At 59.7% G+C, this 57,671-nt stretch carries 40 protein-coding genes (1 of these 40 running past the window's edge); 12 read left to right on the forward strand and 28 right to left on the reverse strand.

Translation table 11 applies throughout. The features are described 5' to 3' along the window. Positions 1-254: 254 nt before the first annotated feature. The 5 genes from HDF15_RS18425 to uxaC form a co-directional block, all read right to left on the reverse strand. Complete coding sequence (locus tag HDF15_RS18425; protein WP_184258171.1) at positions 255-2,438, reverse strand: beta-glucosidase; 2,184 nt, start codon at positions 2,436-2,438, stop codon at positions 255-257. 167 nt (positions 2,439-2,605) lie between these two features. Beyond that, positions 2,606-3,382: an SDR family NAD(P)-dependent oxidoreductase gene (locus HDF15_RS18430; RefSeq protein WP_184258173.1), complete on the reverse strand. Its 777-nt coding sequence runs from the start codon at positions 3,380-3,382 to the stop codon at positions 2,606-2,608. A 46-nt stretch (positions 3,383-3,428) separates the two neighbouring features. Then, positions 3,429-3,926, reverse strand: coding sequence for a gluconokinase (locus tag HDF15_RS18435; RefSeq protein WP_184258175.1), 498 nt, complete (start codon positions 3,924-3,926; stop codon positions 3,429-3,431). A 95-nt stretch (positions 3,927-4,021) separates the two neighbouring features. After that, a complete protein-coding gene (locus HDF15_RS18440) occupies positions 4,022-5,326 on the reverse strand; it encodes a tagaturonate epimerase family protein (protein WP_311733143.1) in 1,305 nt (434 codons plus the stop codon). Positions 5,327-5,780: 454 nt separating this feature from the next. Continuing rightward, the gene (gene uxaC / locus HDF15_RS18445) at positions 5,781-7,178 is read right to left on the reverse strand and encodes a glucuronate isomerase (protein WP_184258177.1); all 1,398 of its coding nucleotides are present in this window, start codon (positions 7,176-7,178) and stop codon (positions 5,781-5,783) included. A gap of 168 nt (positions 7,179-7,346) precedes the next feature. Between uxaC and HDF15_RS18450 the strand changes: the two genes are divergently transcribed. Together HDF15_RS18450 and HDF15_RS18455 are read left to right on the forward strand one after the other, a co-directional pair. Continuing rightward, positions 7,347-8,087 (forward strand): HAD family phosphatase, encoded by a 741-nt coding sequence (locus HDF15_RS18450; protein ID WP_260331174.1) that lies wholly within the window; start codon positions 7,347-7,349, stop codon positions 8,085-8,087. 135 nt (positions 8,088-8,222) lie between these two features. Next, positions 8,223-8,684, forward strand: coding sequence for a (deoxy)nucleoside triphosphate pyrophosphohydrolase (locus HDF15_RS18455; protein WP_014264872.1), 462 nt, complete (start codon positions 8,223-8,225; stop codon positions 8,682-8,684). A gap of 335 nt (positions 8,685-9,019) precedes the next feature. On the opposite strand, the gene HDF15_RS18460 is transcribed toward HDF15_RS18455, so the two are convergent. From HDF15_RS18460 to HDF15_RS18495, 8 genes are all read right to left on the reverse strand, one after another. Continuing rightward, on the reverse strand, positions 9,020-10,273 hold the full coding sequence (locus tag HDF15_RS18460) for an Nramp family divalent metal transporter (RefSeq protein WP_184258181.1): 1,254 nt from the start codon (positions 10,271-10,273) through the stop codon (positions 9,020-9,022). Next, positions 10,270-11,277 (reverse strand): aldo/keto reductase, encoded by a 1,008-nt coding sequence (locus tag HDF15_RS18465; RefSeq protein ID WP_184258183.1) that lies wholly within the window; start codon positions 11,275-11,277, stop codon positions 10,270-10,272. Before HDF15_RS18465 ends, HDF15_RS18460 begins: the two co-directional genes overlap by 4 nt. A gap of 419 nt (positions 11,278-11,696) precedes the next feature. After that, positions 11,697-13,247 (reverse strand): GMC oxidoreductase, encoded by a 1,551-nt coding sequence (locus HDF15_RS18470; protein WP_184258185.1) that lies wholly within the window; start codon positions 13,245-13,247, stop codon positions 11,697-11,699. Next, the gene (locus HDF15_RS18475; protein WP_184258187.1) at positions 13,244-14,311 is read right to left on the reverse strand and encodes a glycosyltransferase; all 1,068 of its coding nucleotides are present in this window, start codon (positions 14,309-14,311) and stop codon (positions 13,244-13,246) included. The genes HDF15_RS18470 and HDF15_RS18475 overlap by 4 nt, the downstream gene beginning before the upstream one ends. Positions 14,312-14,335: 24 nt before the next feature. Beyond that, a complete protein-coding gene (locus HDF15_RS18480) occupies positions 14,336-15,607 on the reverse strand; it encodes a magnesium transporter MgtE N-terminal domain-containing protein (RefSeq protein ID WP_184258189.1) in 1,272 nt (423 codons plus the stop codon). A 130-nt stretch (positions 15,608-15,737) separates the two neighbouring features. Continuing rightward, on the reverse strand, positions 15,738-16,322 hold the full coding sequence (locus tag HDF15_RS18485) for a LemA family protein (RefSeq protein WP_184258191.1): 585 nt from the start codon (positions 16,320-16,322) through the stop codon (positions 15,738-15,740). Between the two features lie 68 nt (positions 16,323-16,390). After that, entirely contained in the window at positions 16,391-17,170 is a 780-nt protein-coding gene (locus HDF15_RS18490; RefSeq protein WP_184258193.1) for a TPM domain-containing protein, read from the reverse strand. Positions 17,171-17,425: 255 nt separating this feature from the next. After that, positions 17,426-17,944, reverse strand: coding sequence for a DUF4142 domain-containing protein (locus HDF15_RS18495; RefSeq protein WP_184258195.1), 519 nt, complete (start codon positions 17,942-17,944; stop codon positions 17,426-17,428). 121 nt (positions 17,945-18,065) lie between these two features. Between HDF15_RS18495 and HDF15_RS18500 the strand changes: the two genes are divergently transcribed. Continuing rightward, positions 18,066-20,135 carry a S9 family peptidase gene (locus HDF15_RS18500; protein ID WP_184258197.1) on the forward strand — a complete coding sequence of 690 codons (2,070 nt, stop codon included), beginning with the start codon at positions 18,066-18,068 and terminating at the stop codon, positions 20,133-20,135. Positions 20,136-20,543: 408 nt separating this feature from the next. On the opposite strand, the gene HDF15_RS18505 is transcribed toward HDF15_RS18500, so the two are convergent. The 3 genes from HDF15_RS18505 to HDF15_RS18515 form a co-directional block, all read right to left on the reverse strand. Next, positions 20,544-22,454 carry an ABC transporter ATP-binding protein gene (locus tag HDF15_RS18505; protein ID WP_184258199.1) on the reverse strand — a complete coding sequence of 637 codons (1,911 nt, stop codon included), beginning with the start codon at positions 22,452-22,454 and terminating at the stop codon, positions 20,544-20,546. An 82-nt stretch (positions 22,455-22,536) separates the two neighbouring features. Then, on the reverse strand, positions 22,537-22,920 hold the full coding sequence (locus HDF15_RS18510; RefSeq protein ID WP_184258201.1) for a hypothetical protein: 384 nt from the start codon (positions 22,918-22,920) through the stop codon (positions 22,537-22,539). A gap of 34 nt (positions 22,921-22,954) precedes the next feature. Beyond that, entirely contained in the window at positions 22,955-23,863 is a 909-nt protein-coding gene (locus HDF15_RS18515; protein WP_184258203.1) for an SCO family protein, read from the reverse strand. Between the two features lie 391 nt (positions 23,864-24,254). Between HDF15_RS18515 and HDF15_RS18520 the strand changes: the two genes are divergently transcribed. The 5 genes from HDF15_RS18520 (at position 24,255) to HDF15_RS18540 (ending at position 34,631) form a co-directional block, all read left to right on the forward strand. Further along, entirely contained in the window at positions 24,255-25,430 is a 1,176-nt protein-coding gene (locus HDF15_RS18520; protein ID WP_184258205.1) for a sugar MFS transporter, read from the forward strand. 518 nt (positions 25,431-25,948) lie between these two features. Beyond that, positions 25,949-28,657 carry a PD-(D/E)XK nuclease family protein gene (locus HDF15_RS18525; RefSeq protein WP_184258207.1) on the forward strand — a complete coding sequence of 903 codons (2,709 nt, stop codon included), beginning with the start codon at positions 25,949-25,951 and terminating at the stop codon, positions 28,655-28,657. After that, positions 28,650-32,273 (forward strand): exodeoxyribonuclease V subunit beta, encoded by a 3,624-nt coding sequence (locus HDF15_RS18530; protein WP_184258209.1) that lies wholly within the window; start codon positions 28,650-28,652, stop codon positions 32,271-32,273. The genes HDF15_RS18525 and HDF15_RS18530 overlap by 8 nt, the downstream gene beginning before the upstream one ends. A gap of 73 nt (positions 32,274-32,346) precedes the next feature. Next, a complete protein-coding gene (locus HDF15_RS18535; protein ID WP_014264853.1) occupies positions 32,347-32,709 on the forward strand; it encodes a response regulator in 363 nt (120 codons plus the stop codon). 143 nt (positions 32,710-32,852) lie between these two features. After that, positions 32,853-34,631: an ATP-binding protein gene (locus HDF15_RS18540; RefSeq protein ID WP_184258211.1), complete on the forward strand. Its 1,779-nt coding sequence runs from the start codon at positions 32,853-32,855 to the stop codon at positions 34,629-34,631. Between the two features lie 94 nt (positions 34,632-34,725). Here HDF15_RS18540 and HDF15_RS18545 read toward each other — a convergent pair whose 3' ends face one another. The 3 genes from HDF15_RS18545 to hemW all read right to left on the reverse strand — a co-directional run bounded on the left by HDF15_RS18545 (position 34,726) and on the right by hemW (position 38,534). After that, complete coding sequence (locus HDF15_RS18545; protein WP_184258213.1) at positions 34,726-35,889, reverse strand: hypothetical protein; 1,164 nt, start codon at positions 35,887-35,889, stop codon at positions 34,726-34,728. 260 nt (positions 35,890-36,149) lie between these two features. Next, positions 36,150-37,184 (reverse strand): low specificity L-threonine aldolase, encoded by a 1,035-nt coding sequence (locus HDF15_RS18550; protein WP_184258215.1) that lies wholly within the window; start codon positions 37,182-37,184, stop codon positions 36,150-36,152. A gap of 156 nt (positions 37,185-37,340) precedes the next feature. Continuing rightward, positions 37,341-38,534, reverse strand: a complete 1,194-nt coding sequence (hemW, locus tag HDF15_RS18555) for a radical SAM family heme chaperone HemW (protein WP_184258217.1) — start codon at positions 38,532-38,534, stop codon at positions 37,341-37,343. Positions 38,535-38,600: 66 nt separating this feature from the next. Here hemW and HDF15_RS18560 point away from each other — a divergent pair, with 66 nt between their 5' ends. Continuing rightward, positions 38,601-40,622 carry an ABC transporter ATP-binding protein gene (locus HDF15_RS18560; RefSeq protein WP_184258219.1) on the forward strand — a complete coding sequence of 674 codons (2,022 nt, stop codon included), beginning with the start codon at positions 38,601-38,603 and terminating at the stop codon, positions 40,620-40,622. 660 nt (positions 40,623-41,282) lie between these two features. On the opposite strand, the gene HDF15_RS18565 is transcribed toward HDF15_RS18560, so the two are convergent. The 6 genes from HDF15_RS18565 to HDF15_RS18590 form a co-directional block, all read right to left on the reverse strand. Beyond that, positions 41,283-41,837 (reverse strand): cysteine hydrolase family protein, encoded by a 555-nt coding sequence (locus HDF15_RS18565; protein ID WP_184258221.1) that lies wholly within the window; start codon positions 41,835-41,837, stop codon positions 41,283-41,285. 54 nt (positions 41,838-41,891) lie between these two features. Beyond that, a complete protein-coding gene (locus HDF15_RS25975; RefSeq protein ID WP_260331175.1) occupies positions 41,892-42,071 on the reverse strand; it encodes a hypothetical protein in 180 nt (59 codons plus the stop codon). A gap of 161 nt (positions 42,072-42,232) precedes the next feature. Continuing rightward, the gene (locus HDF15_RS18575; protein ID WP_184258225.1) at positions 42,233-43,579 is read right to left on the reverse strand and encodes an MFS transporter; all 1,347 of its coding nucleotides are present in this window, start codon (positions 43,577-43,579) and stop codon (positions 42,233-42,235) included. Positions 43,580-43,595: 16 nt separating this feature from the next. After that, positions 43,596-44,033, reverse strand: coding sequence for a MarR family winged helix-turn-helix transcriptional regulator (locus HDF15_RS18580; RefSeq protein ID WP_184258228.1), 438 nt, complete (start codon positions 44,031-44,033; stop codon positions 43,596-43,598). Positions 44,034-44,195: 162 nt separating this feature from the next. Further along, positions 44,196-44,861, reverse strand: a complete 666-nt coding sequence (locus tag HDF15_RS18585) for a YdeI/OmpD-associated family protein (protein ID WP_184258230.1) — start codon at positions 44,859-44,861, stop codon at positions 44,196-44,198. After that, positions 44,848-45,603, reverse strand: a complete 756-nt coding sequence (locus HDF15_RS18590; RefSeq protein WP_221314505.1) for an alpha/beta hydrolase — start codon at positions 45,601-45,603, stop codon at positions 44,848-44,850. The genes HDF15_RS18585 and HDF15_RS18590 overlap by 14 nt, the downstream gene beginning before the upstream one ends. Positions 45,604-45,782: 179 nt before the next feature. Between HDF15_RS18590 and HDF15_RS26280 the strand changes: the two genes are divergently transcribed. Then, on the forward strand, positions 45,783-47,081 hold the full coding sequence (locus HDF15_RS26280) for a lipid-A-disaccharide synthase (RefSeq protein WP_311733150.1): 1,299 nt from the start codon (positions 45,783-45,785) through the stop codon (positions 47,079-47,081). A gap of 117 nt (positions 47,082-47,198) precedes the next feature. After that, positions 47,199-49,157 carry a M1 family aminopeptidase gene (locus HDF15_RS18600; RefSeq protein ID WP_184258234.1) on the forward strand — a complete coding sequence of 653 codons (1,959 nt, stop codon included), beginning with the start codon at positions 47,199-47,201 and terminating at the stop codon, positions 49,155-49,157. A 68-nt stretch (positions 49,158-49,225) separates the two neighbouring features. Here the strand turns inward: HDF15_RS18600 and HDF15_RS18605 are convergent, their stop codons facing one another. From HDF15_RS18605 to HDF15_RS18615, 3 genes are all read right to left on the reverse strand, one after another. Next, entirely contained in the window at positions 49,226-49,894 is a 669-nt protein-coding gene (locus HDF15_RS18605) for a DUF4142 domain-containing protein (protein WP_184258236.1), read from the reverse strand. Positions 49,895-50,143: 249 nt separating this feature from the next. Next, the gene (locus HDF15_RS18610; protein WP_184258238.1) at positions 50,144-52,972 is read right to left on the reverse strand and encodes a phosphoesterase; all 2,829 of its coding nucleotides are present in this window, start codon (positions 52,970-52,972) and stop codon (positions 50,144-50,146) included. 46 nt (positions 52,973-53,018) lie between these two features. Next, on the reverse strand, positions 53,019-54,398 hold the full coding sequence (locus HDF15_RS18615; RefSeq protein WP_184258240.1) for a hypothetical protein: 1,380 nt from the start codon (positions 54,396-54,398) through the stop codon (positions 53,019-53,021). Between the two features lie 208 nt (positions 54,399-54,606). Between HDF15_RS18615 and HDF15_RS18620 the strand changes: the two genes are divergently transcribed. Continuing rightward, positions 54,607-57,671 carry the 5' portion of a carboxypeptidase-like regulatory domain-containing protein gene (locus HDF15_RS18620; protein WP_184258243.1) on the forward strand. Its footprint extends 694 nt past the window's final position, so only the first 3,065 of its 3,759 coding nucleotides appear in the window; the start codon lies at positions 54,607-54,609; its stop codon lies beyond the right edge, outside the window.

Genomic DNA, 57,671 nt, shown 5'->3' on the forward strand with positions numbered 1-57,671 from the left:
CCCTTGTGTGCCATGAGCACGAATAGAAGTCTGTACGCAATCTGTTCGCAAAATACCCCTGGACAACTACGCCTCTCTTCATAGAAGGATGACGATTCTGTGGGGAAACGCAAAACAAAAACAAAAGCTATGCGTGCAACGAGTTTGGTTTCGCTCTATCTCCGATTCATTAGACACGACCTAAAGCTTTGCGAATAGCTTAGGAGAACAAGGATACGGAGCCGAACTCCAAAGGAGCTCGGCTTCGTAATCACTTACTGCAGGCTGATCTCCTTCGTCAGCGGCAGCTCCGCCGACGAGCCGCCAACCATCACCCGATAGCTTCCTGAAGGCCGCACAAACTTCTTGGCAGCCTCATCCCAGATCGAGAGATAAGTGGGGTTAATCGCCAGACGAATGAACTTGCTCTCCCCCGCAGCCAGTTCGACCTTCTGCCAGCCGATCAACCGCTTCGGCGGCTCCCCTGCCGACTCGGGCAGCGACGCGTAGACCTCTGCGATCTCAGCCCCGGCCCTGTGCCCGGTGTTGGCTACCGTGAAACTGACGCTGGAACCGTCCGGCGAAACGGTCAATCCTGAATAGCTGTAGCTCGTGTAGGACAATCCAAAGCCAAACGGAAATAGTACCGGCTTGTGCTCGGCGTCGTACCACTTGTAGCCGACCTTAACTCCCTCGCTGTAGTCCACCTTGAAGGAGAGCGTTCCATTCCTGGATCCGGCAGGCGGCTTGGCGACCGTCGGACGCGGCAGGTCGGCCTCGCTCCGAGGGAAGGTCATCGGCAGCTTGCCGCTGGGGTTTACGTCGCCAAAGAGCAGGTTCGCGACGGCATCCGCGCCCTTCGATCCGGCAAACCACGCCTCCAGGACAGCACCCGTCTTCTCCAGCCAGGGCATCGTCACGGCGGTGCCGGTTTCCAGCACAACAATCGTATGCGGGTTAGCAGCGGTGACTGCTTCGATCAACTTGTCCTGCTCATTGGGCAGCGACAGGTTCGGCAGGTCGAAGTCCTCGGCCTCCCACTGCCAGGCAAAAATCACGGCTACGTCTGCGGCCTTGGCCTGCGCCACGGCCTGAGCGATGTTCTCTCCGGAGGCAAAGCTGAACTTCGCTCCAGGAGCTTTGGCCCGCAACGCCTCCAGGGGAGAGGTTGGGAACCAGACCTTGCGCTTCCACTCCCCGCCGGCCTGATCGCCCGGAGCGTCGACCTGCGCCGAACCTCCGCCCGAGATCATGCCGGTGTCCGCATGAAAGCCGATGACTGCAACCGACTGGAGCTTGGCCGAGTCCAGCGGAAGCAGATTCCGTTCGTTGCGCAGCAGTACCGATCCCTGCTCGGCGATGTGCCGCGAGGTGTCGAAGCCTGCCTGCACATCGACGACGCCCTTCCGCGGTGGATCATCGACGATCCCGCTCGCGAACTCCGCCCATAGGATGCGGCGGACGTGATCGTCAATCTCAGTCATAGGCACACGCCCGGCCTGCACGGCAGTCTTCAGCGAGTCGCCATAAAAGCTCGCCCACTCCTCTTCATTGTCCAGACCGGCGGCGGAGGCCTTCTCCGTGCTGTGTGTTCCACCCCAGTCGGAGACGACGAAGCCCGGGAAGTTCCACTCCTTCTTCAGGACGTCGGTCAGCAGGTAGCGGTTCTCGCAGGCGTAGTCGCCGTTGACGCCGTTGTAGCTGCACATCACGGCATCCGGATGGCCGGTCTTGACGCCGATCTGGAAAGCCAGCAGATCGCTCTCGCGCAGGGCTCGTTCGCCGATCCGGGCGTCGACCACCTGCCGGCCGCTCTCCTGATCGTTCATGGCGTAGTGCTTGATGTCGGAGATGACATGCTGCGCGCCCTCGCAGCGAATGCGATTGCCGACCAGTGTTCCAGCCAGCACGGGATCTTCGCCCATGTACTCGAAGGTGCGTCCGTTGCGCGGCTCGCGGGTCAGGTTCACGCCACCGCCCAGCGTCATGTTGTAGCCCTGTGCGCGAAGCTCGCGGCCAATCAGGGTGCCATAGCTGCAGGCAGCTTCAGGGTCCCAGCTTGCAGCCGAGGCCAGGTTCGAGGGCAGCGCCGTCGAGTAGCGGCCATTCATCGCGCTGTCGCGCACGCCATAGGCTGCGTCGCTCATCTGGATCATCGGGATGCCAAGCCGCGTAGGCGTGATGACGAGTCCGGCACCGCCGTTGAACAGTCCGTGCACCTCTTTGAACTCCGGATGCAGATTCTTCGAGCCCGCCATACCCTCGCCATGCAGCATGGAGATCTTCTCGTCGAACGTCATCTGCTGCAGTACAAGTTCGGCTCGTTTTTCAGGAGACAGTTGAGGATTCATCCACGGCTGCGATTTGTCTACGGACTTCTGCTGTGCTCCCAGCAGACCCGTTGTGGTGCAGAGCATTGCTGCGGTGAATACAGCTGTTGCGGTAAATCGAATCCTCATCCTTTTTCTCCTGACACCTGATCCTGCAAAATTTGTTTCAACAAAGGATAACCGTTTGACTCAAGGGTAATCACCTCTACCGCAAACAAAAATGCATCGGCGCGACCCAAACCAGTCCTGGGAGGCCCCAGACCGGTCCGGATCGCGCCGATGACGTTGGATTCGTACTACTGGTTTACGCCGCTGGCCAGGAAACCGCCATCGATCACGAGGATCTCACCGGTCACAAATGTTGCAGAATCCGAAGCCAGATAGATCGCTCCTCCGACCAACTCCTCGGTCGCACCGAAGCGCCCCATCGGAGTGCGCATGCGCAGTTCCTTGCCACGCTCGCTCTTGTCGAGCAGCTCGGCGTTGAGGGCCGTGCGGAAGACGCCCGGAGCAATCGCGTTCACGGTCACACCCTGCGAGGACCACTCCACCGCCAGCGAGCGCGTCAGCGAGCCGATTGCGGCCTTCGAGGCGGCATACGCCGCAACTTCCTTGAGAGCCACGAAGGTGTTGAGCGAAGCGATGTTGATGATGCGTCCGTAGCCGCGCTCCAGCATGTGCCGGCCGAAGATCTGGCAGGCGCGCAGCGTTCCGGTCACGTTGGTGTCCATGATCGACTGCCACTCGTCTTCGGGGAAATCGACCGTCGGGGCGCGCTTGATCTTACCCGCGCAGTTGATCAGGATGTCGACCTTGCCAAACTCCTTGATCGTGCCAGCACACAGTGCTTCCAGGCTGGCGCGATCGGCAACGTCGGAGGTCAGGCGCAGAGACTTGCGTCCCGTCGCCTCGATCTTCTTCGCAGCCTCGTCCACCTGCTCGGCACGGCGTGAGCTGGCAACCACATCGGCTCCAGCCTCGGCCAGGCCGATGGCCATCGCCAGGCCAATTCCCGATGTTCCGCCAACGATAACGGCAGTTTTTCCTGTCAGATCCAACGGCTTATATCCCATGACTTCTCTTGCTCCCCTTACTTCTCTATCGGTTGATCCACAGCCGTCAGGCCTGCGGTGAAACGTGCTGCAAAATCTGTTCGACGACCTCTTCCGGCGGGCGGTCGTTGACGACGCGCAAGGCGTCAGCGGGCGGCTCCAGCGTAGCCAGTTGGGTCTCGAGCAGCTTCGGATTCATGAACTCATGCTTGCGGGCGGCGAGGCGTTCGGCGATCAACTCACGCGAGCCGTCGAGCAGCACAAAGGCGACGCTTCCCTTTGGCATATCCGCGGCCAGCGTCGCGCGGTATTTTTCCTTGAGTGCCGAGCAGGCCAGTACACCGCCCTTGCCGCTGTTGTGCCAGCCGCGCAACAGCTTATTCAGCGTCTCCAGCCAGGGCTGGCGGTCGTCGTCGTTCAGCGGCTGACCGGAGGCCATCTTCTGCTTGTTCGCCAGCGGATGGTAGTCGTCCGCGTCTGCAAAGACAGTTCCCGTTCGCTTCGCAAGCAGTGAACCGATGGTCGTCTTGCCTGACCCGCTCACGCCCATCAACACGACAATCATCGACGCCCTCGTATCTGTAAAACCGTTTGAACTCTACGATAGCAGCCCTACAACACGCAAGGCGCGGGCCAAAGCCTGCGCCCCGCAAGAATTGTTTACTGACCGAGGAACACGGGACGAATGTGCCGGTCGAAGAGGTTCGTCGTCACGTTCTTCGCCACCACTTCCTCGTTCGCATCGAGAGCGTTCAGGTAGCGGTCGCCCATCTTGGCCGCGATCTTGAAGCCGACGTGCAGCAGTTGCCGGAAGCTCGGGTTGTAGGCCGGGTTGCCCTGGTCGTGGCGCAGCGCGGAGGTGAACTGCACGCTCGTCCAGCCCTCGACCACCTCAGGCTTGGGCAGCTTGGCATCGTCGATGTCGATCACCGTCGCATAGGGCGCGCGCAGCTCGTCCGAGTGAGCATAGGCCTCGCGATAAACCTCTTTGGCTATGTCCAGGCCGGTTCCGCCCGCCTCGGCCAGGCCGATCAGCTCTTCGAGCCACGTCGTTCCAGCGGTCTTCAGGTGGACCCCGGCGTTGAACTTCTTCACGCCTTCGTGGATCGCCTTGTAGATCGAGAACTTGTCCGAGCCCGAGTGAACGCTGAGCTTCAGGTTCTCGGGCAGGCCATAGGTCTTGATGGCGAACGCAATCGCCGCCAGGTCTTCCTCGAACTCCTTGGTGAACTGCGCGACATCGCCGACGTAGTCCACGCCCTTATTGAACCGTCCGGTAAACTTCGGGGCGATCGTCTGGATGGGAATCTTCTCGTCCGCGATGGCGGCGAGGATGATTAGCAGCTCAACCGGTGTCTGGGGGAAATCAGTCTCGTCCATCGAGACTTCAGGAACGAAGTTGCCCTCACCCTTCTTCTCCACGAGGTAGCGGTAGATCCTGCCCGCGTCCTGCACGGCCGCGAGGAACTTGTTCGCGACGCCCGTCACGAAAGCGGCGTCCGTCTTGAACGGCTCGGCGATGTGCGGGATCGTTACTTCACCGATCAGTTCAGGATGCCGCTGAACGAAGGCGGCAACGTCCTCCGGCTTAGCTGCCTTACCGATCTCCTCGGCGACATCCAGCGTAAAGAAGTCGCACGGAGCGATGAAACGATCGACAGTCTTCAGGTTGATGTGGTCCGCGTCGAGAAAATAGGGTTTGGTCCAGCCCAGCTCCTTGACCGCGGCGTCGGCGGCAATACGGGTCTGACTGGGTTCCGTGCCGATGATCATGTGCTCACGGTTGGACTTATTCCAAACCGGCACCACTTCTACCCCAAATTCGCCAGCCTTGATGCAGGCCGCCAACTGCGCCTTCGCCTGATGCGCAAACCTGTCTCCAACACCCACCGAAAACTTCGGCAGCTTCATGCCCTTGCTCATGGTCGTCTCCACTCCGTCACCGAACGCCTTGGCGTTCATCATCGTGTGACAGAATACCCATTTCCAGTCAGACAGCGCAAATACGGGTCAGACAGGAATGTCGGGAAAGCGAGAATGTCGAGGCCGTCAGGGAGGCGGAACAGGGGTTCCAGAGGGTGGGCCTTAGCCCCGAAGGGGCGATGCCCTTCCCAAAATCGTGCAGAAAGCACTTGCTTTTGCTTTTCTGGTTGTCATTCCGAGCGTAGCGAGCGAACCTGCTGTCTCCCGCTCTTTGTTCGTAGGACCTAAACATATGAACTGCAGGCGAAAGAGGCCGCTTTGTGGCGACGCGTGACGTTTGTAATAGCACTGGCGAAAAATGGGAGACAGCAGGTTCGCTCGCTGCGCTCGGAATGACAACCAGAAAAGCAAAAACGGGCAAAGACCTGAATGGAAATCCGATCCTTGCCCGCCCTGATTCCGTGGTCCAAAAACTATAGCTCTCTTCGCGACGACCCTAAAGCTTGTAGGCCTTCCGCACCAGGTTCACCGTAAGATCCTGCGCCAGCTCAAACGCCTCGCTCTCGTCCAGGCGATGCTCCGCGACAAGCTTTCCAAGGAAAGCGCAATCCACGCGGCGAGCCACATCGTGCCGCGCGGGAATCGACAGGAACGCACGCGTATCGTCGTTGAACCCGACCGTGTTGTAGAAGCCTGCCGTCTCGGTGGCCTGCTCCCGAAAGCGCGTCATGCCCTCCGGCGAATCGTGGAACCACCACGGCGGGCCCAGGCGCAGGCAGGGATAGTGCCCGGCCAGCGGTGCGAGTTCCCTGCTGTACGTCGACTCGTCCAGCGTGAACAGGATGAACGTGAAGCCGGGCTCGTTGCCGTACTTCGAGAGCAACGGTCGCAGGCTGCGGACGTACTCCGTGGGCGACGGAATATCCGCGCCTTTGTCGCGACCGAACTTCTCGTAGACATGCGGGTTGTGATTGCGGATCGCGCCCGGATGCAGTTGCATCGTAAGGCCATCCTCCACACTCATGCCCGCCATCTCGGTCAGCATCTGCGCCTGGAAGAGCTCCACATCACCGGGGTTGGTCTTGCCGGTGTAGATACGTTCGTACAAGGCCGTAGCTTCGTTGAGCGAGAGGTCTGCGGTCATCGCCGTGAGATGGCCGTGATCGGTCGCGGTCGCGCCATTCTCCTTGAAGAAGGCACGACGCTTGCGCAGCGCGCTCAGGTAGCCCTTCCATGAAGAGACATCTTCGCCGCTTACTTCGCCGAGCTTCTTCAGGTTGTCCTGGAAGCCGAGGTACTCGGCATCGACGACCGCATCCGGGCGGAAGGTCGGCAGCACGCGGCCCTTCCAGCCGGAGGCCTTGATCTTGCGATGATGCTCCAGCGAATCGACTGCAGCGTCCGTCGTAGCGATCACCTCGAGATTAAACCGCTCATACAAGGCTCGCGGCAGGAACTCGGGCGTTCGCAATTTCTTGTCGATCGCGTCGTAGTATTCGTCGGCGTTCTCAGCGCTGAGACGCTCCTTCAGTCCAAACTGCTCCGCGAAGGCGAAGTCGATCCAGAGACGCGTCGGCGTCCCGCGAAACAGAAAATAATTGCGCGCGAAGAGACGCCAGACCTCGCGCGGGTCGGCCGACTGTTTGCCGTCCACCTGCGGAATGCCCAGCGACTCGAGCGAGATCCCCTGCGAGTACAGCATGCGGAAGATGTAGTGATCCGGTTGAATAAAAAGCGCCGTGGGATTCGGAAAAGGCTGGTTATCGGCAAACCACTGCGGGTCGGTATGGCCGTGCGGGCTGATGATCGGCAGGTCGCGTACAGTCTCGTACAACTTTGCAGCGACCGCTCGCGAAGCGCTCTCCGCCGGAAAGAGTCTATTTTTGTCCAACATGAATTCGCGTCCCTTCGGGCTTAACGTCTCAAGAGCCCACGCTGGAAGCGTATCAAACTCGAGCCACTTCGGTCAGACAGGTGCTATCACAGCCGCTCCCGGCATCTCATCTATTGCTCGTAACATTGCGATGCTACTCTACTGAGGTTTGACACTTTGGAGTCCCGATTGAACACCCTCTCTTCTTCGCCAATTCCGGTCGCGACAGCGGCGGCACTGACAACCGAACAGTTTTTCAGCCGTGTCCATGAGCTTTCCCCCAGGATTGCGGTCTTCGACTGCGACGGAACACTGTGGTCCGGCGATGCCGGCTCTTCCTTCATGCGCTGGACGATGGACACCGGCCTGCTCTCGCGCGAGGCCACCGAGTGGCTCAACAGCCGCTATGTCGAGTACAAGCGCGGCACGGTCTCCGAGATCGCCATCTGCGGCGAGATGGTGCAGATCTACCATGGACTGCGCGAGACCGAACTGCGCAGCGCAGCCGCCGAGTTCTTCCGCAATCACGTCGAACGCAATATCTTTCCCGAGATGGCCGAGCTCGTAGCCGCACTGCAGGACAACGGCGTGGAGATATGGGCTGTGAGCTCGACCTGTGACTGGGTCATCGAAGAGGGCGTGCGGCGCTTCAACATCCCCGCTAATCGCGTGCTTTCGGCCCGTGTAGCGATTGAGAACGGCCGCGCTACCGAGCGACTGCTGGATGTCCCTACCGACGAAGGCAAGGTCGCCTCACTGCGGCGCGCGGGCATCACCGCGCCGGACGCGGTCTTCGGTAACTCGGTGCATGATGCCGCCATGCTTGCGATCGCGCGGGGCGCCTTTCCGGTGAATCCCTCGGACGAGCTTGTGCAGCGCAGCGCAGCTGAGTCGTGGCCGGTTTACTATCCGGCTTCTGTCGTACGGTAACTGCAAAAAAACATTCCTGGCATCGTGAGGGCATGGCTTCGTTTGTGCCCTCGCGATTTCTAATTTTGTTTACGAGTCAAACTTGGTCCCTCATCGCCTCGTTCACAGCCTAAAAGTTCTACACTGTGAGCAGACGTGAAAGAGCCGATTCGCAAACTCAACGGGCAACGCGCACTCGACACCGCAAAACCGTTGCGGCACGTCGTTGCGGCCATGATTCTGCGCGGTAGCGGGGCCGAACGCGAGGTCTTCATCTGCCAGCGCCGCCCCGATCAGCCCATGGGGCTCAAGTGGGAGTTTCCCGGCGGCAAGATCGAACCCGGTGAGACACCGAAAGAGGCTCTGGCTCGCGAGTTGAGCGAAGAGCTGGGCATCGTCGCCGAGATCGGCGACCACATCACCACCGTGCGCCATACGTATCGCAATGGGGGAACAATCGAGATCCAGTTTTTTGCCGTGACCGAATTTAGCGGCGACCTCGACAATCGCATCTTTCAGGAGATGCTCTGGAGCCCGCTTGAACGATTGCCTGACTACGACTTCCTCGCCGCCGATCTGACGTTGATACGTGATCTGGCTGAAGGCAAGATTCTTTAGAGCGAGCTCTTCTGTCGCGGGGCAATCGATATAGCCATAGCGCGAAGCGCAAACCGTGACGCTTTAGCGTCGCGGGACGGAGGGAGCCGTGGCCTTTTAGGCCACGGAATTAGGGGCTAGGCAAGAATTGGGCTTTAGCCCCGGGCCTTTTGTTCGCAGCCGAAAGAAGGCCCGGGCCTAAAGGCCGCATTGTTCTAGCCCCTTATTTCAGGGGCCTGAAGGCCCCTGCTCCCTCCATCTCCCTGATGCTGAAGCATCAGGGAACGCGCTTCGCGCTCTATCTCCGATCAAACATCTGTTTGCTATCGGTCTCACATCACATCGACAATGCGCTCCTAGCGCGTGAACACCGTTCCCCACAGCATCACCACCGTAAGAATCGTCGCCAGCGCCGTCAGGCCGCAGGCCACCACGTTGTAGATCGTCGGATTCGTCTTCGCACCCATCACCGACTTCTTGTTCACCAGCACCAGCATGAACACCAGCACAAAGGGCAGCAGCACGCCGTTCAGCACCTGCGACAACACCGCCAGCTTGACCGGCTCTGTCTTCGAGACCAGGATGACGATCGCTCCGATGGCCAGCAACGAGGTGTACAGCCAGTAAAAGACCGGAGCTTCCTTGAACTTCTTGCTCAGCCCCGACTCGAAACCCATCGCCTCGCACACCGTGTAGGCCGTGGACAGTGGCAGGATCGACGCCGCAAACAGCGACGCGTTCAGCAGCCCGAACGAGAACAGGATGAACGCATACTTCCCACCCAGCGGACGTAGCGCCTGAGCAGCATCCGCGGCATCGCGAATGTCATGCTGGCCGCCAACGAACAGGGTCGCCGCACAGGCGATGACGATAAAAGCCGCGACCAGTACCGAGAATACCGAGCCAAAGATCGCATCGCCCTGGGCGAGCTTCAACTGCGACTGGCGCGCACCTTTGTCCACCACCGAGGCCTGGAGATAGAACTGCTGCCAGGGTGCGACCGTTGCCCCGATAAGGCCCACCGATAAGTACAAATAGCTATGATTGCGCAGGTCATGCCACTTCGGCAGACGCAAGGTCATGTGCGCAGCCTGGCTCCAGTTCGGATGCGACAGCACCGCGGTAATGATGTAGGCCACATACAGAAACGAGAGAACGACAAAGATCTTTTCCAGCTTCTTGTAGTCGCCATAAACAACCAGGCACCACACGAGGACTGCCGCGATGGGCACCGTAACGAATTTGCTCAGCCCAAAGAGCTGCGTGCTGCTGGCCACACCGGCGAACTCCGAGACGACATCGCCCAGGTTACACAGCACCAGGCCCATCATCAGAATTGCGGTAATGCGCAGTCCGAACTCTTCGCGAATCAGCTCGCTCAGGCCCTTGCCGGTAACAACGCCCATGCGCGCCGAGATCTCCTGCGCGAACGCCAGCATCACTGCCATGGGAATCATCGTCCACAGCAGCGTATAGCCGAACTGAGCCCCTGCCGTGGCATAGGTATAGATGCCGCCGGCGTCGTTGTCGACGTTGGCCGTGATGAAGCCGGGCCCGAGGACCGCAAAGATAAGAAAGATGCTGGTCCGCCAGCGACGCCAGAAGCTCATGATGCAGTCATCCTCGAGGGAGTCGTCGTGGAGGGCAGGCCTTCCCGCCGGGCTTCCCTCTGCATCAGGGCATGCAAACGACGCGCGGGTGCAACCAGCGCCGGTTCTCCAGCGACACGTACATTCTCTCGTATGTGGTTTGGATTCTTCGTTGAAACTAGCACGATGCTATCAGGATTGAAGACAAAAGAGGCCTTCAACATGACCGCGGCGAGGATTCCCCGGTCATCGAGATCGACACCCACCTCGTCGGACCATCGACTGCAGCGCTCGGGGTCCGCAATCAGAGCCGCATGCAGAGAGCGAAAGTTATCCGTGAGCGCACGGTGATGAATGCGGAAAGGACCTCCGAGCGCGATCGCCTCGTCCAGAATCGACCACTGATACTGCAGCACGCGGCAATATCCTGCGCGTTCCTGCAGAAGAGCCTCTACCTGGTTGCGATCGCTGCCGATTCCAAAGGTGCCAAGGGTTCCCTTCGCTACGGAATCCTCGAGAAAACGCAGAAGTCCGTCGTCACGCAGATCATCGGCCTCGGCGTCGTGCAGCAGCCAGGCGTCGATCCGGTCCGTTTTTAAAGCAGCAAGACTGCGCTCCAAAGAGGCCTTCGCCTGCTCGGCGGTAAAGCTGGCCTTCTCCGCCGGAGCCGCTACAGCAGAGGCCGCGCGCGATAGCCGCTGCTTCAATGCAGGCACATGCTGGACAATGGGCCCGGCCAGGCGACGCGCGATCCCGAGCAAGGCCCTGTTACGTGCGGGTGGAATACCGTACTTCGTCGTGATCGTAATCTCGTCGCGGTGGCGCTGCCGGAACTCGCCGACGCAAGCCTCTGCCTCGCCGTAACCGTACATCGGAGCCACATCGAAGTGGCGAATGCCAGCGTCGTACGCCGCTTCCAGCAGGGCCAGGGAGCCACGCCGTCCCAGAGCGCCCATGAGCGATGAGCAGCCATAGCCAAGCTGCGTCGTAGTTCGTCCGGTATCTGCGAGCTTGAGCGTCTGCACTGCACCTCCTGTTGCTGGCTCTAGAGTATCTGCATCGTGAAGGAGAGGCGAAACGGTTGGGTAGAGAAACTGCCTTCTAAATAGTTTGCTTTGCCGTCAGGGCCATAGCGAACATGGCAGGATGACGAGCATCGCGCGAAGCGCAAACCGTGACGCTTTAGCGTCGCGGGGCGGAGGGAGCCGTAGCCTTAAGGCTACGGAATTCAGGCCTAGCTAGAATTAGCCTTTAGGCCCGGGCTCTCTTTCAGCTGCGAACAAAAGGCCCGGGGCTAAAGCCCATTTCTTGCCTAGCCCCTAATTCCGTGGCCTAAAGGCCACGGCTCCCTCCGCCCCGCGACGCTAAAGCGTCACGGTTTGCGCTTCGCGCCGTAGCTGCTTTACTGCTCACTAAACTGACGCGGCTCCAACAATGGGCCGTATTACAACCGCGACAAATGATCTGCAAGCCTCACCGCGAGAGCAAGCACGGTATGCGTTGGATTGGAAAACCCGGAGGTCGGAAAGACCGCTCCGCTGCACACGAAACAGTTCCGCGTGCCATGCAGCAGAAGCTCGGGGCTGACCACTCCCTCTGTGGAACTGACGGCCATGCGCATCCCGCCCATGTGATGGTTGCTGTCGTCACACTGTGCGAGGAAGCCATCGCCCTCTGCCATCAGGCTTGCTTCAGGGGTCACCTCCGCGACTTCATCCAGGGCCTTCGCCGCTGTTTGCGCAAAGTAGCGGATAGTGCTCAGCTCCAGCTCCGAGATGCGCCAGTCCAGGCGCGTGCGCCACAATCCAAGCGAGTCCTTCTCCTCGCCCAGCGTGATCGAACTTGCGCTGTCGGGCCGCTGCTCGCAGTGGACGCGCAGTTTGATCGTGGCCGATGCCGGATTGTAGACCCTGTGTTGCAGCGCATAACGCAGAGACTGCCGCGCCAGCACAGGGGCATGCTGCACCATACGCACGGCATCGCCGATACCCAGCTCTCCGAATCTTCCGCGCAGCAGGTGCTTTACTGTTCCCTTCAACCCGTCCAGCGTCTCGTCAATGTCGCTCTGAAAGTACATCGTCGCCGCACAGTTCAGCAGACCGGCCTTTTCCTGTTCGGGGGGCATCAGCCGCACCTTGGGGTGGTACTTGTACCCGCGCAGAAAGATGTTGTCGAAGAGCGTGGCGAAGGCGCGGCTGCTGCGGGGCTGGACCTGCGCAGCGTTGGCATCCACATGGTCCTGAAAGTGGCGGCCGAGCAGGCCCGAACGGTTCCAGGGTAGATCGCCCTCTCGCGGCTGCAGAAAAAATCGCACGCACTCGATCGTCCCCATGCAAAAGACGAATTGCTTCGCTTGAAAAACAGCCTCAATCTCTGTCTGCGTACGGCAGCGCAAGCCGCGAACCGTCTCCTGCTCCAGCAGAAGTTCGACGGCGTTCGCGTGCAGCCAGATGCGAATATCCGCGCTCTGTTCCAGCAAGCTGGCGTGCAGCCGCGCGAAGTTTGGCTCGGGACACCAGCGCGACAGATAGGACTGCAGCCCGGAGAACTCCGGCTCCTTGAGGCCCAGAGCGTGCCAGACTTCGCCATCGCGCTGAATCGCGCCGCTGACACCTTCCAGCTCCAGTGCGCGGCGATAAAAGGGGTCCAGTTCCGCCTTGGTAAACGGCCAACCGCTGCCAGAGATCCAGTCGCGGCTCTCGAAGTCCTCAGGGTTGAGCTCCAGAATCTGCCCGCCCCACTTCGTCGTCGTCCCTCCGTGCACGCGAAAGCGTCCGGTGTGGATGCCGCGATGCGTCAGGCCAACGACCTCGCTGCGATAGGGCTCCTGCGCGGGCTCCTCGATCTCGCGGCCGCCGCCTTCGACGATCAGAACACGCTTCCCCTGCCCCGTCAGCTCTACCGCCAGGACGATTCCCGCAGCGCCCGCGCCGACGATGCAGACATCGGCTACATCGTCAGGGCCGGGCCGGTCGCGCAGGAGATCGAAGATCATGCCTGAGAGCTCCTCGTGGCAACCAGGCTCCGCAGGCGTTGCACGATCGCAGCCACCTGAGCATCGTTGTGATAGCCGTCCCGCACTGCGCGGGCGCGGCCTGCGACGGCGATGCGCTCGCGTGCCTCTTCATTCGGCAGATAGCGACGAATCTTGGCCACGCATTCTTCGATTCCCGAGAAGAAGACGGCCTCTTCGTCTTCGACAAAACGTGCCAGGTGCCCCGGCGAACGCTCCGCAAGAAGAAAGCCCTGGCAGGCAGCAATCTCGAAGCTCTTGTGCACAAACTCGTCCTGGTTGGCATGCGTGATGAAGCTGAGATTGATCTTCGACTTCCAGATTCCCTCGCGGTACTCCTCGCGAAAGAGCTCGCCATGGCCACGATACAGCGCAGCCGTCGCCTCCGGGCCGAGCGCCTTCTTCCACACCAGGCCGCCCGAGACTACGACAGGCAGCTCAAACTCTTTCCAGAGCCGCGTCAGGAACTGCGGACGATCGTCGTAGGGTGTGCCGATGAACGAAACACCACGGTCACGATCCTTATCGCTCCATCCAGCCGGTGGCGGAAAGTGGATCGTCGGCTCATAGGCGGTCTGGATCTTGATGACGTCACGGGCCCCGCTGGCCTTGTAGTCCGCAATATTTTTATCGCGCTGCACGACGTGCAGATCGAAGTGCGGGATGTCTTTCATATACAGCCGCCAGCCCGGATCGCGGCGCGGACCGAAGGCATTGTCGATCATGTAGCTGACGCTCACAACGCCCAGGCTGCGCAGCTTGTCGAGCGTCTCGGGACGCAGCGAAAGCAGCTTGTCCGCCCAGAAGATATCGGGCTTTTCGCGTTCGGCCATCGCGAGGATATCGCGATTCAAACGCGCTACCCACGGCCCGCTCTGCACACGGTAGACGACCTTCTTCAGGAGGTCGCTCTGCGGCTGATAGCCATAGGCGTTCAGCGAGACGACGCTGTGACCGAGCCGCTCCAGCGCCCAGAGCCTGTACTGCGAGGAGTCGTTGGGCGAGAGACCGGCAACGTACAGAATCTTGAGGGGGCGAGCGGTCATGCCATTTTCCTTCGGGTCATGGCCTCACCCTTCACGCAGTTGCGCGATCACCTGCTCGGCATGGATCACGCCGGCGATGTGTCCATGATGATCGACCACGGGAAGCGAGCGGAGGTTGTACTTGTCGAAGAGCTCGGCTACCTCGTTATCGGAGGCCTTCAAGGTGCAGCTCACAATGCGCCACTCGGAGAGCTCGGCCAGGGACCTGTCGGGAGCCGCCAGCAGCAGCCTCGGCAGTGCGACAACGCCCTTGAGATGCTCCTCCTCGCCCGTCAGGTAGATCTCGGTGATGGTGTCCGCATCTCCGTCAAAGGCGCGCAGCACCTCGATGGCGTCGGCAACGGTGGCGCCCAGAGCCACGCCCACGAAGTCGGTCGTCATGCGGCCGGCAGCGCTGTTAGCGGAGAACTCGAGCAGGTCCTCGACGTCCTGGCGCTCCTCGGGCTCCATCTCTTCGAGGATGGCCTCACTCTCCTCATCGGAGAGCTCGGAGAGCAGATCGGCAGCCGCACCGGGGTCCATCTCCTCGATGATGTCGGCTGCGCGCTCGGAGTCGAGCCCCTGCAGCAGCGCCTTCTGCATCTTCGGCTCAACCTCTTCCAGGGTCTCCGCCGCTGTCTCTTCCGGCAGGCTGGTGAAGATGGCCTCGCGCTCGGCCGGAGCCAGCTCTTCGAGGATGGCCGCGATGTCCGAGGGGTGCATCCGCGAGAGCTTGTCCTGCTCGATCCGCAACCGCACGCGGCGAGCTGGGTCGCGGTCGATCAGGTCGACAAAGTCCCAGGGAATCGCACGGGACGGGAACTTGCTCGAGACTGCCTCGACTGCCTGTGCCGAGACTCCCTTCAAAAGCCGTCGCGAAGCGCCGCGCAGCCCCACCTCGACCTCGTCGATACGGAGGCCCTTGGCCTCGTTCGATTGATCCGCGCGCTCCCACGTGAGGTTGACGTCGTTCACACGAACGACCTTGCGGCCGTCCACGTCGATGATCTGCTGATCCAGCAGGTCGCGATCCAGAAGCAGAAGATCGTCGGTTTCCGTATAAGTCGTGGGCTTCGAGCCGGTGCGCAAAACCTTATCCGCCCGCCGGGGGACCAGGACCTGATCCACGGGCAGGAACGTCGAACGCATCTTGCCCTTCGATCGCAGCCCGAGAACAAAACCGGCAATATGCGTAGCGTCTCGCGAGAGATCGACCGCAAACTCCGTCACGCGTCCGCAGGGATGTCCAGCGGAGTCGACGACGCGCATCCCCAGAAGGGTGGAGGCGCTGGTCGGCACTGGATTCACGTCGCTCATCTCTCCCTTAACCTACCCCATCTGAGAGGTTCGCGGCTTGCGTATGACACGCCACGAACACGCACAGCAAACTACAGCGAAAAGCGAAGAGCCAACGCCTGAGCGTTGGCTCTCGATTGGAACGAAAAGTTTACTTGCCGAAGTCAACGGTCGGAGCAACGCCGTTTGCCGGATTGCCCTTGAAGTACTCGTCGCGGTAGTGGAAGCCAGCGATATTCGCCCAGAAGCTATTGGGAAACTGGCGAATATCCACGTTGTACAGCTCGAGCGTCTTGTTGTAGCGCTGGCGCTCGACCGCAATGCGGTTCTCGGTTCCAGCCAGCTCATCGGAGAGCCGGATGAACTGTTCATTGGCCTTCAGGTTGGGATACTGCTCCTGCAGGCGCAGCAGAGGGCTGATCGCGAGATCGAGCTTCTGGTTCGCCTGAATGCTGCTCGCATGGTCCGACGACGCAGCAATCACAGCCGCGCGCGCGTTGGCGATGTTGGTCAGCACCGTCTCTTCTTCCTTCACGTAGCCCTTCACGGTGGCAACGAGGTTCGGAATCAGGTCAAGCCGCCGTTGCTGCACGACATTGAGCTGCGAATAGGACTGATTGACATCCTCATTCAACTGAACCATCTGGTTTTTTGCGGAGATATAGCTTCCTGCTCCCAGCAGAAGCACGACCACGAATAGACCTACAACACCCAGTGCAACCCAAATACCCTTCATCGTCGATCTCCCATTTCCTTCTATCGTCTTCATTCCGGCATCTTGACTTGCGTTCCTAGCTTACTGCACTACCAGTCTCCACTGGCGCCGCCGCCACCAGAACCGCCGCCAAATCCGCCACCAAAATCTCCGCCGCCGCCACTGCTGCCGCCGCTGTTTCCACCGCCTCCGAAGCCGCCGCCACCGCCGAAGCCGCCTCGTCCGCCACCCATCATGCTTCCGAGCAGGAACCAGAGCCAGCCACCGCGCCCACCACCACCGCCTCTGCCGCCAAAGATAACCAGCAGAATGACGATGAAAATGACGATGCCGAACCAGTTGTTGCCGCCGCGTTGCTCAACCTGCTCACGATGGTAGGTGTGAACCGGAGCCATATCCAGCGTAACGCCCGCATCGGTAGCGATCACCTGCGCAATCTGCTGCGCGCCGGCCTGAATCGCGGGGCCATACTCCCCTTGCTGAAGCTGTGGGACCATGCTGCGGCCGATGTCGCCCACCTTGGCATCGTTCAGGATGCCCTCGAGACCGTACCCGACCTCGATGCGACGCTTGTGGTCCTGAATTGCAAAGACCATCACAACGCCTTTATCCGAACCTTTCGGCCCGACCTTCCACTTGTCCTCAAGCTGTGTCGTGAAGTCTTCGATCGTCACGCCATCGAGAGAGTTGACCGTCACCACTTCAATCGTCGCGTGCGCCTTCTCATAGACCTGCTTGCACAGATCTTCGAGGCTCTGCTTGGAACCCTCGTCGATAACGCCGGCAAAGTCGCTGACATAGCTGGTCGGCTTGGGCAGCTTGTCGACCGATTCCGCGCGCACCAGGCACACGGACGCCAACAAGAACACCAGAACTCCTAGAAATTTACGCGTCACGGTCACGGATTTAGGATACGCCCGGATAGGTTGCGAAGTTCCCTTCCACATAGAACCATCACCAGACATACCCGTGTTCTCTGAGGAAAGTGCCGTTGCAATACCACAGACGTACGTATTGGCCCAAGACTTTGCCCGCAGGGTTGTATAAGCCATCCCTGCGGGCTGATATCTATTGCAATCCGGTCGAGAAACGCACGTACGGGAACCGCTTTGCAGGCTATGCAACTACATCTTCATCTTGCCTTTCAGATCATCAGCCATGTTCGTGTGGGCAGCGACAACGCTCTTGCCCTGCATCACGGCCGCCTTGAACTTCGCGTCCGTGGTGGTCTGAGCCTCAGTCGTAAAGGCATCCAGAGCCTGGTGATGGTCCTGGTCCATCACGTTGATGTACTCCGCGTCGAAGTCCGCGCCGGACAGCCCATTCAGCTTGTCCCACTCAGACTGGTGGGCCGCATCGGGACCACTGGGCGCCGTAAGGCCCCATGCCGTGGCGAAGGGCTTCATCTTCGCATCGAGCATCTTGTGGTCGGCCACCATCTTGTGCGCAAAGGCCTTCACCTGCGGGTTCGAAGCCTTGGTTTCGGCCAGTTCGCTCAGCTTGATCTCGTTCATATCGCCCTGCGCCGCAGCCGCGAGAAACGTCTTGTCGGCATCGGTGACAGCAGCTTTTGCCTGGGAGGACGCAAACATGGCAGCGCAGCCTATTACGGTCATACAAAGCATCTTCTTCGTCGTTTTCATGGGGTGTCTCCTCGTTGCGGCAGAGCCGCGGGAAAATGGCTTACGGCTGTAGGAGTCCCTGCGCCCCTCCCGCGTTGTCCCATACCAACCCCCGCGGCTTTATTCTGGAGGTGGAGATTTCATGCCCTCGATATCGCAGCTACCCCTCGCCACCCCTGAACCAAAGACTCTGGACATCCACGGCACGCAGTTATACGACGATTACGCCTGGCTGCGCGACAAAGGTTCGCCCCGCGTAACGGAGTACCTCGAAGCCGAGAATGCCTACACCAGTGCCGCGATGCAGGGCACCGAGGCACTGCAGGGCGCACTCTATGAAGAGATCCTGTCGCACATCAAGGAGGACGATGTCTCAGTCCCCTATCGCGACGGTGCCTGGGAGTACCTGACCCGCACCGAAAAGGGCCTGCAATATCCCCGCTTCCGCCGCCGCTCCGCAGAGGGTCCAGGCGAAGAACAGACAATTCTCGACGTCAACGCGCTTGCCGCAGGCCAGCCGTTTATGAGCGTCGGGGTTCTCGGCATCAGCCCGGACGGAAAGCTGCTGGCTTACACGACGGACAATACTGGATTTCGGCAGTACCGGCTTGCGATCAAGAACCTCGAGACGAACGAAACCCTGACCGACACCGCCGAACGCGTGGGCTCGATCTCCTGGGCAGCAGACTCAGCCACGCTCTTCTACACCACCGAGGACGAGCAGACCAAGCGCCAGGACCGGCTGTGGAGACACAGCCTCGGTTCGACTGCAGACACGCTCGTCTTCGAAGAGAAGGACGAACGCTTCAATATCGGAGTGGGCCGTACGCTCGACCGCCGCTACCTGATGCTCGAGTGCGGCAGTCACACTACCAGCGAGAGTTGGTTCCTCGATGCGGCCAAACCTGAAGGAACCTTCACCCTGATCGCTCCACGCGTCGACGATGAGGAATACTCCGTCGAGCACCGCGAGGGCTTCTTCTACCTCCGCACGAATCACGAAGCCGAGCAGTTCAAGCTGGTGCGCACCCCTGTAAACGACCCAGGCCGTGAGCATTGGCAGGAGATCTTGCCAGAGCACGCAGACGCCCCGCTCGAAGACTTCGATCTCTTCCAGAGCTTCCTCGTCGCCAGCTACCGCGAGCGCGGCCTGCCGGTGTTGCGCGTCTTTGCCCTCGACGCCTCAGGCCTGCTCACCACGTCGAACGACATTCGCTTCCCCGATCCCGCCTACACCGCCTTTGGCGAAATCAATCGCGACTTCACAACGACAACCTTTCGCTACGCCTACCAGTCGCTGGTCAGGCCTGCGTCGGTGTTCGCGTACGACGTGGCAACGCAACAGTCGACCTTGTTGAAACAGCAGGAGGTGCCGGGAGGATTCGACGCCTCACAATATGCCTCCGAGCGGCTCTGGTTCAGCGCAACCGATGGCGTGCAGGTTCCGATCTCGCTGGTCTATCGCCGCGACAGGTTTCACAAGGACGGTTCGTCGCCGCTCTATGTCTACGGCTACGGATCGTACGGCTACGCGCTGCCGCTGGGCTTCAGCGCCTCGCGCCTGGCCCTGCTGGACCGCGGTGTTGTCATTGCCTATGCCCACATCCGCGGCGGCGGCGAACTCGGCGACCCCTGGCACGATGCAGGCAAGATGATGTCCAAGCGCAACACCTTCACCGACTTCATCGACGCGACGGAGTTCCTGCTCGCCGAAGGCTATGGTGACCGCAAGCGCGTCGCGATCGAAGGCGGCAGCGCTGGCGGCCTGCTGATGGGCGCCGTCACCAACATGCGCCCGGACCTGTTCCGCGCGGTGCTCTCGCATGTTCCCTTCGTCGATGTGATGAACACTATGCTCGACGCCAGCCTGCCGCTCACAGTCGCCGAATACGAGGAATGGGGCAATCCGAACGAGCCCGAAGCCTTTGCCTACATGCGGTCTTATTCGCCGTACGACAACCTCGCCGCAGGAGCGTATCCCGCAATGCTCGTGAAGACGAGCCTGAACGACTCCCAGGTGATGTATTGGGAACCAGCGAAGTACGTCGCCAAACTACGTACGCTCAAGACCAATGACACGCCTCTACTGCTGCACATCAACATGGATGCGGGGCACGGCGGAGCTTCGGGGCGCTACGACTATCTGAAGGAGATTGCGTTCGACTTCGCGTTCCTGCTGAAGGAGCTTGGTTTGGTGGAAGAAAAGAGCTAGGGAGCGCCATTAAATCACACGCAGTTGGATAACATGTGCCCTGAAGTCCTGGCATAAAACCAAGCCCCGAAGGGGCGGCACCATCATAGCCCAGGGTGAAACCCTGGGTTACAGAACGACGAGAAGGTGTAGCCCTGAAAGGGCGATCTATCGATGCCAGCCAGGATAGACCGCCCTTTCAGGGCTACACCTCTTTGGGGGTATTGTTACCCAGGGTTTCACCCTGGGCTGTGATGGCGTCGCCCCTTCGGGGCTTAGTTCGATGCTGGGTCTCATCGTTGTGCAATCCCCAAAGGCTAGGCTGCTCTAAACTGCACGGAACGCTAAACGTGCCGTTGTCCTGAGATAGGCCCGGGCCTATCTCAGAGACAACTGCAAAATCGTGCTCGCCGATTCGTCAAACGCTACCTATGCCTTGGCGGCCAACTCTACCTTGTCACCCTCACCCGGCGCCAGGAACAGATTCGTCTCCAACCCATGCTGCTGCGTGTAGAGGTCGTAGTAGCGGCCTCCCAGCTTGTACAACTCATCGTGGGTGCCGCGCTCCAGAATTCTCCCCTGCTCGATCACCAAAATCTGGTCGGCTCGGCGAATCGTCGAGAGCCGGTGCGCGATCACGAAGGTCGTACGGCCCTGCATCAGGTAACTCAGACCATGCTGGATCAGCGCCTCGGACTCGGAATCGAGCGAGCTTGTGGCCTCGTCGAGGATAAGGATGCGCGGGTCCGCCAGGATTGCTCGTGCAATCGAGATGCGCTGCCGCTGCCCGCCTGAGAGCTTCACTCCACGCTCCCCGACGATCGTGTCGTAGCCTTCCGGAAAGCGTTCGGCGAACTCATCCACACGCGCGATCGAGCAGGCCGTCATGCACTCTTCTTCTGTCGCTTCAGGCCGCGAGAACTTCACGTTTTCGCGAATCGTGCCATCGAAGAGAAAGGTCTCCTGCAGCACGACACCAAGCTGGCTCCGGAAGCTGCTGAGCTTCAACGTCGCGAGATCGTGACCGTCGATCAGCACCGCTCCGCTCTGCGCGGTATGGAAGCCGCAGATCAGGCTGATGATCGTTGATTTACCCGAGCCACTCGACCCGACGAGCGCCGTCACCGTTCCCGGTTTGGACTCGAAGTTGATGTTGTGCAGCACAGGCTTGTCGTCGACGTAGGAGAAGCTCACATCATCGAAACGAACATCTCCGGACACAACACCGATCTCGTGCGAACGCAGCGGATCGGCGTCCTCCTGACGTTCGGCGAGAACCTCCCGGGTGCGGTCGAGACCGGCGACAGCTTCGGTAAGTTGCGTGCCGACCGAGACAAGCTGAATAAGCGGCGCAATCATGAAGACCAGAAACATTACATAGCTGAAGTACTGGCCCACGGTGAGCTTATCGGCATAGTGCTCATGGGCTCCGATAAACATTACCAAGGCCGTAACGATGCCCTGAGCAGCTGTCGCAGCCAGCCCCATAAACGACTGCGCCGTGATCGAACTGATGACGTTCCGCAGCAAGCGCTCCGCGCCGTCGGCGAAGACGTTCGCCTCGCTGGCCTCGGCATGATAGCCCTTGATCACCCGGACGCCGCCAAGCGACTCCGTCAGGCGGCCAGACACCTCGGAGCTGATCTTGGCTCTCTCGCGAAAGATCGGGCGAATCGTCTTGAAGGCATATTGCAGGATCGCCCCAAAGATCAGAAGAATAACGAAAGTGAGCAGCGTCATCTTTACGCTGATATGCAGTAGCCAGACGAACGCAAAGATCGCTGTCAGCACGCCGCCGACAAAGTCCACCACTCCGGTGCCGACCAGGTTGCGGATGCCTTCAACATCGTTCATGATGCGAGCCACCAGCGTGCCCGTACGGTTCTCGTCGTAGAACGCGACCGGAAGCTGTCCGATGTGCTGTTGTACCTGCTTCCTGATGTCGGTAATGAGGCGCTGGCCCGACTTGGATAGCAACTGGGTCAGGGCATACGAGGTGCCACCCTGCAGGATGGTGGCCGCGACAGCCGCGCCAACGATCATCGGCAGAAGCGAGATATCTTTCGCATTCATCACCTTGTCGATCAGCGGCCGAGAGAGAGCGGGCAGGACGAGACTCGACGCCCGGTTGACGATCATCAGCAAGAAGCAGCCGGAGAGGAGCCAGAGGCGCGGCTTGATCAGCACCCAGACCTCAGGCAGAATGTCGCTGAGCTTCGGCTTTGGACGCTTCGCCGTCAAATCGGCACTGAGAGCCTTACTGGTATTACGCGAGGGCCTCTCGGCCGAACGCAAACCACCGCTGCCGCGACCGAGACCCGAGCTTCCTAAACCTGCCATGGATTAACCTTAATGTCCTGCCACGATGAATCGAAGTCTCAATGAAGTCCTGAGTGTTCGATGTTCCAGACTCACCGAAGACTCAGGCTACACGCCCACGGCGGGCTGCAATGAACGACCGGACGCACAGAACGACGAAAATCAGGCAGACAAACGCCATGATGAGCTGCTCATGCACCGCTGCCGGATGAGCCAGTTCCACCTGCTGGGCATGAGCCTTTACGAGCGACTTAATCGACATCACCGCCGGGAAAAGAAAGCCCAGCAAGCCAACGGTCACCGCAATATGCATCCAGAGCATGCGCTTCTTCGCGTCGTTGCCCGAGGCCAGACCGCCGCTAAGCGCCAGCACCAGGCCAAACCAGCAGGGGATGAGGGACGTCGGATGGCTGGAACCGGTCATCACAAAACCGGCAACACCCAGAACAACCAGCAGCACTCCAAAGACGATCGTTAGTTTTGCCACAGAGGAATCTCGCTTTCAGAATTAAAGTTTGTAGTTACGCAGTGGCCGCTTTGCGGATCTGCGCGATCACTTCATCGGTAGTCCAGTCGTTGGTCGGATAGAACGCAACGACCTTTCCGTCCTTGCCGATCACCAGCGTCGACAACGAGTGCTGCAGCGTTCCGTTGTCTCCGGGAGTTACCCCGAGGCCGAAGAACTGCTCCATCTTCTCCATCTCATCCGTTGTAGGCGCGGCAAAATCCCAATGCCCGAACTGCTCCTGCGTATAGCGTCCAGTGTAGGCTCCGCCGTAGCTCCGCAGCACCTTCGGCGTGTCGTAGGTAGGGTCAAAGCTGATGCTGAGCAGATGCGTCTTGCCGTAGACCGCGGCGTCCGTGCTGAGGGACTTATCGATCTCCGCAAAGTTGCGGCTCAGGCGCGGGCAGTAGTCCGCCAGAGGGCAGCGTGTGTAGATGAAAGTCATCAGGAGGACCTTGCCCCGGAATTGCTTGAGGCTGATCTTCTTATCCGACTGGTTAAGTAGTGCGAAGTCGGGAACAGAATCGCCTGGCGCGGGCTCGTGATACTGCACCGTCGGCTTGTAGTCCGGCCTTGCCTGCGCGATCACGACGATGTCGGTTAGGCGCATGTTCGTTGGGCCGTCGGCATCCTCGTCGGTCACCAGCGTCGCGGTAATCTTGTCGCCCGGATGCAGCTCCGACATCACCGTCGGATCACTCAACCGATAGGCCATCGTCATCGCTTCCATGAAGCCGGGAATCGATTCGTGCTTCAGCAGAACGGATTTGTTGGTCGCGTCCAGTTCGACGACAACGCCCCGTATCGGGTAATGCTTCGTTGCCACCGAAGACGGCTTCGCCGTGGAGTGACAACCGGTCACAAGGCTGCCAAGAGCCAGGGTCATGGCAGCAACGAGAGCGAGAAGAGTAGAACGCAAACGCACGAAGAGCCTCAGGGAGCACGATGAAAAGAAATCGGGCTCACCTCTTATGATAGCTGGCCCGCTGCAGGTTCTTCCGCGGCAACTACCGTGCTCATCCAAACTGCAAACGCAGAGTGCGCCGAGTACACCAAGTTGACGCAAAGGAAACTCTGCGCAAACTTAGCGTCCTTCGCGCACCTTGCGTTTGCAGTTTGCGATGACACGCCCTACCTGCTTCTACGGCTGTGCCTTCGCCTGCCGTGTTAGCATCACAGCCAAAAGCTTCACCAACAGAGTTGACCCCGTGCGGCAGCTACTGCGGAAGGCAAAATCTCAGGAATATCCTGCTGTTTTGGGACCGCTTCTGCCTCACCTTCACGGACGAGTTTGTCCAACGCAGGAGCAAACGCCAGTGCAGTTATCGCACAGACCCGACGACACGACCGCAGGTCCCTCCGTACTCTGGCTCGCTCTCGGCTTCCTGCTCACGGGGCTGGGAACTGTTCTCCTCGGTCCGATCCTCCCCTCCGTCTCCCAGAACTGGCATCTTGCCGACTCCCAGAGCGGCCTGCTGCTCTTCGCCAAGTTTCTTGGTTCCTTCATCGGAGGCGTCACCGTACCGCGCAAGCTGCGATTCGGAATCCTCGGCGGCACTCTGCTGGCCTGTACCGGATTCGGGGCCTTTGGACTCTCTCAAGGGCTCCTGAGCGGCATGTTGACACTCTTTGTCGCAGGCATCGGACTCGGCCAGATCATCGCCTCGACCAATATCCTCGCGGGACACCGTTACCGCGCACACACCGGTTCAGCGCTGGCCTCTTTGAACTTCTTCTGGAGTCTGGGCGCGGTCGGCGCCGGAGTCGTGATCGCGGCCCTGATGCCGCGCTTCGGCCTGCGCAATCTTCTGCTGTACTTTGCCGCGGCCTTTCTCGTCATCAGCATCGGAGGAGGCCTCGATTGGCGTTTGCGGACTGGAGAAGGCTCCCGGGATTCACAACCGTCCGGTGCACCCAGGAATCCATCTCTCTCGATGGAGACCCTGCTTCCCTTCGTGCTGCTGCTCTTCTTTTACGGCGGTCTGGAGACCTGCCTCACCGGCTGGCTCACGACCTATACGCTCCGCTACTCCGACACGCATCTGCTCGGCGGCCAGTCCGCCACCATCCTGATGTGGACAGCGCTCACCGCAGGGCGTGGGCTCTCTTCGGTTGCTCTTCGCTATATCCGCGAGAGCACCGTGCAGCGCGTGGGCCTGGTCTTCTCCTTCGTCTTCACCGGCGCGCTGACGATGACGCACCATGCCACAGAGCTTTCACTCTGTTGCATCCTGTTGGGGCTCAGCCTCTCGCCTTTCTTCCCGGCAACCTTTGGCCTGCTGATGCGCCGCTCGCCCTCGGCACGAGAAGCGGGATTCGTGCTGGCGATCTCCGGCCTTGGCGCGGCGGCCTTTCCGTGGCTGATGGGAATCGTCTCCACGCACAGCGGCTCGCTGCGCCTTGCGATGGTTGTGCCGATGGTGCTCGCCCTGTTGCTGCTTGCCGTCAGCTTCTGGAACCCGGCGCGCAACGGCTCATCCCCGGAACTTTAGAGAATTCCCGCACAGGTGCAGGGTATGTCATCAAACTGCGGTTCAAGATAAAAATCGAGCCGTGCAAATAGTTTGTTAAGGCAAGATTCGGAAGGGCAGGGTTTCAACCCTGCCATATGAACCGGGCCGAAAGGCTCACCTTTCTGCCGAAGGCTGGAGTGAAGGCGTAGCCGCAACGACTGAATTGCATTCCTGCGTGTAGCCCAGGTGGCACAGGGAACACCCAGGATGTATTCGCGAATGCGGCTACCTGTTTCACCGCAACCAAAGAAAGCAATTCAGTCGTTGCGGCTGCGCCTTTACTCCGGCCTTCGGCAGATAGGTAGGCTCTTGTAGAACGGCTTTTACTGCAGGGTTGAAACTGTACAAAGGCATTCGTGGCATGAGCAGACAGCAGATTCCCTGCGGGAATGACAACAAGAAAAGCAAAGACCAAAGAGGCATCACACCCTCGTATGCGATGTTTTAGCCACATGGTTTCCCCACCGGCTACCAGCGTATAAACGTAATCGATGCCCTTGGCCGCCCTACCCTTAGCACTGCTCGACGCCCTCAGCGGCAGCGCGCTCATCGTCATGCCCACCGAGGCCGCCTCTCGCAGCCTGCGCCGGACCTTTGACGCGAGCCAACGCGAGTTGGGGCTGCAGGCCTGGGAGCCTGCTCGCGTTCTCTCCTGGGGGCAGTGGATGGATTCGCTCTGGAGCGAGTTGATCGTCTCCGGCGAGGACACGCGCCTGCTCTTGAACGAAGCACAGGAACACGACCTGTGGCGCGAGGTTGTCACAGGCACACGCGAGGGCGACGAAGCGACCCTGGGCTCGTCGGACTCGCTGGCGGATATGGCACGCCAGGCCTGGAACCTCGCCCATGCCTACAACGCAACGGAACGCCTGCGGGCCTTTGCCACCACCCACGATGCCCGAACCTTTGCAGGCTGGGCGGAGACCTTTGGGCGTGGATGCGAACAGCGTGGCTACCTCTCGCGAGCTGCGCTGGAGACTGCACTGCGGCAGCATATCGAGGCTGGAACCCTGACTGCACCAGCCCATGTCATGCTGGCGGGCTTTGGCGATTGGGTTCCCGCACAAACAGAACTGCTCGATGCGATGCGCTCCAACGCTTCCCTCTTTGTGCAGCATTCGCTGGACGTACCGCCGCAGCCCGGCGCCCAGCGAACGATCGTGCAGGCAGACAACGAACAAGACGAACTGCCCGCGCTCGCCCGCTGGATTCGAAACTTTGTCGAGCAACGCAAGGGCGCGCGAGTCAGCGTTCTGCTGCCTGACATGGAGAAAGATCGTGCGGAACTGGAGACCCTCTTCCGCGAGATCCTCGCTCCCGAGCTTCAGCAAATTGGCGTCGATCTTTCCTCGACACCCTACGAGTTCTCCAGCGGCAAGCCGTTGTCCTCCCTGCCGATGATCGCTGCGATGCTCGATCTCGCGCGCTGGACGCAGGGCCCGCTGGAACTCGGCAAGGTCAGCGCCCTGTTGCTTTCGCCTTACCTTGGAGTACTCGGCGGGCAGAACCAGAGCGCGCAGTTCGATGCCTATGATCTACGCCAGGCCAAGCTGCTGCGCCCGGAGATCGATCTGCCCTCACTGCTCTATCTGGCACAGCAGTCCAGCCGTGGCATAGCCCCTCTTGCCTGGCTGCAGCCTCTGAATGCGTTCTTCAAGAGGAATGAAAATCGCGGCACACCGCGCGGCTTTGCCGACTGGGCCGAGTTCCTGCGCGGTCTCGCGAAGGCCGCGAACTGGCCCGGCGAACGCCCGCTGACCGGCGACGAGTTTCAGGCGACCATCGCCTGGGACCATCTGCTCGACCAGATGGCAACGCTCGATTTCCGAGGACGGCGCGTCTCCTTCTCCACTACGCTTCGCACACTGGAACGCCAGGCCAACGCCACTCTCTTCGCACCTCCCTCCAACGATGCTCCTGTGCAGGTGATGACTCCGGCGAACGCACTCGGAATGACCTTTGACGCCGTCCTCTTTGCCCGCGCCACAGACGCCAACTGGCCTCCTGTCGAACGCTCGAATCCCCTGCTTGGCTGGGGGCTGCAGGCCAGCCTGGGGATGCCCGGCACCAGCCAGCCGCGCGCCACCGAGCGAGCGCAACACGCTCTGGATCGCCTGCTGAGCAGCTCCAGCGATGTGCTCTTTACCTATGCGAGAGAGAATGCCGACGGGGAGCAGCGGCTCTCGCCTGCCATCTCCGAGCTCGGCTGGGAGCAGCTTGCGGCCCGCAACCTCAACCCCGCATCTCCCGCTGCGCTTCAGGTAACAGAGGAGATCGTTGAAGACATCACTTCTTTGCCACCACTGCCGAGCTCGCAGGTACGGGGTGGCGCACGCGTGCTGCAACTACAAGCTGCCTGCGGCTTCCGCGCCTTTGCGGAGATACGCCTGGGCGCCACCGAACTCGAAGCCAGCGACGCGGGCTTCGACGCCCGCGAAAATGGCAGCCTGCTGCATGGAGCCATGAGCCGCTTCTGGGAAGAGGTTCAGTCGCAGTCCACGTTGCAGGCGATGTCTCGTGACGCACGCGCGCAGCTGCTGGGCCGCTGTATCGACCAGGCTCTCGACAAAGACCTCAACATCCAGGGCAGATGGGACGAAGCCTACGTGGCCCTGCAGAAAGAACGCCTGCAACGCGTCCTGCTGCAGTGGCTCGACAAAGAGATGGAACGTGGACCATTCAAAGTGCAGTACATCGAGCACGATGAGCTTATCGGCATCGGACCGCTGGATCTGAAGCTGCGCATCGACCGCCTGGACATCGTCGAAGGCGGTGTCTTTCTGGTCGACTACAAGACCAGCTACTCCTCCGATCCGAAGAACTGGCTGGGCGAACGGCCTGATGAACCGCAGCTTCCGCTCTATGCCCTGTTGCCCGGTGAAGGAGAGCTGAAGGGATTGGCCTTCGCCAAGGTGCGTCCGGGACGCGATATGAAGTGGCTCGGCTATCAGGATGCGGAAGGCCTGATCCCGGGCACGCCGGCCAGGACCGTCCTCGACATGCAGGGCCAGGTCGAAGAGTGGCGCACAACGCTGACAACACTGGCGGAGTCCTTCGCCGGAGGAGACGCTACCGTGCATCCCAAGGACTATCCGATGACCTGCATCCACTGTGCGCAGCGTTTGCTCTGCCGTTTGGATCCCACCAGCCTGCTGACCGGCAACGAAGACAGCGAAGAAGCCAGCGAGGACCGCATCGATGGCTGAAGTCCTCCAGTTCCCAGCGCCGCCCTCCGACGCTGCCGCGCGAACCAGCGCACTCGACACTAAAGCTTCATGGATCGTTGAAGCCCCGGCGGGCTCAGGCAAGACCGGTCTGCTGATGCAGCGTTATCTCAAGCTGCTTACAGAGGACGGAGTCGTACAACCGGAAGAAGTTCTGGCGATCACCTTCACCCGGAAAGCCACCGCCGAGCTGCGCGCACGCATCCTCACAGAGCTGGAAAAGGCTCATCACGAGACGCCTTTGCGCGACGAGAACAGCACCTTCGAGCGCGAAACACGCGAGCTCGCACAAACGGTTCTGGCACGCGATGCGGCACTCGGCTGGGAGCTGATCGAGAACCCGCAAAGACTGCGCGTCCGCACCATCGACTCCGTCTGCGCGGAGATCGCAAGCACCCTGCCGCTACTCTCGGGCAGCGGAGGCTCACGCACACCCGTGGAAGACGCAGAGCCGCTCTACCGCCTTGCCGCACGCCGTACCCTGATGCAGCTCGGCGGCAGCGATGCTGCCCTGCATACTGCTCTGCGCACCATCCTGCTGCATCGCGACGGCAGCCTGAGCGATTGCGAAACACTGCTGGCCAGAATGCTGGCCGCACGCGAACAGTGGGGCGAACTCATTCCGCTCGATCGCGAGTCGCTGGACGATGCCGCACTGGACAGAGAGGTGCGGCCCAGGCTGGAGAGCGCGCTGGAGAACATCGTCTGCGCCGGTCTGACACGCGCCACCAAAGTCATGCCTGCGGGTCTACTGCAAGAGCTGGCCGCACTAGCCTCTCGCCTGGGAATGCAGCCCGGCTACAACGACGGGCCTTCCCCCATCTCGTTTTGCGCTGGCCTCGAGGGGCCTCCTGAGACCAAGGCCGAGCACCTCGACCACTGGGTGGCGCTGGTTCATCTCCTGCTGACGCAGAAAGACTGGCGCAAATCCAGAGGAATCACCGACAGGAACCTCGGCTTCATGCTTCCGAAGTACGAAAAAGAGCAGTTGGTTCAACTGATCGAATCCATCCAGAACGACCGGCTGCTGGAGGCGCTCCATGCCCTTCGCGCTCTGCCGCCCGCACGCTATCCGGACGGACAGTGGGAGGTCGCCAAAGCCCTCTTCCGCCTCCTGCTCCATGCGCTTGCCGAGCTCAAGGTACTCTTCGCGGAACGCGGCGAATGCGACTTTGCCGAACTGGCACTGGCAGCCCGCGAGGCTCTTCGCGCCGACGAAGGCCCCGCCGATCTTGCCGGATCTTCCGGTGCAACGCTGCGGCACCTGCTGGTCGACGAGATGCAGGACACCTCGTCCAGCCAGTACGAGCTCATCGAGCTGCTCACTCGTTCGTGGGACGGCCACAGCCAGACGCTCTTTCTTGTCGGCGATCCCAAGCAGTCGATCTATCTCTTTCGCCAGGCGCGCGTCGAGCGCTTCATGCGCACCATGCAGGAGGCCAGCCTCGGCGATGTGCCCGTCGGCGTTCTCCGCCTCACCTCGAACTTCCGCTCGCAGGCCACGCTGGTCGAAGACTTCAACGGCGACTTCAGCCGCATCTTTCCCGGCGCTGACGCAACCTTGTCGAGCGAAGCCATCGATGTGCCTTTTGTCGCCGCTACCGCCGTGCGGCAGAAGACTGAGAGCGAAGGCATCGTCTGGCACACGGCGATCCTTGGAGAAGAAGAGGGGGGCGAAGAGATGGAAAGCGCCCCGACGAACAATCCCAGGAATGATCACGCACTCCTGGAAGCGCGCCGCATCCGTCAGATCGTCGAGCACTGGCAGCAGAAGCCTCTGCCGGAGGGCCGCACACAGCCCTGGCGCATCGCCGTGCTGGCGCGCGCGCGGCGTCACCTCGCACCCATCGTCGCGGAGTTCCAACGCAGCGATGCCGAGCATAGCCCCATCCCCTTCCGCGCCGTCAAGGTCGAAGCTCTCGACGAACGGCCGGAGGTCCTCGACGCGCTAGCCCTTACGCGCGCCCTGCTACATCCGGCGGACCGCGTCGCCTGGCTGGCTGTGCTGCATGCTCCGTGGTGCGGTCTGGGAATCGCCGACCTGTTGGCGCTAACCGGAGAAGGCTCTTCCCCAGCCGCTTCCGACACCGTTCCCGCTCTGATCGAGGCACGCGAGTCTTATCTCAGCGACGAGGGCCGTGCACTGCTCGCGCGCGCCTGGCCCATCCTGCGAACAGCGCTCGGCGAGTCCGGTCGTGGCGACATCGCCGTCCGCATCGAGCGCACCTGGAGATCATTGGGCGGAGACGTACTCCTGCAACCCGAGCAGCGAACCAACGTCCAGCACTCCTTCGCTCTGCTTCGTGAGCTGGAACAGCCCGGCGGCTGGATAGATCTTCGTGCTCTCAAGACGCGGCTGGAAAAACTCTTTGCCGAAGCCGTCAGTGGAGAAGTTGCGGTAGAACTTATGACGATCCACACCGCAAAGGGCCTCGAGTGGGATGTCGTCATCGTCCCTGCACTCGAGAAACGAGGGCAGACCTCACGCAGCGATCTTTTGAACTGGCTGGAGCTGGATGGCGATGATGTTACCGGCCCATCCATCGTGCTGGCGCCCATCTACGGCAAGGGCAGCGATCCGGATGAGCTCTACAAGTGGCTGAACCACATAAGAAACGCGCGCGAGGAGGCCGAGCGCAAGCGGCTCTACTACGTAGCCTGCACCCGTGCCCGCGAAGAGCTTCATCTCTTCGCCACCTGCGAACGAACATCGAAGGGCGAGGTCAAGCCACCCATCGGAACCCTTCTGTACTCCTGCTGGCCCGCAGCACAGAAACACTTCGACGCATGGTTGGAAGCACCCCCTTCGAACCTTGAAGAGCAGTTGAAGCAATCGCTCGGAGCAGATGAATCCTCAGAAGGAATTGTTCCAGCAGTCACTCCTGGGGCTCCGCAGGTCAGCGGACCTCCGCTCATTCATCGTCTGCCGCTGACGTTCAATCCCCTGCAGCGCTTCGCCGAAGCCGCGGAGCAGCGCCTGCCTTATCTCTCCGCCTCCGCCCTGCGTCAGACGCCGAACTTCGAGCGCCCTGAAGGCTCGTTCGCCGTGCGTGCCTTCGGCAATGTAGTCCATCGCTTTCTTCAGGTGCTTGCCACCCGCCTGGCAAGCGGCACCACAACCGACGAGTTGCTGGCAGAGCTGGGCTCCTGGGAACCACGCTTGCTGGCCAGCCTGCGTGGCGAAGGCCTTGCGCCCGCACTGTGTCAGAGGGAGGCCTCGCGGGCACTGCAAGCGCTCGTGCAGACACTCAGCGATGACATCGGCCGCTGGATTCTCATGCCCCAACCCACCGCCGTCAGCGAACGGGCCTTTACCTTCGCGGCGGCAGAGTCCCCCACGCTGCGCGTCGACCGTACCTTTCCGGGCGGCACAACGCCTTTATCCGTGGGGAGCGAGGCTCTCTGGATCGTCGACTTCAAGACCACAGAGCAGGGCTCGCGCTCGGCGGAACGCTTTGCGGAAGACGAACGCGCCAAGTACAGTCCGCAGATGGAAAGCTACGCCGCTGTGTGCCGACTATTAACCGATGCGGACAGACAGATTATGCTCGGGCTCTATTACCCTCTTATTCCAAGGTTGATTCATTGGCCAACCTGACGTCGTAAATCCTTCAGCCATAAGAGCCGCAATGATATTCTTTCGGCAGTCGGGTCTGGATGGAGGAAGAACTATGCCGCAATCTCGCCGCCTGGTGCTATGCGTCGATGATGAAGCGGTCGGTCTTCAAGTACGCAGAATGATCCTCGAACGGTCAGGGTATTCCGTACTGACGGCGCAGGATGGGCCCACAGGCTTGAAAATCTTTGCAGAAAATCCGGTCGAGGCCGTAGTTTTGGACTACTCCATGCCGGGAATGAATGGCGGCCAGGTCGCGGCTCAAATGCGCGAACGCAAACCCCAGGTTCCCATCCTTCTGCTTTCAGCCTATATGGCGATTCCAGCAGATCTCGTGGGCCTCGTCGATATCTCTATGACCAAAGGAGAAGGTCCCCCCATGCTTTTGCAAAAGCTGGACAGCCTCTTCTCCAACTAGAGCAAATCTCCTGTTGCTGGGAGGTTGAATCGGGCGTGCAGTACCGTTTTTCTGGGGAAAAACGGCCATAAATGTCGCGGTTTCGCTATACACCTACAGGAAATTTGCTTTAGCTGGACGAAACTCGAGAGCCTCAACCTACTGTGAATCTGAGCCAACTCAATCGGGTGTTGCTGCAAACGCTGCTGATTCCAGTGGTAGCGCTCATGTTCGTCGCCGCCATCCTGTCTTTACAGATCGAAAACGCCGAACGAACGGTCGCACAGATGCGCAAGGCGGATAACAACATCGCCACGGCAACACTCGTCTCTGTCCTGATGGTCAATGAGGAGTCCGGTCTGCGCGGCTATCAGATCACGTCCAACGAGATCTTTCTGCAGCCCTATGACTACTCCCAGGTCCCGCTCGACAATGCCCTGCATGAACTCAGGGACGGTTTGACACAACAAGGCAGCGATCCAAGCGCCGTTGATGACTTCATCATGGCTCACAACGTCTGGCGCAACTCCTTCGCCGCGCCTTTGATCGCAGCGACGAGTGCGGGCCAGAACACCCGCGATTCCGGGTTGAATCTCCGCGGCAAGGCCCAGATGGAGGCTTTGAGCGACAGGCTCAATAACATCGTCGAAACCCAGAAAACGCAACGCACCCTGATCGGCGATACCTGGCAGCGGCAGGTGCGCGAAACCCTGGAGATCCTCATCGCCCTGGCGCTGATCATCGGCCTCGCCATCGGCTTCTTCGCCCGGAGCCGTCTGCACCAGGTGTCCGCGGCCTTCCAGGCCACGCTGGCGTCGTTACGCCTGAATGCACAGCGCACCTACGAATCCGAGCAACGCCTGCGCACTACGCTCACTTCCATCGGCGATGGTGTAATCGTATGCGACATCGACGGCATCATTGAACTGCTCAATTTAGTCGCGCAACAGCTCACGGGCTGGAGCCAGGCCGAAGCTGTCCACAAGCCGCTCGAAGAGGTCTTTCGCATCGTGCATGAGACGACGCGCGAGCCCCTGGAAACACCCTTCGCCATGGTCAAAAAGCAACAGCGCGTCATTAACCTTTCCAGTCATGCGTTGCTACTGCGCCGGGATGGATCGGAGCTCAATGTCGACGACAGCGGAGCTCCCATTCATGATCGCTCCGGCAGGCTGGTCGGTGTCGTCATGGTCTTTCGCGACATCACCGAACAGCTCCGCTCACAAGCCGCGCTGCTCGCCACGGAAAAGCTCGCCGTAGCCGGCCGGCTTGCCGCAACCCTGGCGCACGAGATTCACAATCCGCTGGATGCGGTCGGCAACCTGCTCTATCTCATGAAGGACGGAGCTACCCCCGAGGAATCCACCCAGTTTCTCCAACTCGCCAGCCAGGAACTCGATCGTGTGACACAGATCAGCCGAGCCATGCTGGGCATGTATCGCGAGTCGAAGACTCCTGTAGCAGTCGATGTGAAGGACATGCTGGAGAGTGTTCTCCTGCTGCTCAATCGCCAGATGAGCCAATTGCAGCTTGAAGTCCGGACAGATTTTGCATCGAATGCCAGCGTCACAGGTTATCCGGTCGAACTGCGTCAGGTCTTTATCAACCTGCTGAGCAATGCCGCCGATGCCTCGACACAGGGGGGAATCATCGCAGTGCGTACCAAGCTCCGCTCCGCCGTACGCAGCGGTAAGACGGGAGGCAGGCAAGCTGGTGTCGAGATCACGATCTCCGATAACGGAGTCGGAATCTCCGATGCCGCGCTGCCCCAGGTCTTTCAGCCGTTCTTCACCACCAAGGGAGAGCATGGCACCGGGCTGGGCCTGTGGGTAAGCCACGGCATCATCGAAAAACACAGCGGAACCATCGAGATCGAGAGCAGCACCGACGAGCAGAATCACGGAACCAGGATTACTGTGTTCCTGCCTCGGCTCGATAGCTGAAGTGCGCAATGGATAAATGAAGCGCTACAAAAAAACCGGGCTTGCTGAAGACGCAAGCCCCATTCGTGATTCAACGCAACATGAATTCAAAAGACTACAGAATAAAGCGAACAGCCGCATCGGCTTCAATCGCCATGATCTGCAGTGTCTGGAAGAACTTCCTGCTCTGGCCAGTGAAGAGGCCACTCGCGGTAAGAGCTGCGACCGAAGCGACGGCGCCCGTAACCTTGTCGGTCAACGGACGAATGATGGCGACTGGAGGGAGTTCAGAGCTGATGAACTCACAAGGAACAGGAAAGATCAGGCTGGGCTGAACCACGCTGGGCGGTTGCAGCGGTGGATTATTGAAAAAGTCCGGGAATGTCAGGCCGGAGATGGGATCGGTAAACGGAGCAATGGTCTGCTGTACTCCATTGCCGGCAAAATCGACCCATTCCAGGAAGTGAGCAATCTCATCCCCACCGATGCCAAGCGTGATCTGCAGCACCTCCGGGTCTGACACTTTCTGGCTCATGGCTGCATAAAGACTCGTACCGCCCTGCTCAATCGCTCCAAAGTGAAAGGCGGCCACATTCGCGATCGCCTGAATATGAAGGTTGCCCGGAAAGCTGGAGGCACCGCCATTGAAGTCGGCATCGGTCTTGGGAATAGCCGTAACCCCATTGAGAGTGACGGCCTGCGGAAAGGTCGCCCCCAGGTCCGGGTTCGTTGTGCTGCGATAACGAACAAACCAACTGGTGTCGACATTGAGATGCATGAGGTTTGTGAGGCGCAACTTGCCTGACGATCCTGTAGCAGTACTTCCCGGCAAAGTCTCAAACTCGCTGAAATCAACTGGCTCGGCCCCTCTGGATTTGAGATAGGCATTCAGGAAGGCAGCATGACTTACTTCATCCAGCGTATTGCTGGTGATATATTGCGGTCCATCGCCATCGAGGTTCGATAACGCCATCTGATAGTTATTCAACGGTGGGTTGGGGTTGGGATCTACCTCGATGGGCTTGTTATTGCCAATACCACCCAGCTCCGCATATTGTGTCCAGAGGTCCGACTCAATGAGCTCTGCCGCCGCCAAAAAACGAAGAATGGCAGCATCTCCTGCATTGAGCCTGCCCTCTGATCGGCCCTGGGCACTGGCCTTCGTTCCATTCGCTAACAAACCGACGCCAACTGTTGCAGCGCCTCCTGCCAGAAGACCGCTTTTCATAAATGAACGGCGATTAACTGGGCGATTGATGTTGCTTACCGGATTTTCCATTGCTCTACCTATCCTGATCTATTACGAAGATGGGTCTCTCCTGAGGAGTTACCCGCCAATCACAATAGGCGCGCGCAATAACGATAGTTGTCAGGGAATTGTCAGATAATTGTCTTCTTGGATTTTCGGAATAGATTTATTCATGCAGTAATAAATCTATAGCTTTATTAAATACCCACGGTAATGGATCGACGACAGAAGATAAGTGAGCCACGAGGCTAGTTGGCCCACTTATCTTCTTGCTTTAACGCACTATTGCTTTAACGCAATAATTCCGCAAGTGCTACCGCGCAAGCATCGCAATCTTCACGGTTCGCATCATAGTGTGTCACCAGCCGCACATGGTGCGGACCGATAGCGCTCGACAGAATGCTCTTCGCCTTCAACTTCGCCACAAACCCCGCGGCATCGCCATTGTTCTTCAGTGAAAAGATGACGATGTTGGTTTGCACCGCGGTAAGATCAATCTCCGCTGCGGGACACTGCGCAATGGCCTCAGCGAGCAGACGCGCATTTGCATGATCCTCACCGAGCCTCGACGGCATCTCTTCCAGTGCAATCAACCCTGCCGCCGCCAGAATGCCTGCCTGCCGCATGCCTCCACCCAACGCCTTGCGGAAGATGCGAGCGCGATCGATCGCCGCACGGCTGCCCACCAGGATCGAGCCCACCGGCGCGCCCAGCCCCTTCGACAGGCAGAACATCACGGTATCGAAGCCACTGGTCAACTCGGCAACGCTTACTCCCAGCGCAGTCGCAGCGTTGAAGACACGGGCGCCATCCAGATGCACCGGCAGCCCCGCCTCGCGAGCGCCCTGCCAGATCTCGCGCAGCACTGGCAGCGGCGTCACAGTTCCGCCAGCCATGTTGTGTGTGTTCTCCAGCGAGATCAACCCCGTCGAGGCCCGGTAGTAGATCTTCGGCGAGATAGCCTTCCTGATCGATTCCCAGCTCAACACACCACGATCTCCTGCAACGGTACGCGGCATGCAGCCGGAGAAGGCGGAGAGCATGGCCATCTCCCAGTCGAGCACATGCGAGCGCGACTCGCAGATGACCTCCTGCCCATGCTGGGTGTGCAGGCGAATCGCAATCTGGTTCCCCATCGTTCCGGTGGGCACGAAGATCGCGGCCTCACGGCCGAAGACCTCTGCCGCACGTTGCTCCAGCCGATTCACTGTCGGGTCTTCCCCATACACGTCGTCGCCCACTTCGGCGGACGCCATCGCCGCATACATGGCCGCTGTAGGCCGGGTCACTGTGTCGCTACGCAGATCGATTACTTTCGAACTCATCTTTTTCTCTATCCCTTCGTTCTTTTGCTTGATTCTGTTTCGTCTTTGCTTTTCTGATTGTCATTCCCGCAGGGAATCTGCTTCTGCCTTTGCCCTTGCTTTTCTGGTTGTCATTCCGAGCGCAGCGAGGAACCTGCTTCCCGGACCACCACAACTTCAACCAGGAAGCCTCTCCAGCAAATGCCCAAACACCTCGTTCGACACCAATCGCCCGCGCAGCGTAAGCCGCCAGCGATCTTCTTCCGCAAGCATCAACCCCTCATCCACCAACTCCCGCACAGCCTCTTCATACGGGGCAACGAGCTCTCCTGCGAACTCACCCCGCAGTTGCTGCATGGAAATTCCTTCGGTCATCCGCAGGCCAAGAAACACGGTCTCCTCAAACGCCTCGCGCACGCCCACCAACGTGGGATCAACAGGTACAGCACCGCTGTAATCCGCAAGCTCCTCAGGATTCGCAAACCGAACCGCACCCTCACGCCGGAGCAGCATCGAATGCGCATCGAGGCCAAAACCCATGTAAGGCGCACGCTGCCAATATTTCTTGTTATGCCTGGACTGATGCTCCTTCGCGGCAAAGTTCGAGATCTCATACTGCGCGAATCCCTGCTGCGGAAGCACCGCACAGGCCTGTTCGTACAGCGTCGCGGCGATCTCCTCCTGCGGCACCCCATGCGCGTGAAAGCGCTGCCCTCCGGCGAGCACCTCGCGACCGAGGCGAGAGTCTTCATCGACCTCCAGCATGTACACGCTGAGGTGCGTCAGCCCCACACCACTCGCGACCTCCAGCGAATGCGCGAAGCTTTCCTCGGTCTGATAGGGCAATCCGGCGATCAGATCGGCGCCCACTTCAGGCAATCCAGCAGCTCGCAGCCGCAGGATCTCGCGCACGCACTCGCGTTCCGTGTGCAAACGGCCCACAGCGGCGCTCTCCCGGTCCACAAACGACTGCACCCCGAGACTCACGCGATTCACGCCCAGCCGCATCGCCTCGGCGAGCAGTTCGTCCGCAATCTGCCCCGGCGCGGACTCCAGCGTAATCTCGGCATCCCCCGCTATCTCGAAGTTCCGCCGCAACGCCGCAAAGATCTCACGCAGTTGCGAAGGGGCCAGCAGGCTCGGTGTTCCCCCGCCAAAGTACACCGTTCCGACCGATCCCGGCAGGTCGGCTCCGAGGCTCGCGGCAGCTTTATTTGCGGCGTCGATCTCCCCGCAGAGCATCGCCACATAACGCTCGATGGTGGCAGGAGACGAAACTCCCGAGGCAAAGTTACAGAAACTGCACTTGGCGCGGCAAAAAGGGACTGAAAGATATATCCCCAGCGCATCCGAAGCCGATTCGATCCTCACGCATCCATTCTTTCATGCGGTGTGATTTCATAAGACGAACTGCCCGCTCCGAATAGAATGGAATAGATGGCAGACGAACAGAAAAAACCCGCCGCAACGGCGGAGCAGACGCAGCAAGCTGCCCCCAAACGTCCAGGCATCGATGACGATGTCGTCGGCAAGGCCTACGATAGCCGCCTCATGAGCCGGCTCTTCGCGTACCTGAAGCCCTACAAGCTGCAGGCCGGCATCTCTGCGGTCGCCATCCTCATCAAGTCCGCCAGCGACGTCTTCGGCCCCTACCTGGTCAAGGTCGCGGTCGATACCTACTTCGCCCCTACCCCCGGAAAGCGACTGAGCTGGCTCGCCCGTCATCTCAGCCCGGACCCCGTTCGCGGCATGACCGAGATCGGCGCGCTCTATCTCGGTTCCCTGCTGCTCACCTTCGGGCTGGAGTTCGTCCAAACCTACCTGATGCAGTGGACCGGACAGAAGATCATGTTCGATCTGCGCAGCCAGATCTTCCGCCACATCCAGCGCATGCACGTCGGTTTCTTCGACCGCAATCCCGTCGGACGCCTGGTCACCCGTGTCACCTCCGACGTCGACGCCCTCAACGAGATGTTCACCTCGGGCGTGCTCGCCATCTTCGAGGACGTCTTCGCGCTCACCTTCATCGTCGTCATCATGCTGAGCATGAGCTGGCTGCTCGCCCTGCTGACGCTCTCGGTCATCCCGGCGATCCTCTACGCGACGCAGCTCTTCCGCATCTATGTACGCGAGAGCTACCGCCGCCAGCGCGCGGCCACCGCAAAGATCAACTCGTTCACGCAGGAGTACGTCTCCGGCATGAGCGTCGTCCAGCTCTTCAACCGCGAAAAGCGTGCCTTCAGCGACTTCTCCGCGGTGAACTCCGAGAACAAGGCGGCGTGGACCGACGCCATCTTCGCCTACGCGCTCTACTATCCCGTCGTCGAGCTTCTCAGCTCCATCGCGATTGCGCTGGTCATCTGGCGCGGCGGCATTGCGGTTCTGCACGGGCAAACCGCCATACAGCATGGCGGCTTCCTGCATCCGGTGGTCACGGTCGGCATTCTCATCGCCTTCATCCAGTACGCGCAGCGCTTCTTCCGCCCTATCCAGGACCTCAGCGACAAGTACAACATCCTGCAATCGGCCATGGCCGCCGCCGAGCGCGTCTTCAAGCTGCTCGACACCGAGCCCGAGATCCCGGTACCTGCCAAGCCGACCACCGGCGACCGCAGTGGACGTATTGAGTTTCGCGATGTGTGGTTCACCTATGAGACGCTCACGCCGGAACAACTTACGGCCCTGCAGGGTATCTCTTCGCAAAACAACGGGTTTCAGTCCGCTGAGCTCGATAACATTGAGTGGATTTTGAAGGGCGTCAGCTTCACCATCGAACCGGACATGACCGCCGCCATCGTCGGCCACACTGGCGCGGGTAAGACCACCATTACCGCGCTCATGATGCGCTTCTATGACGTGCAGCGCGGCGCGGTGCTGGTGGACGGCATCGACGTCCGCGAACAGGACCTCATCCCCTTGCGCAAACGCTTCGGCGTCGTCCTGCAGGATCCCTTCCTGTTCTCCGGCACCATCGCGCAGAACATCCGCCTGGGCTCCAACTGGATCACCGACGACGAGGTCGCCAACGCCGCCGAAGAGGTCAACGTCGCCGACTTCATCCGCACGCTGCCCGCACAGTTCGCCGAGCCGGTACTGGAGCGTGGCTCAACGCTCTCCACCGGACAGAAGCAGCTCATCAGCTTCGCCCGCGCGCTGGCCCACAAGCCGGGAATCCTCATCCTCGATGAGGCAACCAGCTCCGTCGATACTGAAACAGAACTGCGCGTGCGTCTCGCGCTGGAACGCATGATCACAGGCCGTACCTCAGTGCTCATCGCACACCGGCTCTCCACCATCCAGCGTGCGGATACGATTCTGGTCATGCACAAAGGCCAGTTGCGCGAACAGGGTTCGCATCAGCAGTTGTTGGCGTTGCGTGGCCTGTACTACAAGCTCTACCAGCTCCAGTACAAAGACCAGGAGCTGGGTTCCTCCATCGCCGAAACGGCGACTGCTTAGAGAGGCCAAGGAGCGTCGATCATAGCGCGAAGCGCATTCTGTGACGCTTCAGCGTCACAGAGACGGAGGGAGCCGTAGCCTTTAGGCTACGGAACAAGGGGCAGGCACGAATCGGGCTTTAGGTAGTGTCTGACGAATCGTGTACAGCAACGCATTACATATTTTGTTCCCCCCACAGAGACGTCATCCTGAGCGTAGCGCCTCGCGTTTTTTGCGAGGTGCGGAGTCGAAGGACCCCGAAGGACTTGATCTCGCCCAGGATGCCGGAACCTTTTTCAGCACAAGAGTCCAGGCTCGAGCGCTCAAGGTCGAAAAGCTCCGAAGGGCATAGGCAAGAGGTCAACCCTCGGGGTCCTTCGGTCCTGAGCGTAGTCGAACGGACGCGTCCCCAAAGGCTGGGACGCTTCGCTCAGGATGACGGTTCTGTGGGGAAACGCAAAACAAAAGCTATGCGTACAGCGAGCCTGGGTCGCTCCAAGGCTGGGGTCTTCGATTCGTCAGACACAACCTAGCCACGGGCCGTTTGTCCGCAGCCGAAAGAAGGCCCGGGCCTAAAGGCCACATTTTGCTAAGTCTGAATTCCGTGGCCTAAAGGCCACGGCTCCCTCCGTATCCGCAACGCTGAAGCGTTACGGATGGCGCTTCGCGCTACGTTGGTCCTCACCCGCGCAAGAACTTCAAAACATTCTGCGTGGTATCCGTCTCCGCAATCCGAGGAAAGACCTTCTCGACGCAATGGCGATGTGCATCGACATCACGATCCGTAATTGCATCCACGACAACCACGACGTTGTAGCCATAATCGAAGGCGCTGCGCGCGGTCGCTTCCACCCCGGAGCCTGTCGCAATGCCGGTCAGGAAGACCTGGGTTACGCCGCGCTGGCGCAGGTACTCATCGAGCGAAGTCCCGATGAACGCACCCGGCCGCTGTTTGCTGACCACATAATCGTCCGGCTGTTGCTCCAACTCGGGAACAAGGTCGGTCCAATCATCTGGAAACGAAAAGTTGCGCGGCCCGGCGTCGGTACGGCCTGGAGCCGGGGCTGTCACGTTGACGAGAACGACCGGCAGACCTTTCTCGCGGAAGGCTCGCGCAAGTTGGGCGGTGCGAGCGACGATCTCGCCACCAGGGTGAACGGTCTGTAGGCCGACGATGCCCTTTTGCAGATCAATCGCAATCAAGGCCGCAGTGGAGTCGAGTGTAGTCAGAGGCATAACTTTTCCTTTCGTTGGGGAATCTGGAAGATTGCCCGTCTTCCGTTCAGGCAGTTAGCTGGCGTGTTTCTGCGCAAAGTTCACGCTCGAGAAGAGGCTGATCACAGCGATGCCCACGAAGAAAAAAACAAGCGCCAGAGGGTCGCCGCTCGAGACCTCTCCAACCCGAAACAGGAGATAACCAACGACCAGGTTGAAGAGCGCCCAGACAACATTCACCGTCGGGGAGGACAAGCCTTTTCCAGGGGGATTAGCGAAGGGGGTCGGGAAGCGGTCGCCAGAGATGCCGTACACAAAATGAGGCACGGCATTCGTTAGAAATAGGCCGGCGAAAAAACAAGCGATAAAGTGATGCCAGTTCAATGGGGTTTCCTCTCAGTTAGGGGTTGTTGAAGTCATAACGCCGGCTCTTGGACGTCCGGCATCCCATCAATGTCGCGCGCAGGAAGCAGGCCCATCTTGCGGTAGATCGGCCGTATCACCGCATTCACTTTCGGCAACTCGAACGTGAACCAAAGCGACCCGGCGATGCAGAACGTACCCGTGACCATGACCGTGTGGGAAGCACCGATTCGGTCAGCCAGCGCACCGGCAAACAAGCTGCCGAAGGGCGCGGAGCCAAAGAAGGCCATCGTGTAATAGCTCATCGCGCGGGCGCGTTTATCCTCCGGCACCAGCGACTGAATGATCGTGTTGCTGGCGGACGCAGCCTGAAGCATGCCAAAGCCCACGAAGACCATCAGAACAATCGACAGCCACAATGTATGCGAAAGGCCGAAGAGGATCAGCGCGACTCCCAGCATCCCAGAGGCCACCTGCAGCATGCGCGTGAGCCCAACGACCGACTTGCGAAAAGCAAGCGAGATCGCCGATACCAGAGCACCGATTCCCGCCGCGCCCATGAGCCAGCCGAGAGTCGTCACGCCGCCATGCAAGACCTGGGCGGCGAAGATCGGCAGCAGCACCGACCAGGAGTAGCCCATAAGGCTGATGAGCGAAAAGAGCAGAAGAATAGTACGAATGGGCCGAAAGCCGCTGACATAGTCCCACCCCTCGCGTATCTGCTCGAACATGTTGGCCTTGCTGCGCTGGATGCCCTGTGGCTTGATCCGCATCAACAACAAGGAGGCGATCACGGCAAAGTAGCTGAGGCCGTCGATCAGAAAACAACCACCTTCTCCGAACGCCGCTACCACCAGGCCAGCGATGGCAGGACCGATCAGCCGCGCGCCATTGGCCATCGAAGAGTTGATGGCGATGGCGTTACTGAGATCGTTCCGGTCATCCACCATCTGCACAAGGAAGGATTGGCGCGCCGGCATATCAAACGCATTGATCACACCCTGCAGGGCAGTGAGCGCGATGATCTCCCAGAGGGTGATGACATGGGCCAGCGTGAGCGCGGCCATAGCAAGCGACTGAATGGCCGCTGCAGCCTGCGTACCCACCAGCAAATTACGGCGATGAAGGCGCTCTACCCACACGCCCGCAAAGGGGCCCAGCGCAAACGAAACAATCTGCCCCGCGAAGCTTACGATTCCAAGCAGCAGCGCCGAATGGGTCAGGTGATAGACCAGCCAGGTTGTGGCCAGCCGCGTCATCCAGTTGCCAATCACGGAGATGCTCTGTCCGAAGAAGAAGAGCTTGAAGTTGCGGTGCCGCAGCGCTCGCCATGCATGCGATATCGAACTGCCAGGAGAAGAGATCTCCTGACTATCCGGACTGATTGCAGGCCCACTCATAAGCTACCGTCGATCCTCACTGAGGATCGCTTTCCGCCAGTCGCTTGATGAGCCTGCCGGCCTCGAACAGCGTCTCTCGTTCCTGTGCGTCGAGCTGGGCGAAGGCCTTTGCCAGCCACGTCCGCTTGGCATCGCCAGCGCTCTTCTGCAGAGCTGTGCCCTTGGCGGTCAGCGCGATATTCACCTGGCGGCCGTCGGTCGCGTGCGGCTTGCGCACGATCATACCCAGCTTCTCCAGCGTTGCAACGATGGTTCGCATTGACTGCGGCCGCATACCCTGCATTCGCGCCAGATCGGCGGTGGTAGCAGGTCCCTCCTTGGCAAGGCGCTTCAGTACGCTGGTCTCCGTCCAGGAAAGTTCCTGAGAAGAAGAGGCAACGCGCGCGCGGCGCACCAGGAGCCCAATGGAATGGGTAAAGTCGGTGATTTCGAGATCGAAGGTCTTTCGCGACATGACAGATTCAGATTACGTATGAACAGTCAAACTTGCAAGTTAAACTTGCAAGTTTGGCTGTTTACATAAACGCATTGCGCAGAACCTCCAAAGCTTGTCATTTCGACCGACCAACGAGAGTGGAGAAATGACAAACCTTTGGGGTGATGTGGGCTCGAACCCCTACGAAAGAATGCGTTTCTCGGCCAGATCACACAACTTCCCCACCCGTTTCTCGCGGGCCTCCGGCGTCTGATAGTGGAAGACCGCCATCAACTCCCCACGCCGCTGTAACGGAGTCATCTTCTCCCAGCCCGCCCTTGCCTTCGGCCGCTTGCGAAAGGCAGCCTCAACCACCGGCGGCAACTCCCGCTCGCCTTCCATAGCCGCGAGCAGACGCTCGGCAGCCTGTTCGGCGCGGCGCATGCGGGCTTCATCGCTCTTGACGCCCGCTATCCACTTGCCGAGTTCACGCCGCGTGTACTCGGTCAACTCGTCATACCACTCGCGCAGCCCCGGTTCATCGTCCAGGAGCACAGCGAGTTCATCCGGCAGCTCTGCCGCGCGCGCTTCCATATCCGGCTGCAACGAAAACTCCGCCATCGCTCCCGAAGAGACCATCGCCCCCTGCTGCATCGCCTTATTCACCAGCAGGTAAAATCCACCGCGCGGATCGGGAAAGAGCGAGGTGCGGAACGCAAAGCCGTTAATCTCGCCCCGCACGCGCAGGCGAACCATCTTCGGCCATATCTCGGAAGGCTCAAAGGGCACGCGTGCGATCGTCCAGCCCAGCGAGCGGTCGCCCTTTTCGAGGGCCGCGCGAAATGTTTTCGACTTACCTGCCGCCATCACTCTCTCCTGGTCGTCCCTGTCGAGCCATCCACGCAACGATCGAACCCCAGTAGGCGTCGGTCGGCTTCAGATAGGGCTCATTGTGCGCCAGCCCCGCGACCACGATCAACTCTCCTCGATCTCCACAAGCCTTGGCGATGCGCCGTGGCATCTTCAAGGGAAACAATTTGTCGCCGTCGCTATGAACCACGCAGACCGGCAACCGTGTCGAGGCCACCACCGTAACAGTGTTCCAGACGTTCGGCACCTCACGAGCCAGCCAGTGCGGGAATCCGGCAGAACGCACCGCATCCTGGAACGAAGTGAACGCCTCGCACAGGATCAACCCTGCAGGCGGTGGCTCCAGCGCCCCAACTCCGCTCGCCGCAATGCCACTTCCTAAAGAAAAACCCAGCACGAAGACCGGCACTTTTGACCCGATCCGTCTTCGCAGCTCCGCATAAGCGGATACCAGATCCTCATCGCAGTGTTCCGAACGGATCTTTCCCGAGCTGGCACCATAGCCCGAGTAGTTGAAGACCATCGTGCCCACGCCATGCTCTCGAAACCATGCCTGAACGCCGCTCCAATGCCCTACCGTCTCGCCGATCCCATGGCAGATCAGGATGACCGGCGCGCCCTCATCACCCGCAACCAACACTCCGGCTAGACGCCGTGTACCACTCGCAAAGAAGAACTCTTCGCGCGACTCGTGCTTCGGAAAGCGGCGCGTCACTCCAAGGAGAGCGTCGCGAGTCATGAGCCCTCGGCTCACCAGCCCCAGCGGCACGGACAAAAGATGCGACCGCCAGCGTTCTGAATTTGGCGACAATTTTAAACTCATAGACTCGGCAAAGCTCACCCACAGCATACCGTTCCAAACAAACCCACTCCTCGACCAGCTAAACTACAGCCATCGCCACTCGTTCCAATCCGCGCATCTTTCTCTCCGCAGGCGAGGCCTCGGGCGACGCCTACGGCTCTGCCCTGATCCAGAATCTTCGCGAGCGCTTTCCTGACGCGACCTTCACCGGCCTGGGCGGATCGCAGATGGAGCAGGCCGGCCAGCAACGGGTCGTCCGCGCGGAAGACGTCGCGGTCATGGGCGTCACCGAGATTCTTCGCCACATCCCGCACATTTACGCCAGTTATCGCCGGCTGGTACGCTCCATCCGCGCCAACAGGCCCGACGTTGCCGTGCTCATCGACTTCCCCGATGTAAACTTCCGGCTGGCAAAGCATCTCCACCGCGCCGGAGTGCCCGTAGTCTGGTTCGTCAGCCCGCAGCTCTGGGCCTGGAAGCGACGCCGCCTGCGCTGGGTACAGGAGCGCGTGGACAAGATGCTCGTCATCTTCCCTTTCGAAGAGACGTTCTACCGCGAACGCGGCGTCGACGCAGAGTTCGTGGGACATCCACTCGCCGGTACGCCCAGACAGACCAGCACCCGCGAGGCCTATGCCGCACAGCATGGCCTCGATCTGGAGAGGACCTGGATCGCGTTGCTGCCCGGCAGCCGCTGGAAGGAGATCCACGCCAACCTGCCCACGCTGCACGAGCTCGCCATGAGCGACCTGATCGCAGGTTCCGCAGCTTATACGACCTTCGACGGCAACCGTGTCCGGCAGCCCCGCGATCCCGCCGCCCACACGCTCTATGAGTTCCTGCTGCCGGTAGCCTCTACGATCGATCCCGCAAATCTTCGCGCCTACATCGATCAACTGAACGCCGAACATCTGAAGTACTTCGGCCCTGAAGCCTCCAGTATCCGGCTCACGCTGGTTCCTGACGCCTACGAGGCGCTCTCCCATGCCCGCGCTTCGGTCGTGGCCAGCGGCACGGCGACTGTGCTGGCAGCGATCGTCGGCAATCCGTTCCTCGTCGTCTACCGGGTCTCGGATCTGACCTTTGCGCTCGCCAAAAAGCTCGTTCGCTATCCCGATGAGTTCCCCAGGATGATGGATCTTGACGGCAACCTGCCGGTAGCGATGGTCAACCTCATCGCCGGACGGCGCATCGTTCCCGAGCTGCTACAGAGCCGCTTCACCGCCGCGAATGTCGCCTCTGCGCTCTCGCCGCTGCTGCTCGATGGGCCGGCGCGGGAGGCCCAGATCGCAGCCCTGGCCGGCGTCCGCCAGAAGCTTCACGCAGCAGACACGGCAGCAGGATCACCCATCCACCGCGTCGCCGAAGCCGTAGTTGCGCTTCTCTCTTCTTCGGGCAGCGATAACAAGATCTAAGTCGTACAATTTGCGTCTAAGACGTTTGAAACGCAATCATGTGTCCAGCACTCGCAAAACAGGACACAATGACGATGGAGCGCGGCCTGTGCCATTGCTCCGCCAAGGACTTACTGCATGATTCAGCGACTCCGCAGCCTTTGCATTCTTCTGGTGGGTCTCTCAGCGCTCGCGCTCCACGCAGTTCCTCCGGGACGTCCGCAGATCGACATCACCAGCTATGTCATTCACGCCGACCTCGATCCTTCGACCGGCAAGCTGACCGCCACCGCTGCCGTCACCTTCACGGCCCTCGATGACCTCAACGTCGTCGTCTTCGGTTTGAATAACGGCCTGCAGGTCAGCAAAATTGCCGACACAACAAACGCCGCCCTGAACTCCGAGCGCAACGTCACCGACTCGACCATCCGCGTTACGCCTGCGGCCTTGCTGGCGAAAGGCTCCTCGACAACCTACACCTTTACTTATGCGGGAACGCCCACCGTCGAGACCAGCCCGGTTGATGGGATCAAGCTCGTCCAGATTGCCGATCCCGTCAGCGTCCTGCTCTATGCAGGGCGCTGGTTCCCCATGACGGGACTCTTCACCGACCGGTTCACAGCCGAGATGCACATCACTGTGCCCGAGGGTGAGCGTGTCGTCGGCAGCGGCGTAAGCGGCGAACACAAGCTTCCCGGCGGCGGCACCGAATACATCTTCAACTGGACCAAGCCGGGTTTCCCCGGAACGATCGTCGCGGGCAAGTTCCTTCCGCCGATTACGACGCCAGGCATTCCCAACATTCGCGTCTTCGTCACCGACAAGTACAAAGAGAAGGGCCAGGACTTCGCGGCTACAGTCGCCAAAGAGTTCGAGTTCATGACCAACCTCTTCGGCGGCGCGGAGTCCGGACGGCTCGAGGTAGTAGAGCTTCCCGGAGATTCAGTCTCCGCCGCGTGGGCGCCTGAGATCGTCGCCATCCGGCCTGACCGTGGCAATGCACGGTTGTTCGCGAATACCGTGGCGCGCCAATGGTGGGGCTCTGAAACCTCACCGGCTACACTCAACGACGCCTGGATCACCAACGGCATGTCGCGCTACGCCGAGCTGTTGTACCTCGAAGACTCCGCCGGCAAAACTGCTCTGCAATCCGCCATCTCCGATGTAGAGGCCGGAGCGCTGGCCTATGACACCGAACCGCTTACTACCCTCGGCCGTCTCGATCCGTTCTCTCCGCAGTTTCAGTCGATGACCCTGGAGAAGGGCGCGATGGTCTTCCACATGCTCCGCTGGGAGATGGGCGACGATGTCTTCCAGCAGTTTCTACGTTCCCTGCTCTCGCAGTACACCGACAAGCCCGTACGTACCGCGAACGTTCAGACCGTCGCCGAAGCCCAATCGAAGCTTCAGCTCACGCCCTTCTTCTCCCAGTGGCTCGACGGCACCGGCGCACCCGAACTGGGCAACAACTTCAGCGTCTTCCGGCTCGGCAGCAACAAAGGCTTTCGCACCGTCGGCTCCGTCACTCAGGACCTTGATCTCTTTCGCATGCCGATAGAACTGCGCATCGAGACGGAGGGCAAGACAGAAGAGCGCCGCGTCGATCTCTCCGGAACGGAATCTGCTTATTCCATTGAGACCTTCGGACGGCCGCGCCGCATCACCATCGATCCTGAGAACTGGGTGCTCAAGAGTACGCCTGATCTGGCCGTCCGTATTGCCGTTCTGCGTGGCCAGCAGGAGGTAGCACAGGGCGACCTGATGGCTGCGATCACCGAGTATCAAAAAGCGCTCGACTCCAACCGTTCCAGTTCGTTGGCGAACTATCGTCTGGCCGAGATCTTCTTCACGCAACGTAACTACCAGGCGTCCGCCAACTCGTTTCGTGACTCGCTACGAGGCGATGGCGATCCGAAGTGGACCGAGGTCTGGAGCCATATCAATCTGGGCAGGATCTTTGACGTGACAGGCCAACGCGATCGTGCCGTCAATGAGTACCGCCTGGCCGTGCAGACCAACGACAATACGCAGGGAGCTATCAACGAGGCCCGTGCGCTGATGCAAAAGCCTTATCAGCGCGAACCTGCAGCGAACTAAGAACTCCGAGGCAAAAAACAACGAAGGGCCTCTATGAGGCCCTTCGTTGTTTTGTAGGCAGAAGGCAATTAACTACCCGAAGACTTCATTACTTTACCGTCAGGCATATTGTGATTTTGCGCGATCTGCTCGATCATCTGGAGATGCTGTGAGATCAACGCCGCACCCTGCTGAGCCGCTTGCTTCATACCGGGATTCTGCGTAGTTGAGGCTTCATCCTTGAACTCCGACAGGTCCTGCTTATGGTCTCTCACCATAGCCTGAATGTAAGCCTGGTCGAACTCCTGACCGGAGAGCCCTTCAAGTCTTGCAACAAGCTCTCTGTCCTTCTTCGAAAGCTCGGTCGGCTCTTTTACTTTGAGTTGCTGGGCGATCGGTTTCATCATCTGGTCGTTGAGCTGCGTGTGATCCGAGACCATCTTCTGCGCGAATTGTTTAACGTCATCGCTCTGTGATTTTTGCTGGGCTAACTGCCCCAGTTGAACCTCGGCGGCATTGCCTTCAAGCGCCTTCTTCACGAAGGACTGATCTGCCATTCCCTGTAGCTGTTGATTGTCATTCATATCGGACGCCATACCGCCTGGACCTGGCGCCGAAGTAGATGGATTCGTGGTGGTCTGGTTAGACGTACCGGCAGCACCACCACCCGGTTGATTCTGCGCAACGGCCATGGCACCCGCCAACAGCGTAGGCACGAAGCCCAGTAGAACCTTGCTACACATTCGCTTTGAGATCATTAAACTCCTCCTTTTCGAGAGGATCCCACTAGAGCCCGACATCACTGCGCAGTGGATAGTCCACTCAGGTCCGAAGACCGCTCGTCTTCGTACGTTAAATGCCTCCAACGAGGTTCGCGTTGCCTTACCAAGTGTTCCACCGAGGTGAATCATTGTGATAAACCGGCCTTAGCGACACAAAAGTCTCGCCATTAGCGAGACTTTTGTGTCGGATAAATTCATCCTTTTGAACTAGATGAGTGCCTTGAACTAGTCGTCATCATCGTCCTTCTTCAGCTTCCGATGCACCGTCAACATCGCCGGCACTGGACGATCCCCCATGGCGTCTTTCCACAGGATCACGTTCAGCTTCTGAGGGTCCGCGTGGTCGGCGTGGCGAAAGTCCATCTTCATCGACTCCTTCGCTCCGACGGCTGTCTTCACGTTGGCCGTATAGATCAACGAGTTATCGCGATTCACATAGTCCGCGGTATAGGCTGGCTGATCTCCAACTCCCGTAAACAACGATCCGATCAGAGAGCTGAAGGCATCGTTGTTGTTCATCGGAGGCAATCCCAGCAGCGTCTCCATCGTCCGCACTACGCTTACGGTCGAGTAGAACCGGCTGTCTACGAACGGAGTTCCATCCGCTTTCTTCGGAGAATACTTGCTGATCACCAGGGCGATGCTGCGGTGCGCGTCCACGTGGTCCGCACCGGCCTGGGCATCATCTTCCAGAACAAAGAGCGCTGTGTCGTCCCAATAGGGCGAGTGCGAGATGGCCTCCGCCAACCGGCCGACGGCCAGATCGTTATCCGCGACGGAAGACTTCGGTGTCGGTCCGCCGGGAACCGTTCCCGCCGTGTGGTCGTTGCCAAGGCGCATCAGGATAAAGTTCGGCAAGGTGTCCTTGCCGGCCTCACGATCCGCTACCCATCCCTTGAAGTGCTTCAGGAAGACTTCTACTCGTATCTGATCCGGCACACGCAGATTGAAGTCCGGCTGCTCTGCCGCAAAGTGGCCGACCAGCTCTGGCTTCGTGGCCGTGTTGTTGGCCAGCACCGGAATCGGCCATTGCCACTTGTTCACTCCGCCGCCCCAGGCTTCGGGGAGAGGATCGCCCGGCAGGATCGTAGGCTTCTCGCACGTTGCTCCCGCCAGCAGTGGGCCATCCTGTGGGTTCTCCGTCTTCTTCGCTCCGCAGAAGGTCGACGCGATGTATTCCCCAAAGTTGTAGTACGACTTGCCATGCCGCGCCATGTTGCCCCAGAGATATCCGCTCGTCGGCTCATTGACGTCCGGAATCTTCTGCAGGATCGGATAGCCCTGCGCTACGACTCCTTCGAAGTCGTACGTCCGCTCTCCGCCGCGATAGCTCTGCTGCCAGGTCTTCTCCAGGTAATCCGTTCCAATACCGGCGGTTGACCAGACATGTCCGTCGCCCGACACCTCACCCGAGTCGTAGAAATTATCCAGCACGCCAAACTGCAGAGCCAACTTGTGCTCATTCGGAGTGCTGTCCTCACCGTACATCGCCAGGCTCGGGTCCCCGTTGCCAACGGCTTTGCCATCCTGCTTGAGATCTCCGAGGATCTGATCGTACGTGCGGTTCTCCTTGATAACGTAGATCACATGCTTGATGCGATCCTGGCCGCCTGCAAACTGGATCTTCTCCTCTGCGGCCTTCGTCCGGTTGGACTCCACAACTTCAGCCGTCCACTTGGGCAGGTTCTGTTCCATCGCCTGCGTATCCAATACGGCGAGTGAGCCGTAGAGCAGCGTTCCGATATACGTAGACGCCCCGGCCCTGGCGTGCGATCCCGGTACCTGACGCTGGGGGAAGTTGTTCGGCCCTGTTCCCTTGCCCTTGGCTGTTGCAATGTACAGCTTTCCGCCGGTGATGCCCATCGACATCGGCATCCACTCCGTCGGCACAAACCCGAGCGGCTCGATCATTCCCTGTTTAGCAGCCTTCGGGGTCAGCTTCCTGGTATCGAATACCGCAATCGCATCTGTGATCGCATTGCCGACATACAGTCTCGAACCATCGGACGACAAGGCCAGAGCCTCGGGCTCTGCACCGAAGTAAGTCTGCCGTGGCAGACGCGTGTCGAAGTATCCCCTCACCGCGAACTGCCCGGCCTCCACATTCACAGCCGCGACCGCATCGCGGTTCGCCAGGGCAACGTACATCGTCCGGCCGTCGGCCGACACTTCAAAGGCGCAGGGATGTGTGCCTGCAGCTACAGCATTGTCTGGCTTGAGAAGCGGCAGCTTCCGGCCTACAGTGCCCTTCTTCAGATCCAGTTCAACGATCTCGCTCGCATTCCACAGCGCCACAAACGCGCGGGTCTCATCTTTAGATACGCTCAGGGCCACGGGATACGTCGAAGGCACAGCGTCGTTTTCCGACAGGTCGAACCGAGTGAGGATCTCGCCTGTAGTCGCATCCATCAACAGCACATCGTCGGAAAGATTATCGGCGACCAGAATCTTCTCCGCGCCCGCCGAACCGAGGACAGCGATCGCTGCGGGAAACGGCACACCCTTGTCGCCCTCCACTCCGCCGACCAGCATCGTCTTGCGCCCCGCAGCTAACTGCTGCAGAGGAATCTTCATCATCCGTTCCCGCGAGATCTTTCCGTCGCTGAAGCCATAGACCACCACACCACTGCCGGCATCGCCCTTGCCTGTGCCGAGTGGGTCGGTCTCCGAGCCCATGCTGGCGTAGACATGCTTGCCGTCCTGGCTGAAAGCCAGGCCGGAGAAGAGCGTCTGCTTGGCTCTTGCCGCTGTACGGTCATCGGGAAAATCGGCTACTATGCCGGTCTGGGTATCCATCACGGCCAGCGACTGCATGTAGTTCGATTCGTAGGTTCCATACCCGGCATTCACGGTCACTACATAGCGTCCGTCCGGTGATATGGCCATCGACATCGGCAAGCTGTTAAGCCGTTGCGGGCTACCGGGTACCGGTCGAACAATCTGCTTACTCGTTGGCAGATCGATCGAAGTTCCCTTCTGTCCTAACGCTAACCCGGCCTGCAAGGCCAGTCCTGTCATCACTCCAAGTTGCCAACTACACCGTCGCACTGTCATCTCCAAAGCCTACCAATTGCTTTGTTGCCGCAAGATTACAAATGTTCTACCAGGCGTGTACAGCTACAACTTCAGTTGCCGCGGGTTTGAAGTCTATGACCTTGACGTGAAGGATCAGCTGCAGATTTCGGCTTGCCCAGTCTTTCGGCAGGTGATGCACCATGTCGGAGATCGCGGCGGGGTTGCAGACGAAGTCGGCGGCAGCCAGGGTTCCGTACTGCCCCATGCCGGCGACGCTGAGCAGAGGAACATCGCCGGGGCTTTGGATGAGCCGGGTGACGATCGCGTAGTCCTCGGTGTCGTGTGAATCCAGGGAGGCATGCAGCAGCCAGCGCCGATGGGGGTCCTGGTCGTCATCGATTTCGTTGCGAGCACGCATGACGAAGCGCAGGCCTTTGGTCAGCTCCACCGTCATCGGATTGTTGAAGCCGCCGACCAGTAGCGTGGGACTGTTGCGCAGTTCGGCGAAGGAGATGTCGTTGGGAAAGCGCTCCTGGAAGGTCTGCTTCTGCCGGGTGATCGTGGCTACCAGTGCAGAAACGGATGCGACGTCGCCCAGAGCGACGAAGCTGTTCTCTGCCGGGTGCAGATCGCTGCCGTGGAGGGTTGCCGTTGGAGCGAACGGAACGAAGAACTCCTGGCCGTGCGTCTCAAGCTGATGATCACGCGCGTACTGGTCGGTGACGCTGTCGGAGAGCCGGTATACGGCGTTGCTTCCGATGACGATGATGACCGGCTTCGGACTGTTCGTCCAGGGAGCCCAGAACTTTTTGAAGCCTTCGGTTTGAGCGTTGTTCCAGTGAGCCCAAATGGCGATTCCCCCAAGGAGGAGAAGGACAGCTGCTGAGATCCAGATCTTCCAGCTTCTTTTTTTGGCGGAGGGGTCGCGCAAAGTGGCGGAGACTGTCGTTTTTTGGGGAACTTCGGGATTTTGGTGAGGTTCGGGATCGAGCGCTGGAAGGCTTGTGCAGGCAGGTTCAGGATTTATTCCAACAGGTGGAATAAATCCGCCAGCCGCTCCGTGGACGGCTTCATGAGGAGTGTCGTTCCACCGAAAGGTCGCGCGGTAGCAACCGGAGGGGATCTCGATGTAAACGTCCGGGGTCTCGTGCAGCGACTGATAGTACTGCGCCAGACGCTTTCGGACTTCGGCTACCCGGATTCGTACCACCGGATCGTCTCCGGTCTCGTAGTCCGGCCGCCGGCCGAAGACCTCCGAGCCGATTACCCGTTCGCGCAGAAGATTGTCCTCACCGGCGAGCGTGTGCTTGACGATGTAGCGCAGCAGGCTCTGCCCCTGCAGCGTGTTCCGAAAGGGAGGGCTGGAGAGGATTAATTCGAGCGCCTGGTACACGCGCTCGGGGCTTCGAGATCCTGTTCCCTGGTTGTCCTCCGATGCAGAGGCCGGGTTGATGAGTGTTTCCATGAATGGTTATGTCTACGAGGCGGTATAGTACCCCCCTGTAATCTGACCTGTCAAACACGCAGAATCAAGCAGTTAGACCGGTAACGAACCGTACATTGCTTGTGGCCTCTGTATTCAGGAGCGTCTTGTGATGCGGGCTGAAGAAAGCCAAAAATTTTGATCTGTAGTTCCGGCGAGAACGCCCATGCAGCACTTTCAGGAGACCCACATGAATCAGATGCAGAAGAAACATTCTTTACCGAAGCGGCTCCTTACAATGAGTGTGCTCTCAGCCTGCCTGCTTGTTCCCGCAGGCATAAGCATTCTTCCCGTGCCTGCTTTTGCGCAAGTTACTACTGCGTCGCTCTCTGGAACGGTGACGGATCAGACCGGGGCCATTGTTCCTAACGCGGTTATCAAGTTGCGTAACTCTCTTAGCGGTGACACGCGCTCCGGCAAGTCCAACAACTCGGGTTTCTTCACCTTCGCCGGTGTCTCCTCCGGCGACTACAGCGCCACGATCAGCTCTCCGGGCTTCCAAGAGCTTGTCGAATCAGGCATCCACCTGGATCCAGGAGACAGCCGCAACCTGCCATCCCTCGCCCTGAAGCCCGGAAAGACAACCGAGACCGTAACCGTTCAAGCGGAGACGGATGTTCCGTTGGACTCCGGGGAACGCAGCGACCTGATCACAGCGGAACAGATCAAGCATCTTTCCGTCGAAGGGCGTGACGTCACCGAGCTCTTCAAAACGCTACCCGGTTTTGCCATAGCGAACACGGCGAACGGCAGTGGCATTGCCACCAACTCCTCCTATGACCCTTCGCAGGTGAACGTGAACGGGGCGTTGGGAAGCTACGCTGCCAATGGCAACCCTCTCGAGGGCGTCAGCCTGAAGCTGGACGGCGCGGACATTACCGATCCCGGCAACTATGGTGCGGCTATCCAGAACGTGAACTACGACATGGTGGCCGAGGTCAAGGTACAGGTCTCAAACTTTGGCGCGGACATCGCCAATGGGCCCGTTGTCGTGAGTGCCGTCACAAAGGCTGGGGGCAACCAGTATCACGGGGAGCTCTATACCTACGCTCGCACCTACCAGTTGGACTCCACGGATGCTCTGGCCAAGGCTACCGGATCAGCCAAGGACCCAGACCGTGAGGTCTATCCAGGATTCAATGTCGGCGGCCCAGTCCTGATTCCGGGAACGAACTTCAATCACAATAAGGCACTGACCTTCTTCGCCGGCGCGGAAGACTATGCGCAACGCAATATCTATGCGTACGGAGGCGCCTCCGGAGCCCTGGTACACGCGCTTGTGCCTACCGCGAACATGCGCGGCGGAAACTTCAGCGCCTCGGAGCTACAGGCTTACCTGGGACCCCAGCTTTATACGAATTCGGCATACTCGCAACTTGCCACCGTTCCCACGACGGCCAAAGACGGCTCAACTTTAGCGACGCCAGGAATCATCCCCACCAGTTATCAGGATCCGGGCTTCCAGGCCATCTTCAACGCCTATCCGATGCCGAACCAGGTGGCGACCCTGGCCAATCCCTATAACTGGCAGTCGCAGGACTTTATCAACGATGACCTGTGGCAGGTTCTCGGTCGTGTCGACCTCGCCATCTCGCAGAAGAACCATCTGTTTGCACGTTACACGGTAGAACGGGGCGGGTCGGGAGAGCCTACGGCCATTTACTACAATCCGGGCCAACTCAACACTCCTGGTGGAGGTCTGAGCTCCATCAACTCGCAAAGCGCGGCAGCCAACCTCACCACGATCATCACCCCGACGCTCACAAACCAGATCTTCGGCAACTTTGCCTACCTGGACCAGGCTTTTGTCAGCCCCAATCCCAGCGCGCTGACCAACTATCCGTATCAGGGAGCGTTCGCGAATAACCGGCACGTCCTTCCGCAACTGGCGAGCTATAACGGCCAGGACGGATTGCCCCTCGCCATTATTCCGGATTATTCCCTTGGGCCGATCTTCTCGCATAAGTTCGCTCCCGAGGGAGGCGACAATGTGACGAAGGTATGGGGAACGCACATGGCAACCTTCGGTGTCTACGTGGAGCGAATCACGAACAATCAGATCACTGCTGGAACTCCTACCAACGGCCAGATTGGAGGCGAGTATTACTTTCCAGGAGCGGGCCAGACGATCACGGACGTCGACGGTTCGACTCCAACCCTGTCCGGAAACTGGGTTGCCAATAACTACGAAGGATTCGTCAGTAGTTACTCGCAGACAAATGTCGCGCCGCAATCCAATATGTACTTCTGGAATACGGATTTCTTTGCCACCGATTCATGGAAAGTCGTTCCGAAATTTACTTTGAATTACGGTCTGCGCGTCGAGCATCTCGGTCTTTGGAACGATGCTCATGGCCAGGGTGTGGCCATCTTCAATCCTTCCCTGATCACCAGTGCGACGCCCGCCTCACCGTACCCTGGCTTTATCTGGCATGCGCTCGATCCTTCCCTGCCCCTCTCGGGCAATCACTCCATGGGGGCGTTCGTGGAGCCCCGGTTCGGTTTTGCCTGGGATATACAAGGAAACGGAAACACCGTGCTGCGCGGCGGCTGGGGTGAATACCGTGCGCATGACTCTTACAACGATGCCGCCGCCGCGCTTAACTTCACGGAACATTCGACCTCAGTGACCGAATCGGGAAATGGCGGCGCGTCCTTGGCCGCGATCAGCAAATTGCAGCTCTCGCCGGCGAATGGGGCCATTCCGAACACGAATACCGTCAATATCAGCGGGGCTTCTTCCGCCATCACCATGGGAGATCGCGAGGAGCCGCTGGTCGACACTTACAGTGTGACTCTCAATCAAGCGCTCCCCTGGAAGATGAATCTCCTTGCCGGATATGTCGGGAACAACAGCCGGTTCCTTTTGAATAATGGCAGCAGCCAGACGGTAGCCCTGGACAACCTCAACGCTATCCCCATCGGCGGTTTGTACAAACCCAACCCGACCCCAGGCCCGTGTTTCGGACAAGTGCTGGTGCCTCTTGGCATCACTCCCACCGGTGCTGCCTGTTCCATTACAGCGACCGGTGCAGGCACGGCCCAAGTCAATAACTACCGTCCCCTGAACACGGCGCTGGTGCAGTATGGCGCTATCGATGTGCCGAATCACAACCTGTTCGCCAACTATAACGGCCTGCAACTCGGACTGACACACCAGACCGGACGCCTCCTGTTCAACGTCAACTACACGTACAGCAAGGCCATGGGCATCCAGGGAGGCGCCAACAACGGTAACCCAGGCAATCCTTTCAA

Source organism: Granulicella mallensis, assembly GCF_014203225.1.
Classification (GTDB): domain Bacteria; phylum Acidobacteriota; class Terriglobia; order Terriglobales; family Acidobacteriaceae; genus Granulicella; species Granulicella mallensis_A.

Excerpts from the sequence above, each read along its gene's own strand:
- HDF15_RS18575 (WP_184258225.1), bottom strand. The coding sequence starts at position 43,579 with ATGAGTGGGCCTGCAATCAGTCCGGATAGTCAGGAGATCTCTTCTCCT.
- HDF15_RS18460 (WP_184258181.1), bottom strand. The coding sequence starts at position 10,273 with ATGAGCTTCTGGCGTCGCTGGCGGACCAGCATCTTTCTTATCTTTGCG.
- HDF15_RS18545 (WP_184258213.1), bottom strand. The coding sequence starts at position 35,889 with ATGGAAAATCCGGTAAGCAACATCAATCGCCCAGTTAATCGCCGTTCA.
- HDF15_RS18505 (WP_184258199.1), bottom strand. The coding sequence starts at position 22,454 with ATGGCAGGTTTAGGAAGCTCGGGTCTCGGTCGCGGCAGCGGTGGTTTG.
- HDF15_RS18600 (WP_184258234.1), top strand. The coding sequence starts at position 47,199 with ATGATTCAGCGACTCCGCAGCCTTTGCATTCTTCTGGTGGGTCTCTCA.
- HDF15_RS18470 (WP_184258185.1), bottom strand. The coding sequence starts at position 13,247 with ATGATCTTCGATCTCCTGCGCGACCGGCCCGGCCCTGACGATGTAGCC.
- HDF15_RS18560 (WP_184258219.1), top strand. The coding sequence starts at position 38,601 with ATGGCAGACGAACAGAAAAAACCCGCCGCAACGGCGGAGCAGACGCAG.
- HDF15_RS18440 (WP_311733143.1), bottom strand. The coding sequence starts at position 5,326 with ATGATGAACGCCAAGGCGTTCGGTGACGGAGTGGAGACGACCATGAGC.
- HDF15_RS18605 (WP_184258236.1), bottom strand. The coding sequence starts at position 49,894 with ATGATCTCAAAGCGAATGTGTAGCAAGGTTCTACTGGGCTTCGTGCCT.
- HDF15_RS18535 (WP_014264853.1), top strand. The coding sequence starts at position 32,347 with ATGCCGCAATCTCGCCGCCTGGTGCTATGCGTCGATGATGAAGCGGTC.
- HDF15_RS18590 (WP_221314505.1), bottom strand. The coding sequence starts at position 45,603 with ATGACTCGCGACGCTCTCCTTGGAGTGACGCGCCGCTTTCCGAAGCAC.
- HDF15_RS18610 (WP_184258238.1), bottom strand. The coding sequence starts at position 52,972 with ATGACAGTGCGACGGTGTAGTTGGCAACTTGGAGTGATGACAGGACTG.
- HDF15_RS18500 (WP_184258197.1), top strand. The coding sequence starts at position 18,066 with ATGCCCTCGATATCGCAGCTACCCCTCGCCACCCCTGAACCAAAGACT.
- HDF15_RS18435 (WP_184258175.1), bottom strand. The coding sequence starts at position 3,926 with ATGATTGTCGTGTTGATGGGCGTGAGCGGGTCAGGCAAGACGACCATC.
- HDF15_RS18550 (WP_184258215.1), bottom strand. The coding sequence starts at position 37,184 with ATGAGTTCGAAAGTAATCGATCTGCGTAGCGACACAGTGACCCGGCCT.
- HDF15_RS18430 (WP_184258173.1), bottom strand. The coding sequence starts at position 3,382 with ATGGGATATAAGCCGTTGGATCTGACAGGAAAAACTGCCGTTATCGTT.
- HDF15_RS18425 (WP_184258171.1), bottom strand. The coding sequence starts at position 2,438 with ATGAGGATTCGATTTACCGCAACAGCTGTATTCACCGCAGCAATGCTC.
- HDF15_RS18495 (WP_184258195.1), bottom strand. The coding sequence starts at position 17,944 with ATGAAAACGACGAAGAAGATGCTTTGTATGACCGTAATAGGCTGCGCT.
- HDF15_RS18565 (WP_184258221.1), bottom strand. The coding sequence starts at position 41,837 with ATGCCTCTGACTACACTCGACTCCACTGCGGCCTTGATTGCGATTGAT.
- HDF15_RS18485 (WP_184258191.1), bottom strand. The coding sequence starts at position 16,322 with ATGAAGGGTATTTGGGTTGCACTGGGTGTTGTAGGTCTATTCGTGGTC.
- HDF15_RS18480 (WP_184258189.1), bottom strand. The coding sequence starts at position 15,607 with ATGAGCGACGTGAATCCAGTGCCGACCAGCGCCTCCACCCTTCTGGGG.
- uxaC (WP_184258177.1), bottom strand. The coding sequence starts at position 7,178 with ATGTTGGACAAAAATAGACTCTTTCCGGCGGAGAGCGCTTCGCGAGCG.
- HDF15_RS18530 (WP_184258209.1), top strand. The coding sequence starts at position 28,650 with ATGGCTGAAGTCCTCCAGTTCCCAGCGCCGCCCTCCGACGCTGCCGCG.
- HDF15_RS18615 (WP_184258240.1), bottom strand. The coding sequence starts at position 54,398 with ATGGAAACACTCATCAACCCGGCCTCTGCATCGGAGGACAACCAGGGA.
- HDF15_RS18580 (WP_184258228.1), bottom strand. The coding sequence starts at position 44,033 with ATGTCGCGAAAGACCTTCGATCTCGAAATCACCGACTTTACCCATTCC.
- HDF15_RS18475 (WP_184258187.1), bottom strand. The coding sequence starts at position 14,311 with ATGACCGCTCGCCCCCTCAAGATTCTGTACGTTGCCGGTCTCTCGCCC.
- HDF15_RS18585 (WP_184258230.1), bottom strand. The coding sequence starts at position 44,861 with ATGGCGGCAGGTAAGTCGAAAACATTTCGCGCGGCCCTCGAAAAGGGC.